Consider the following 53,192-nt stretch of genomic DNA (forward strand, 5'->3'; position numbering starts at 1 on the left):
GCCGGCATTTGCCCAGGCCGGCGTTTCCCAGCTCAAACCGTGTGATCTTGAGAGGCTTCCCAAGCTGACAGCGCGGGTTCGATTCCCGTCACCCGCTCCACCAGCAAGGCCTTCACCAGGGGGCGCTTCGCGCCGATCAAGCTCAGACTGTGTCTATTGTGGCTTCGACTTGGCAGGTTCTGGGACGACGCCCCACCTGAACGTGGAGCCCTTCAGCAGTCGCTCCGTCGTCCTGATTCCGGTCAGGTGCTCGACGAGCAGGAAAGCCGGCCCTTTGTAGAGATAGGAAAACCGCGGGTAGAGCCGGTCGATGTCCGCCATCGTGTCCACGAGTTCGTCCGGGGTCCCTATCGGATATCCCTCATCGTCTCCCCAGCAGAATCTGATCTCGCCGTCCTCGCACCAGTAGAAGTAGTCGATGCACTTGATGGCGAGTGCGGCTTGGGAGACGAGGCGGGTGCCCCTGGAGAGCTCAGTGATCACGCCTTCGCAGGTGCCGAGCCAGTCAGGGTCCAAGACGAACGTCCAATCGCCGATGGAGGTGACGCCGAGAGGCTCCCCTGGGCCTGGGAAGTCATCCGGGTCGTCGGGGAAGGCACCAGGCGTGAAGTCCTCCCATCGGCCGCCGAGGCGCGCGACCACCTGTTCAGGCGTGGCACGCACGTAGATGAAACTGCAGGACTCCCAGGAGTATTCGCCGCAGAGCCAAGAGACATCGATGGGCTGCAAAGACATGTCGCCATGCTGCCGGCCGTCACCGACAGGCACAGAACCCGTCGGCAGGGGATGACGGGGCTGCGCGATGCGCAGCTCGCCGACGGCCGGAGCAGTGCTGCCACCTTCGCGCGAAGGGTGCGACCCTTCCCGCAGCATGCACGGAATGGATCTTGAGGCATCGTCCCAGGTCGGGACCCATGATGTGGAAGAGTGGTTCGTGCGGGGATGCAGTGACTCGGCGTGGAGTCCGCCGGCCCGAAGGTGTGCGCGAGCTGCCGACCGTGCCGGGGTGATCTAGGCTCAGGGCTCCCTCCTACGACCACCTGGCGGTCTCTTGCTTCCGTTACCGACGATTCCCCCTCGTTGGGGAGCGCCCCTACTTACTCTGGCGGCTCTGGCGGCCCCCGCCTCGCGCACCATCACGCGCTATCTCCCCGAAGGGGCGATCTACAGGACGGCGTTCATCCGCTGTCCCTTTGCTCTGTCCGTAGACGCTCCCGTATACGCTGGGCCACCTGGCTACGAGGATGTCGGCTGGCTGATGGAGATCAACTGGCACGCCGTGTCCGCCGAGTCGTACGGCTGGCCCACCCTGATGATGGCACTGGGACTAAGCGCGACTCTCGCCCTTCGGAGCAGGTGGGGAACGCTCGCCGGATGGCTGACGGCGGCCCTGTTCGTGGTGGTCGCCATTGTGTTCACCATCCCCTACGCCTTCGAGATTGTCTCGGATAGCTGCGTGTACACATTCCGTTTCGTCGGATGGGACGTGGTGGAGCGCGGGCCGTTCCTGCATTACTTGGCCGGCGCAGTGCTGGTCCTGTTCTTGACGCAGGTTCGGCGCGAGGGTGTGCACTTTAACGCCCTGTTGGGGAGGGAGCGTGACCGTAGCCCTGGCCCCCAGGACTTCCGATGAACGGCATGGCGACTGGCCCTGAACGGTCCTGGACGTCGATCAGGGACCCACGGACCAGACGTTGGTCCTGGAGTTCGCCGGGAGCGAGGATGACGCCCCAGAGGAGCGGAACGTCCTGTGGCGGCTTACGGGATATCTGATCGGGCCGCGCGTCGCCATCGACGACACGGCGTGGAACAACGGCCGCACCCTCCACCTGTGACAATGTCCTGCCATAGCGGAACGCCCCGGCGTTCGGTGCGCTCCACGGCCTCACGGATGACGCCACCTTCGGGCTATTCCACCAGCGCGCCGAATACGTAGGTTCCGGGAGCGTCCGGGTCGTCGCCGGCCCAGAACTCTGTCCAGTGGGTGCGGAACTCGTCGCGAGTGAGGTGGCCGTCACCGTCCAGGTCGAGGCGCGGGAAGATCTCATCGGTCGCTGAGGGCGCCCCGTTCCACGTCTCGATGAGCGCGCCGTATTCCGAACAGGAGATGAGGCCGTCGCCGTTGAGGTCGATGGCCTCGAACATCGCGTCGGCAGTGCCGGAGACCGCGTCGGTCATGTCACCGAGTCTTTCCACGACGAGAAGCACCTGGTCGAGGGAGACGGCGTCGTCGCCACCGGGGCCGGAGGCCGCTCGGAGCACCGGCCACCAACCGTTCATGACGGAGGCCAGTCGCTCTGGGTCGACGGACCCCCCGACGGCCGTCCAGCGGTGGGCGAGCGCCTGGAAGTCGGCCTGGGTCAATCGGCCGTCGCCGTCCACATCCATTGCCCGGAAGACTCTGCCGACCTTTCTACGCTGGAACTCACTGGCCACATCCGCCTCCGCTCTTCGGGAGACTCAATGTTTTCGAGTGATCACTAATCGCAACCATAGTCATTTGAGTGACGAATGTGTTACTTAGCGTGGAGACCGTGGTTCGTGACGTCGGAAATCGTCATCCGAAGGACGGGATCAACGAGGATCAGAGAGATGCATGCCGTCGTCCGGCTCCTACAAGCGGTCTAAGAATCACCGAGCTCTGAACTGGTCCACCAGGCACATCGAATGGTTCCCGTTGGTATCAAGCGCCACCACCCCTGAGCGTGCGGCAGGAGGGACTGTTCTCGCGTGGTGCATCGCCGTGGCGTTACCACGCTGTGCCCATCGAACTCGCTGACCGAGTGCCATACCGTCGCTCACGCACCAGAGCGCAGCTGCTCCACGGCCGACTCCACCGTCTCGCGGAACCTGAACGCCCGGTCCAGCCTTATCTGTCGGCAGTGTGCCAGCAGGTCAGCAGGAGCTGCTGCGACGACCAGCGCTCCGCCACCTGTCATCACCCGCTTCGCGCTCGAAAGAACCGCTCCGATGGTCCAGCTGTCCCAGGCGTCAACGCCGGCGAGGTCGAGGACCAGATAGGGCGGATCCGGCATGGGCAGCGCCGTCATCGCATCGCGAAGACGAGCCCCCAAGCGAGCATCGTGGCAGAACTCACCGCTCACGTGCAGGACCGCATACCAATCGTGCAGCGCCCCATGAATCTCCAGCGCAGCACCAGGTTGCTCACTCATGCTGCAACCCCGTCTCTGCCGATTGTCCTCCATTCTGCCCCCGGCTTGGGCTCCGGGGTGGTCATCGTGCTGGGGCAGGATCGTGGATGGCTGAGGTGGCGGGCTGATCATCGGGCAAGTAGCGCCCCGTTAGGGCGAGCCTCCGTGAGTGGTGGATTGGGCTGAGGTCGGCTCAGTTCAATGAGCGGCCGAAGCCGATGTCCTGCCCGGGCGGGGTGCCCTGGTCGGGGCTGATGAAAGTGGGCCTCGTCGTGCTCACACCGTCTGACGAGCCTGGCAGTACGGCTACTGCCGACTCGGTCGGGATCGCAAGTGCGAGGTCCGCCCGGCCGTCGTTGTTGAAGTCCGACAGCTGCAGGGAAGCGCCGAACGATTGAACGTGCTGCGCATCGAGCACGTCGTCCGGTTCGATTACCTGGGCTCCTGCATCCGGCAGGCGGTTCTTTCCTCCGTACAGAAGGAAGGCGGTGCCTTTGCCGGCGGACTTGGCGGGTGCGCTGACCGCTACATCCGCGTATCCGTCGTGGTTGATGTCGCCGACAGCGAGATAGCCGCCGAACCCGTCGCCGTCCACGGAACCTGCGAGCAGGCCGCGAGAGTCCTGGGAAATCAGTACGCCCTTGCCTGTCAGTCCCTTGGGTGAGCCGCGGTGAACGTAAATCTGGCCTCCGGGGTCGGCTGCGTCGGCATAGCTGTTGCCCGCGATCACGTCGCCAAAGCCGTCGCCGTTGACGTCGCCGACGCTCAGGGCCTGTACGCCCCACGCGTCGAAGGTGTGACCGGCCACGTCCTTCAGCCCACTGGAGGAGCCGCGGTAGACCGCCCCCTTACCCTCATCAGCCGGATCGTCGTCAGAAAAGGCGACCACGAGATCGTCGATTCCGTCGCCCGTGACGTCGCCTGCTGCCAGCGCATTGATCTCACTGGACTTCTTGACTGTTCGAGGCCGTGGCGGATGCTGCCGTATCCGACTGCTCCCATAGACCACCCCAACCGACTGTTCCGTCACCAGTCCCAGATCCTGGTAGCCGTCCCCGTTGAAGTCGCCCGCGGTCAACAACTTCCCGAACGTCGCGTCTTCGGGCTCGAGCAGAACCGCCGAGCGGCTGGACAGCCCCTCCTTGCTGCCGAAGAAAATCGTCACAGCGGCAGGCGAGAGATTGGATTCGGGAGTCGCGCCGACGGCGAGATCGGCGTAGCCGTCGCGATCGAAATCGCCGCTGGCGGACGACACGCCGAAACTGCTGCCTTTGGTCGAAGCCGTCGGCTGACCGGCCTGTTCAGGCTGGAGAAGCTTCTGACGATTCGTGGTGAGTCCGTCGGCTCCGCCGTACGAGACGATGACGTATCCGGAAACCGTGGAAGGATTGCCCTCCCACCATGGTCCAGGAGCACCGATGGCGAGATCGGCGTAGCCGTCGCCGTTGTAATCGTGGGCCTTCACCGTGTCGCAGCCCACTCGGCATTTTCCGCTGGTTTCCGGCAGCTTCAGCGGTGCCTTCGTCGGAGTCGGTGAGCGAGTCGTGGACGGAATCTCGGCAGGTTCAGGCGCATGAGCCGGAGCGGACGTGATCGGGAGCCGAGTCGCCGGAGCCTCGGCGGAACACGCGGCCAGACCTACCGCGATGGTCATGGTCGCAAACCCTCGCGTGATGGTCGTCCGCATGACCGGCAGGATAAAAGGTCGCCGTGAGATGAGTACGACGAAAGGCGCCGATCGAATCTGGGCGCGCTTTCGTGTCGCCACGTCGCTCCAGGTCACCGTTGCTGGCGGGGCGAGAAGTATGCCGACCGATATTTGCCGGTGCGGCTCAAGGGGTGCCGCTCCGCGCGGCCTCGCGGTCCTGCGTTTGTCAGGGGTGGCCGCAGTTGTGGCTGTGCTTGTGCTTGGGGCGATCGGCGGGAAGTTTCGGGTCGCAGGGCAGATGTACTAATGGCGTTCGGGAGGCAGTTCGCCGACTCGCGCCACCGTGTGGGTTCCATTGGCTGTGCATCGCCAGACGGCGACTTCGTGTTCCAGTTCGGCGCGCAGGCCTAGATCATGAGCGGAGCAGACGGGCCAGACCTTCCAGAGCAACTCCATGATCACTTCCTGGGTGGCGTCCGCGACGCTCGCGAGCGCCTCCTGAGCATCGCTTCCCTCGGCGGGCCTGATGCCGTTGCCGTGGTAACCACCCCGGAACTCCACCCTGGCATGACCGCTGTCATCCCAGTCAGGGATGACCAATCGGAGGGTTCCGGTGATTCCCCTGCTGCGGACGTCGCGCTCGACAAGCTTCAGTGCCTGTTCCAACGCCACCCACAGACTTGGTTCGAGGGCGAAGGTGGGTTCGAACCGGACGTCACGGAGAAGCCTCCTGCCCAGGCGGGTCACGTCGGCCGTTGTCAGATGAGAAGTTGGGCGTTCGAGGAGTTCCCGCGTGGCAGGGGTGCTTCTGCCGGCTTCCTCCAGCAAGCAGGCCAGCGCGAGGACGGGTTCGGCGTCAAGGGCGCCGTCGCGCAACGCCACGTAGATGCGGCCTGTCAACTCGTCGAAGACCTGCCGGGCTTCCTCATGGGAGTGCACGCTGCAGTGTTGCCGATCGGATGAAGCCAGGCAACCGAAATTGTGGCGTGCGGCTCGGTGAAAATGGCGGCTGGGCTGTGTCCCCTTTCTGCAGCGCTAGGGAGCCGAAGGTGCTCTTTGAGAACGTGCCTGCCTGCGAAACGTTCCGCCGTGCCGCTGGTACCGGATGCGATGCCCCTTGCCTCTTCTGGAACGAGACGCGCTGGCGCGCGAATCGCTCACTGCTCTGTTTGTCGCGGGTCTGGATAAGGCGCTCGTCGGTCGAGATGTCGAAGTCCTTGACGGGCTCGGCCTGATTCGGGACTTAGCAGCCGTGTAGCAAGTACGCGTCGTACATGTGTCCCGACTCCGGGCGCTCGACCAGCGAAGCGGGAGATTGTCGTACGGGGTGGCTACGGTTCGGGTGTGACGTATCCCGAGGTCATCCCGATTTCGTACGAGCCCGACTATCACACCGACCGCATCGGCCGATGGCGTGATGGTCAGTTCCTTGGCGGGGTTGTTCCTGCCTTTCGGGAAGGCTACTCAAGAACAGAGGATTGGTTGGCCCATAAGCGGTGGTACGCCGTTCTTCATCGCTTCAGCCCTGAAGGTCACTACCTTGACTCGCGCGTCGAATGTACCGGAGCCGATGACAAGCACAGGGAGTCGGTGGACGCCGCAGACCGGCGGCTGGGCGAATGGCTCGCCGAGCTGCCCGACCTCGAGTTCGGCGACATCGCCATTCGTCCGTTTCGGCTGGAATTCGATGGCGTGGTGTTCGGGCTGGTCCTGGAAGACCATGAGGGCGACGAGTGCGCGGAGCTTTACCCCAACAATCTTGGCTTCTATGCACCCTGGGACGGCCTCTACGACACCTGATCACCATCATTACGGGCCAAGGAGAGCCGGAGTTCGGCCCCGCCGGTCGTAGGGTGCTGGGCGGCAGGGAGCCAGTTGTCCGAGCTGGGCGCATTTTGGCTCGTCGAGCGCAGTTCGGAGCGCGCATGGGTCTCCCGCGAGGATGGCCTGCTCTGAATGCGTTCGGCCTCCATCGACCGCTAGTGCTTCGCTTCGCATCGACGCCGACAAGGCCAGGTCTTGGCTGATCGTTGCTGTCTGCGGGCCGAGGGCGGTCTCCGGCACAGGTCAGTGCCACCACGAGCCAAGGTGCTTGCGATTCCCGCGCCCGGCAGCGCACCCCTTCGGGAAGCGTCGCGGGACGTTGCCCGATCTGGTGAGGCGGTCTTTCGTCGTTAGGAGAAATGTTTCATGAGCGGTGCGACAGCGGCTGACTATGCGTGGCTGGCGGAGGAGTGCACTGGTCACGATGGCGAGGCAGGGCTGTGCCTGACCTTCGTGCGGGGGTTGCCTCCCGACGAAGCCTTTCGGCGGATCGGGGCCGCCCCTGGAGCTACCGGCGAGTTCGGAATTGCAGCCTATGCCGTGCAGAGCGGGACTGTTCTTGAGTACGGATGGGCAGGGATGTTACGGGAGCAGTCGGTTCCCTTGTCCGTCGGCACTGTCGTGGCCACCGTATTCGTTGACATCAACCACGATGACTTCTTCTATCTCGTCGACGGCCGGCGGATCAGCTCATTCAGCTGGTACGCCTACTCCCTTCGCCACGGTCTCGACCCTGATCCGCTCCTGGCCGACGTACACGAGTTGGGGCTCGACCTGGACGATGGCACCGAAGAACCGCTGCCTAGCGCGCTCGCGCTGGCCGAGCGTGCCACCGGAGTGCGGTTGCACCGCGCCGACCACATCAGAGCCTGAGGGAAGCGCGAGGAGATCGCGACCGCCTGCACAGGAACCGCCTACGGGCGCTCATCGAATCCCGATGGCCTTCCAGCGACTCGGCGCGGTAGGCGAGGTCATCGGCGAACGCGGTAGCGGAGGTGTGTGGCTTCCCGTCCTCGGATGACCTGGATGGTCTCCAGTTCGATGTGGTCGGCGCCGAGGTGTTCGAAGAGTCGGCGGCCCTCACCGAGCAGGACCGGGACCAGGTGGATCTGTATCTCGTCGAGGAGTCCGGCCAGGAGACAACCCTGGGCAGTACCCACGCCATGGACCAGCACGTTCTTCTCGCCGGCGGCCTCCTTGGCGCGGCGTACGGCGTCCTTGAGATCGCTCAGATAAGTGACGTTGGGCCACTTCGCGTATCGGGGGCCGGGTTGGTGGCGGCTGAGAATGAAGATGGGCACGCCGTCGTGATGATCTCCGTCCCAGCCTCCGGCTGGTTCGAAGGTCCCCCGGCCGGCGAGCACCGCTCCGGTGGAGAGAGAATCGTCAAGGACCTCACGATCGACGCCGTCCAGTTGTTCGGCGTCGCCGATGCCTCCCGTCCATTCGTGGAGGCGGTGTCCGCCGTCACCCAGGCCGTTGTCGGGTCCCTCATTGGGGCCGGCGACGAAGCCGTCGAGGGACATGGACATGTAGAGGACGGTCGACGACATGACGGGGGTTCTCCTTTGTTCGAATGATGAGCAGGGGTGGCGCAAATCTGATACCGCTTCACCGCCGGGCCGCGCACAACCGTGGGACGCCAGGTGTGTGAGTTGACCGACTTGATTCTCTTCGCGATCGGTGGCGTTCAGAACGAGCTGAAGGGGTGTGCGTCTGGAAGGTTGGGATCCTTGCTGGCGTTGATCGAGCGATGGATCACCGCCCAGACGCCCAGACGCCCAGAGGTCCGGAGAGTGGTTGGTTGCCGCAGTACCGGTCGTGTGGCAGGTCAGGCCATTCGCCAGGTTCGTCGAGGTTTGTTGTGCGGGCGTCCGGGGATGCCGGGGCGTTGCTGCCATGGGCGGGGTCCGTCGGGCGGGCGGTAGGCGACGCCCAGTGCGTCCAGGCGGGCGTAATGTGCCGCGTTCATCCGGCGCTCGAAGCCGTCGAAGTCGCGTTCGTCGGGAGCCGGCAGGTCCGACCAGGCCACCTCGGCGAACGCGACCAGCCGGGGAAACGCCTGGTAGTCCACTCGGCCGCGATTCTCGGCGACTTCCGTCCACAGGTTGGCCTGGGTGCCGATGACGCGGGCCGCGTGAGCCGTGCCCGCCAGCCGGGGCGGTACGGGCTCGAACCGGTAGACGTCCTCCAGCGTGTGCACCCAGCCGAACGGCACGGGCTCACGGGCATCCTGGGACTGGACGTGATCGAGGTAGACCTCCTGCTGAGGGCACATCACCACATCGTGCCCGGCCTCGGCAGCGGCGATGCCGCCCGTGTACCAGCGCCAGCACGCGACGGCGGCGCCCTCCGCCAGGCCGCCCTCCAAGATCTCGTCCCAGCCGATGAGACGACGGCCACGCTCGGCGAGCCGGCGGCCGAAGTGGCCGATCATCCAGGACTGGAGCCCGTCCTCGTCCTTGAGCCCCAATTCCCTGATGCGTGCCTGCGCCGTGGGTGACTCGCGCCATTGGCCTTTGAGACACTCGTCGCCGCCGATGTGGATGAACAGGCTGGGGAAAACCTCCAGCACCTCTTCCAGAACGCCCTCGTAGAAACGCAGTACGGCGTCGGTCGGGGCGAGCACGTTAGGGCTCTTTCCCCATTCGGTCCACACCTCCAGCGCGGTGGTGTCGATGACGTCGGTGTTCCCCAGTTCGGGATAGGCGGCGATGGCCGCCTGCGAATGACCTGGGATATCGATCTCCGGGACGACCGTGATGTGCCGCTCCCCGGCGTACGCGACGATCTCGCGTAGGTCGTCCTTGGTGTAGAACCCGCCGTGCGGCCGTTCCTCCCAGATCGCCGGCTCGCCCCAGCCCATGCGGGTACGCGGACGCCACGCGCCGACCTCGGTCAGCTTGGGATACCGCTCGATCTGGACGCGCCAGCCCTGGTCATCGGTGAGATGCAGATGGAACACGTTGAGTTTGTGCGCGGCCAGCAAGTCGACGTACCGCATCAGGTCTTCCTTGGGCAGGAAATGGCGTGCGACGTCGAGCATGAATCCCCGCCAGGCGAAACGCGGCGCGTCGTGTACGGTCACGTACGGCACCATGACCGGCTCTCGCGCGATGGGGGCACGGCGAAAGGCGTCCAGGCCCTGGATCTGCCGTAGGGTCTGACGTCCCCAGAAGACACCGGCCTCGTCACCGCCCACGATCTCGGCGCCGTCGGCCGACACGGTCAGTCGATATGCGTCAGGCCGGAGTAACGGATCGACGCGGGTACGCACGACCCCTGTGAACGGCCCGGCACCTCCGGCCCATTCGAGCCGGTCCGGTGCGGGAATCAAGCCCAGTTCGATCGCCACCGGCCTATTCTGCGCTCGGCCTGCGGCATGAGGAAGGCAGCCGGCGCCGGCAGAGATATCCACTGGAAATTTCGCCGCCGGGCCGCGAACCTGGCGAGCATCCATCAAGGCCAGTATCCGAACATCTGGAAGGCGTATCCGATGACGCAGACCTCCCAAGAGCATCCGGATCTGCTGGTGAAGGGGCATCCTTTCCGGCAGTGGAAGACGTGGCGGATCCCCGGCACCGCGTTCACCCTCACCGGTTACTCCCGGGCGAACGACAAGACCTTCTTCCACATACCGGAGCTGCGATGCGCCCTGGACGCCGGGTTGTGCGAAGGGCGGCAGCCCGAGACGGTCTTCTTGACGCACACGCACCACGACCACGCCAAGGATCTCGACTACCTCGCCTCCAGGCCGTCCGGCGCCGACATCTACCTGCCGGCCGAAGCGCTGCCGTATGTGGAGGCTTTCCTGCGTGCGTCCGCCGAGCTGAATCACGCGGCGCCGTACGATCCGGCGCTGGCCCCGGCCTATCGTCTTCACGGCGTGCGGCAGGACGACGAATTCGCTTTCGGCTCCCGTGGCCACCACGTGCGCGTGGTGGGATGCGAGCACAAGGTGCCCTGCGTGGGCTACGCGTTCAGTGAGAACGTCAAAGAACTGCTGCCCGAATTCCAGGACCTGCGGGACGAACTCGTCCAGGAGGGACGCGGCGCGGAGTTCGGCCGGATCATGGCGCGGAAACGGCGAGAAGGCGTGGAGGTCGACCGGCAGGTACGCCGCCCCCTTTTCGCCTTCCTCGGCGACACGCATGTGTCGGTGTTCGAGCGGAACCCCTGGCTGTTCACCTATCCGGTCATCATCACCGAGTGCACTTTTCTCCACGACAGCGAACTGCCTCGCGCGGACCGGGTCGGGCACACGGTGTGGAGCCGGCTCAAACCCGTGGTCGAGGCGCACCCGGACACGCTGTTCGTGCTGACCCACTTCAGCCTGCGCCATTCCGACCAGGAGGTGGTCGATTTCTTTCAGCGGGAACGGCATGACAACGTCCTGGTGTGGGCTAATTCGGAAAGCCACCTGCCCGAGCAGCACCAGTCCGGGCACGCAGACCAGTAGACGGTCGAAGGAGAGGATGAGGTCATGCTGCCCGCGGACAGTCATGTTCACAGCGAATGGTCGTGGGACGCGCCGGGCGGCTCGATGGAGCGGACCTGCGCGCGGGCGGTGGAGTCAGGGCTGCCCGCGGTCGCGTTCACCGAGCACGTGGATTTCACGGCCTGGGTGGTCCTTGCCGAAGACCTCGACGAATACGCGCATCTCAAGCCGTTCGTCACGCCGGCGGGAAAACTGGCCGGAACGCCGGCCGGAACGCTGACTCCGCCGAGATTCGATCCCGACGGATATCTGGGGTGCGTGCGGCGCTGCCGCGATCGGTTCCCGAGCCTGCGCATCATCACCGGGGTGGAATTAGGCGAACCGCATTGGTACGGCGACGAGGTCGCGAGGCTGCTCGACGCCGGGCAGTTCGACCGGGTGCTCGGTTCGCTGCACTGCCTGCCGGTGGGGCGGCAGTTCTCCGAGCCGCCGTATCTCTACCGTCAGCGACCGGCCGCGGAGGTGATCCGGGAATACCTGGCCGAGATACCTCGCCTGATCAAGAGCTCGGACGCCTTCGGGGTGCTCGCCCACATCGACTACCCGCTGCGTTACTGGCCTGCGCAGGCCGGGCCGTTCGATCCGAACGCGTTCCAGGACGAGTTCCGTCATGCCTTGCGCGTGCTCGCCGACAGCGGCCGGGCTCTGGAGGTCAACACGCGGGGGCCGCTCCATCCCGAGATCGTTCGCTGGTGGCGCGACGAAGGCGGAGACGCGGTCACCTTCGGCAGCGATGCCCACGACCCGACCGGAATCGCGTACCGCTTCGCCGAGGCGACGGCCATGGTCGAGGCCCAGGGTTTCCGGCCCGGCCGTCACCCCCATGACTACTGGACGCGTACGGGCTGACCGCCGTCGAAGTACTGCCCCACCATCCGCGTGTGCAGCGGGAACGCCAGCTCCTGCGGCCGGTCGATCACCAGCCACTCCGTCGTTTCGGCCGTGGCAGTCACCGGTGGAAGGGCGGCCGAGCTCGTACGCGGCCCCAAACCGAAGATCAGCACCGTGCCGTCGGGGGCGCTGAGCACGTCGAACAGCCGGACGTCGTCCGCCTCGACGATGACGCCCGTCTCTTCCCGAAGCTCTCGGGCCGCCGCCTGCTGCCAGGATTCGCCCAGGTCGATGAAGCCGCCGGGCAGGGCGAGCTCGCCGCGGTGCGGCTCGACGTCGCGGCGGATCACCAGCAGTCCCTGGTCCACCGGCAGCGCCATCACGGCGACGGGCAGCGGGTTGAGGTAGCTGGTGTTGCCGCAGCCGGCGCAGGTCCGCGGCCAGTCCTGGTCCGGGACGTAGGCCGTGCCGCAGAAGGAGCAATGGGAGTTTCTGGTCGTCACGATCACGAGGCTAACGCCGTAACCGGAAACGGCCGACGATCGCTGAGCCGCAAGAAGGAAGCAGCCGCAAGAAGGAAGCAGCCGCAAGAAGGAAGCAATGGAGAAGAGACACGGAAGCCCCGGCTGCCAGGCTTTCGGCTCAATCGAGAAAGGACGAGTGGCTTCATGCTGTGGAACAAGGTCAGGAACGTGGCGGTCACGGCGGCGGCGGCAGCAGCCGTCGGCGCGTTCGTACCGGCTCCGGCCAGCGCCGACGTCTGGGAGTACGTCGCGGCCTATCCGCTCACCACCGCGGGTTACGACAAGTGCATGGTCGACGGCAAGCAGTGGCAGGGGAGCTGGCGGTGCCGCAAACTGACGGGTGAGCACTGGTCGCACACGAAGGCGGACTACCACCTCGAGATCCTCAAGTAGCGCTCCGGCACCCTGGCGACGCCGCTGAGCAGGGGCTCCTCCCAGGGGGGCGAGGGGCCAGGGATGCGGCTCGTCCGAGAAGTGCACAACGACGGGCTTCACCAGTGCGAGCCCGTCGATGAAGCTGGTGGCGTGGAGCGTCACCTCCAGCGCCTTGGCCTTCGGGGGTTCGGAGGCCAAGGCGCTCCTGGAGGCCGGCCAGGTGATTACCCGGCCGGCGCCTGTCCCGAGGGCAGTTCGGGTCGTTCATCGGTTATGGCACGCTCTGACCCATGCAACTCAGAACGGGCGCGCCGCGCGACGCCGACCTCATCGCGGCGTTGCACGCCGAGAGCTGGCAGACGGCCTACGCCGGGATCATGCCCGCCTCCTTCCTCGACGGCCCGCTCCTGGAGGACCGCAAGGCGCTCTGGGCCGCCCGGCTCACGGCCAGTGAGCCGGGCACCCTCGGGAACGCCTCCCATCTGCTGCTCGCCGAGCAGGACGACGCGCTGCAGGGTTTCACCTACCTGATCGCGCAGCCCGACGGCCGGGTCCTGCTCGACAATCTCCACGTCCGCCCCGCGCGTAAACGCTCCGGTATCGGACGCCTGCTCATGAGCCGCGCCTTCGGCTGGGCAGCCGCCCACCACCCCGGCAAGGCGGTCTACCTGGAGGTGCTCAGGGACAACGCCCCGGCCATCGCCTTCTACGAGCGATGCGGCGGCAGCGCCACGCGGGACTTCTGGGAGAGCGTGCCCGGAGGGGTCGAACTGCCCGTGATCGAGTACGCCTGGACACCCGAAAGCGTCAAGGCCCTGGCCGGCTGATCAGGGGTTCAGTTGACCAGTTCGGCGAAGGCCGCCACGATCCCCCACTTCCTGGCCGATCAAGAAGCGTTATTCCTTGATGACGTTGTCGCGTGGACCGCCGTAGACAGGGTTGCGGTCGTAACGCTTGTCGGTGACGAGCAGGCGGATCACTCCGCGCTCGCGGATGGACTCCTCCGCCTCCCAGACGACCCAGTCGTCCCCCACGGGAGTGGTTCGCGTGGGGCCCTCGCCGAAGCCGCCCGGGTTGCCCGGCGCGATCTCCATGATGAGGAAGGTGACCTTCAGTCCGCGCTTCCTGAGCTCGGGCAGGACCTCGCCGACGGTCTTCTCGTCCACCCGGAGCCCGGCGAGCGAGCGACCCTTCACGGTCGCCAGCCGGTAGTCGGGCTTGACCTCCTTCTGAACAGGCCTGTCCTCCAGGACGCACGGCCCGATTGGGCCGGTCATCAGGATGGTGGTGGTGGTCTGCTCCCCGATCGTCCAGACGAAGGTCTGGCCGGGCTTGAACAGCCTGGTGTCGATCCGCATCTGCCAGCCGCGCCCCTCTTCTCCGGGAATGTTCTCCGGTACGGAGTACAGGCCCGGGGGGATGTCCTCGACGTGGGTCCCGCGCGGCTCCCGGCACATCTTGCCCGGAGGCACGTAGTCGACGACGGCGGGGACGTTGAGCTCCTGCAGTTGCCTCGTCAGCCCCGCGGCGTCACGGAAGTCCCGCAGCTTGACGTACACGACGCCGTCGGAGTCCTTGGTGACCGCGTACGAAGGCGGCACCCCGGTCCGCAGCAGGCCCTGGCCCACCACGATGCCCACGGCGAGCGTGGCCGCCACGGCCAGCCCCAGGAACAGGCGCCGGGCCCGATACGGGCGTGGGGGAGCCGCGGGCGGGCCGGGTTCGGTGGCGGTGATCGAGGCCAGCAGCGTCCGCGCCCCCGCGTCGGACGCCTGCCCCCCTGGCCGGCCCGGCTCCACCCGGGCCAGTGAGCGGGTGATCGTGTCGATGTCGTCGGTGTTCTTCACAGCTGCCTCTCCGCCGGGATCAGCCGGCTCTCCGACGTGAAACGGACGTCCGCCTCGGCCAGCGCGCGGGCGAAGCGCCTGCGGGCGCGGTGGAGCCTGATGCGTACGGCGTTGCGCGACAGGCCGAGCACCGTGGCGATCTCCTGCCGGTCCAGGCCCTCCCACGCGACCAGCGCCAGCAGCTCGCGGTCGTCGTCGGACAGGCTCCGGAAGACGTGCGTGATCGCGGACAACTCCACCCGGCTGTCGGGCGAGGCTCCGTACAGGTCGGCCATCTCGGTGTCGAGCTCCACGCTGCGCGCCTGGCGGCGGACCTCGCCGCGATAGTGGTTGGCCAGCACCTTGCGTGCCGTGCCGTACAGCCACAGCGTGGCTTCCTCCCCGTCCGGGAGGTCGTGTATCCGCCGCCAGGCGACGGCGAAGGTCTCCGCCACCACGTCCGCCGCATCCTGCGGGGAGTCGCAACGGCGCGCCGCGTACGCCGTGATCAGGCCGTACGTTTCCTGGTAGACGGACTCGAACCTGGCCCGTTCCTCATCCACGAGGCATCCCCATGCCCGGCTCCTTCATAGTGCGATGTACGGACATCTGTGCCTATGTAGGGAGGCGGGCCATCATTTCGCGTCAGAGCGGAGAAAGTTCGAGGGAGCTCAGTCAGTCGCGCGTTCGAAGGCGCTGAGCACGCGGGCGGTCGGGTCCGGCGCCCCCTCGTCCCTGAGGCGGTCGGTGAGGAGGAAATCGGTCAGCTCGAACGCGGCGGCGTGCTCGTCCTCGCTCAGGAAGAAGACCCCGCCGGCGGCGTCAGGGTCCCAGCCATGCGTCAGCGCATGGTCGATGACCTCCCGCACGTCCTTCGGGGTCGGGTAGGAGTTGTCGCTCGCGCAGCCCCACGGCAGGACCGCCTTCGACAGCAGGTCCGCCTGGAGCACCCGGCTGTTCTTCCCGGCGCCCCAGACCCGCAGGCGGACGCATCTGTGGCAGTCGCGCCCGCCGGACACGTGGTGGATCTCGCCCTTCCACACGAACTCCCGCTCACGCGCGCGGAGCTTGCGCAATCTCGTTCGTATGGTGCCCACCCCCGCGCCGAAGCCTAGCCGACCCGGCGAACGGGAACGCCTGGTCATCCTTCGAACCGGATCGTCGCCCCCCGGTCGGTGATCGACAGCACGCGGAAGTTGAGCGTGCGCTTGCTCCCGTGCCGGAACTCCCCCCTGGCGCCCTCCCCCAATGACGAGGTGAGGCCGGGGGCCCGTACGACGACCATGTCCTGGTTGAAGAGGCCGCCCATGTACTCCTTGGAGACGCGCACTCTGCCGAGGCCGTACGTGCTGGAGACGCGGAAGCTCACGGCCCTTGTGAACGTGAACTTACACTTCCCGTCGTAACAGGCCCGCAGGTTCGGGGCGGAGGCGGCGGCCGGGGTCGCGGCGAGGACCGGCGGCGCGACCAGCGCGCAGGCGAGGGTCAGAGCGGTGATGGCCTTCCGGGGGTGCATGGTCTCCCTTTCGTCGGCTGTTGCGGCCCGGTACGCCGTGCTCACGTGGCTCGGCCGCAGGGGGTGAGGCCTTTCTACAAGGCATGCGCCGGGAGGGGTCCCGGGCGGAGGCGCTAACGCGGGCGGGCGAGGTCGTACACGGCGGCCACCAGGGAGAGGAAGATGAACAGCAGGACCACCGCCAGGCCGTGACGGAAGGCGGTCGCCCAGTCCGCGCCGAGCGCGCCGAAGAACGTGGAGCCGGCCGTCGCGATGCCGATCGCCGAGCCCAGCCGCTGGCCCGTCTGCAGGACCCCCGCCGCGCTCCCGCCGCCCTCGGGCGGCACCTCCGACAGGGTGATGGCCTGGTTGGGCGAGATGACCAGGCCGCTGCCGATGCCCGCGACCAGCAGCGGCAGTGCGGTGGCCAGGCCCGCGCCGGGCCCCGGCACCAGCACGGTGGCGGCCATGGTCGCCGCCAGGCCGGCGATCACCGTGACCAGGCCGATGACCACCACGCGGCGCCCCGCGCGGGACACCAGCCGCCCGCCCACCACGCTGGACGAGGCCGAGCCGAGGGCGAACGGCGTGATCGACAGGCCCGCCAGCAGCGGGCTGTAATGGAGGCCGCTCTGCAGGTACAGGGTGAAGATGAAGAAGATGCCGGTGAATCCGGCGAAGTAGAACAGCCCGATGGCCGTGCCGAGGCGATAGGAGCGTTTCCTGAACAGCGCCAGGTCCACGAGAGGCTCGCGGCGGTAGAACCGTTCCCACGTCACGAAGCCGCCCAGGATCAGGAGCGAGGCGGGGATGATCAGCCATTTGGCGTTCCCCTCCCACTGGTGGCGCTGGATGAAGGGCAGCAGCAGGCCCGCCACCCCGACACCCAGGAGGAGCACGCCCACCGGGTCCATGCTCTCCCGCCGCCGCGGCACGTCCTGGCGCGGGGCCGGCAGCACGTGCCAGGCCAGCGGCAGCAGGGCCAGCCCGATCGGCACGTTCACCAGGAACACCCACCGCCACCCCAGCTCGGGCCCGGACAGGGTGACCAGGGCGCCACCGATCAGCGGCCCGGCGGCCGTGGAGAGGCCGATGGTGGCACCCAGCGCGCCGAACGCCCGCCCCCGCTCGTGCCGCGCGAACATCTGCTGGATCAGCCCCGACACCTGCGGGTTCACCGTTCCGGCGGCCATGCCCTGCACGAGCCTGGCCGCGATCAGCACCTTCATGTCCCAGGCGAAGCCGCACGCCGCGCTGGCGAGCGTGAACAGCGCCACCCCCCACATGAACAGCGTCCTGCGACTCCTGGCGTCCCCCATGCGCCCGGCCGGGACCAGCAGCAGGCCGAACGTCAGCGCATAGCCGGAGACCGTCCACTGCAGGCCGTCCGCCGTCGCGTGCAGGCCGGCGCGGATCGACGGCAGCGCCACGTTGACGATGCTCACGTCCAGTCCGGTCATGAACGCCGACACCAGGCACACGGCCAGTGCATGCCGCCGCCTGTCGAACCCGGTGGTCTCCGCGCTCATGCCGTCCAGAATCTCACCGACCGTCCAAGGGTTCTCTTACCGGGTATGGGGCGAGTAACGTCCGATCATGGACACGATGACCGTCGAGCAGAACGGCATCAACGCGGTCCCCGAGGCCGAGCGGCGCGGCCGGCCGGGGGACCTCTTCTGGCCGTGGGCCGGCTCCAACCTCTCCCTGTTCGGTGTCGCCTTCGGCGTGTACATGGTCGGTCTCGGTCTGGGCGTGATCCCCGCGATCATCACCGGGGCGGTCGGGTACGCGCTGTCGTTCCTGCTGGTGGGCCTGGTCGCGGTCGCGGGGACGCGGTCGGGCGTGCCGACGATGACGCTGGGACGGGCGCCGTTCGGGTACCAGGGGAACAAGCTGCCCGCCGTTTTCTCCTACATCTCGAACGTCGGCTGGGAGATCGTGCTCGTCACGCTCTCCGCGCAGAGCGGCGCGGCGATCCTGGCGCGGCTCGCGCCCGGCGTCCCCGCCACCACGGCCACCGCCGTGTGCTTCGCCGTCGCGGCCGTCGTGGTGATCGCGGTCGGCGTGTACGGCCACGCCCTGATCATGGCGGTCCAGCGGTACCTGACGTACGCGTTCGTCGTGCTGACCATCGTCTACATGGCCCTCATGGCGCCGAAGCTCGGCGGGGCGCTGAAGAGCGACGCGGGTCCCGGCGAGTGGGTCGGCGGGGTCGTCTTCGCCATGACGCTGCTGGGCCTGGGCTGGGTCAACTGCGGCGCCGACTACTCCCGCTACCTGCCCGCGAACTCCCGGGCGAGGTCGGTGGCGCTGTGGACCACGCTGGGTGGCGCGGTGCCGCCCATGGTGCTGCTCGTGTTCGGCGTGCTGCTGGCGGGCGGCGACCCGAAGCTGGCCGAGGCAGCCGGGGGCGACCCGGTGGGCGCACTGGCCCAGGCGCTGCCGACGTGGTTCCTGCTGCCGTACCTGCTGACCGCCATCGGCGGCTTCCTGGCCGGGGCGATCATGGACATCTACTCGTCCGGGCTGTCGATGCTGGCGCTCGGCGTGCCGGTCAGGCGGCACTACGCGGTGCTGATCGACGGCGTGCTCATGGTGCTCGGCGGCTACTACCTGCTGTTCGTGTCCAGCAGCTTCCTCGGCACCTTCCAGGCGTTCCTGGCGATCATCGGGGTGGTGATGGCGGCCTGGGTGGCGATCTTCCTGGTGGACATGTGGCGGCTGCGCGCGGGCGGCAGGCTGTACGACGAGCGGCTGCTGCGGCCGGGCGCGCCCGCGCTCAACTGGGCCGGGCTGGTCTCGCTGGTCGTGGCGTCGGCCGTGGGCCTCGGGCTGATCACCTCGGGCGACCCGAACATCGCCAGGATCGTCGGCTTCCTGATGAGCGACGAGATGAAGACGGGCACGTTCGCGGGGGCGAACATCGGCGTGGTCATCGCCCTCGTGCTGGCCGGGCTGCTGTACTTCCTGATCACCGTCTTCACCGGGCGGCGCCGCGAGGCGTGACGGCGCCGGGGTCCTGAGGTTACTCTTGGTGAGTAATGATGGACATTCCGTCGCGGTTGCTGCGGTGGGCGGTGCATGCCACGGCCTGCGGGCTTCTGGTGCCCGCGGTGGTGGGCTCGCTGCGCGAGGACCAGGTGGCCGTGGCCGTCGGGGGGCTGGTGCTCGGCTTCGCCTATGCCGCCGGTCCGCTGATGTCCGGAGGGCTGCGGGTCGTGTGGCTCGGGCTCGTGACGGCCGGATGGGTCGTGCTGGCGGTGGCGGCGCCGCCGTTCGTGTGGCTGGCGTTCCCGCTGCTGTTCGCGTACCTGGACGTGCTGCCGCTGTGGGGGGCGATGTTCGGGGTGGCGGTGCTGACCTCGGCGGCGATCCTGGCGGCGGTGTGGCACGCCGGCGAGCTGACCCTGCCGCTGGTGCTCGGGCCGGGCATCGGGGCAGCGGTGGTGACGCTGCTGGCGCTGGCCTGCAAGGCGCTGCGCCAGGAGGTCGAACGGCCCGAGCAAGAGCCCTCGCTCAGGCCGTGACGACCTGAGCGAGGGCAGAGGCTCAGGCCGTGACGATGGCGAAGTCGGGTGTCGCGTGGTCGAGCACGGCGACCAGCCGCTGCAGCGCCCCCGTGTCCCCCTCGCGCTCCACGCCCCCGACCCCCTTGCCCGCCAGCAGCCCCACGAGCTGGTCCTTCGTCAGCCGCAGCGTCAGGTCGGCGCTCTCGTCCGCGGGCTCCCGCTGCTGGATGAGCGCGCCGTTCGAGAGCGTCGTACGGTACCGCTCCCCCAGGTCGGTCAGGTACCAGTCGATCGACAGCCGCTCGTGCCAGGCGCGCGGCCCGTCCACGCGGATGGCGAGCGAGTCGAAGATCTGCTCCACGGACAGCGCGGCGAGCAGGTCGAGCGAGCCGGCGTCCACGGTGGCGGGCACGATGCCGTCGGACAGCTCCAGCGCGCCCATGAGGTAGAAGTTGCGCCACACGGCGTTCTCGGCGCCGTGGCCGAGCCGGGTGTAGACCTCGGCGAGCAGGTCGCGGGCCTCCTTGTTGCCCTCGTCGGCGAAGACGGCGTGGTTGAGCAGCTGGGCGGCGAAGCGCAGGTCGTTCTCGTCGATGTAGCGCCTGGCGAACGCGACCACGGCCGAGCCGCCGCCCAGGCAGTCGACGTACCGGACGGCGCTCTCCCGCGGCGGGTGCTCCCACAGATGCGCCGGGTTCCCGTCGAACCATCCCAGGTAACGCTGGTAGACGGCCTTGACGTTGTGACTGACCGAGCCGTAGTAGCCGTGCGTGTGCCAGGCCTGCTCCAGCTCGGGCGGCATGTGCATGGCCTCGGCGATCTCGGGCCCGGTCAGGCCCTTGTTGAGCAGCCGCAGCGTCTGGTCGTGCAGGTACGCGTACATGTCCCGCTGCTGTTCGAGGAAGCGGACGATGCCGCCGCGGCCCCAGGTGGGCCAGTGGTGCGAGGCGAAGGCGACGTCGACCCGGTCGGCGAACAGCGTGACGGCCTCGTTCAGGTAGCGCGCCCAGGCGCGGGCGTCGCGGACCATGGCGCCGCGCAGGGTGATGACGTTGTGCTGGTTGTGCGTGGCGTTCTCGGCCAGGCACAGGACGCGGCGGTCGGGGAAGAGGAAGTTCATCTCGGCGGGGGCCTCGGTGCCGGGCGTGAGCTGGAAGAGCATCCGGATCCCGTCGACGGTCTCCTCCTGGCCGGTACGGGTGATGTCCGTCGTGGGCGGGATGAGCGACACGGTGCCCGTCGAGTTGGTCATGCCGAGGCCGCAGCCGATCTGGCCCTCGGGCGAGCGGGGCAGGGCTGGGCCGTACATGTAGACGGCCCGGCGGGTCATGGCGGGGCCCGCGTAGACGTTCTCCGACACCGCGTGCTCCATGAACCCCTCCGGGGCCAGGATCGGCACGCCTCCCCCGGTGACGCCGCGTACGCCGCCGAAGTGGTCGACGTGCGAGTGGGTGTAGACCACGCCGGTGACCGGGCGGTCGCCGCGGTGCTCGCGGTAGAGCCGGAGTGCGGCGGCGGCGCACTCCGTGGAGATCAGCGGGTCGATCACGAGGACGCCGCGCTCCCCCTCGACCAGGGTCATGTTCGACAGGTCCAGGCCGCGTATCTGGTAGACGCCCTCCGCGACCTCGTACAGACCTTGCCTGGCGCACAGCTGGCCCTGCCGCCAGAGGCTGGGATGGGCCGTCGCCGGGCACTCCCCCTGAAGGAAGTCGTAGGAGTCGTTGTCCCAGATGACCCGGCCGTCGGCCGCTTGGATCACTGCCGGACTCAGTTTCGCGATGAAGCCGCGGTCGGCGTCCGCGAAGTCGTCCTTGTCGTGAAATGGAAGGTCTGCCATGTCTAGCCGAGTGCCCGGGAATCACTCCAGATAGCTCAATAAACACCCCTAATAGCATGAATCTAGGGCAATAAGGACATGCCTGGCCCGGCCCCTCGACGCCGTGTGGTTGGCTGGTCGGGTGGAAGCGTGCGTGTTCGACCTCGATGGCGTGCTGGTGGACTCCGAGCCCGTGTGGGAGGAGGTGCGCCGGGCGTTCGTCGCCGAACACGGCGGCACCTGGCAGCCCGACACGCAGTCCAGGCTCATGGGCATGAGCACCGGGGAGTGGGCCGCGTACCTGCACTCGCTGGGGGTGTCGATGCCCCCCGACGAGATCGCGCGAGGCGTGGTGGACCAGATGGCCGCACATTACCGCGACGGGGTGCCGCTGATGCCGGGGGCGGTGGAGACGGTGCGGCGGCTGTCCGACGCCGTCACGCTGGGGCTGGCCAGCTCGTCCCCGCGCAGGCTGATCGACGTGGTGCTGGACGCGGCCGAGCTCGAGGAGTGCTTCGCGGCCACGGTCTCGACCGAGGAGGTCGCCCGCGGCAAGCCGGCGCCCGACGGATACCTCGAGGCCGCCCGGCGGATCGGGGCGGACCCGCGCAAGTGCGTGGCGGTGGAGGATTCGAGCAACGGGCTGCGTTCGGCGCACGCGGCGGGCATGCGCGTGATCGCCGTGCCGCACCCGCACTACCCGCCCGCTCCCGACGCGCTGGCCCTGGCCTGGCGGGTCCTGCCCGGCCTCGACGAGCTGACCGCCGATCTGCTGCTCGTTTGACCGCACCCCCGGGTCGCTCATGTGAACGCCGAGGTCGGGTGGCTATGCTTACGGAATCGTGCGAGACATCACGGTTTTCTCTGGAAGCGCCCACCCTGAGCTGGCTGAAGAGATCTGCAGGCATCTGGGTACGCCACTCCATCCGGTGCGCATCGAGCGCTTCGCCAACGACGTCCTCGAAGTACAGCTCCAGGCCAACTGCCGTGAACGCGACGTGTTCCTCATCCAGCCGCTCGTGCCGCCCGTACAGGAGCATCTGGTCGAGCTGCTGCTGATGCTGGACGCGGCGCGCGGCGCGTCCGCCGCGCGGACCACTGTGGTCCTGCCGCATTACGCCTATGCCAGGTCGGACAAGAAAGACGCCCCGCGCATCTCGATCGGCGCGCGGCTGGTCGCCGACCTGATGGTGGCCGCGGGCGCCAGCCGCGTGCTGGCCATGACACTCCACTCGCCGCAGGTGCACGGCTTCTTCAGCGTCCCCGTCGACCACCTGCACGCGCTGCGCGAGCTGGCCGCGCACTTCCGCCAGTACGACCTGTCGAACACGGTCGTCGTCTCCCCCGACCTCGGCAACGCCAAGGAGGCCGCCCACTTCGCCCGGCTGCTCGGCACCGGCGTCGCCATGGGCGCCAAGCAGCGCTTCAGCGACGACCGCGTGGTGATCAGCTCCGTGATCGGCGACGTCACGGGCAAGGACGTGATCATCCTGGACGACGAGATCGCCAAGGGCAGCACGGTCATCGAGCTGCTCGACCGGCTGCGCGAGCGGGGAGCCCGCTCGGTGCGGGTGGCCTGCACGCACGGGCTGTTCGCGGGCGGGGCGGTGGAGCGGCTGAGCGCGCTGCCGGAGGTCGAGGAGATCGTCTGCACCAACACCGTGCCGTCGCCCAAGCCCAGCGACAAGCTCACCGTGCTGTCGATCGCGCCCGCGCTGGCCGAGGCCATGCGCCGGATCCACGACGGGGAGTCGGTGAGCGCGCTGTTCAACGCGTCGTGACGATGTGACCGGAGCCGTGCGGACCCGCTGTGATCTGCGCGGCTTTCCCACTCGGCGGTTTATCGATCATAGTGACCAGTATGCACGCGGCCACCGAACGACTGCTGAGCGACTTTCTCCGGGGCGTCGAACCGGCCGTGCCCTTGGTCGCCTTATGGGCACACGGTTCGCTCGCCACCGATGACTACCAGCCCGGCCGCAGCGACCTGGATCTGATCGCGGTCATCGACGCTCCGGTGACGATGGAGCAGTGGCGCCGGATCAAGGCCGTCCACCGGGCGCTCGACGGGCCGCTGGCCGCGCACCTGCACTGCTCGTACCTGGCCAGGGAAGAGCTGGCCGACCCCTCGGTCGAGCACGTGACCTGGGCGCACGAGCGCATCTTCCGCCGTCCCGTCAGCGCGGTCACCCGCCGCGAGCTGCACGAAGGGGCCCTGGAGCTGTACGGCCCGCCGCCCGCCGGGCTGCTGCCGCCGGTGTCGGACGAGGAGCTGACCGACTTCGTACGCGGCGACCTGCGCGACTACTGGCTCGTCAAGACGCGGGCCCGGCGGCGCTGGCTGCGCGACATCTGGGTGGACCTGGGCCTGCTCACGGTCGCCCGGGCCACGGTCACGCTGCGGGAAGGGCGGATGATCAGCAAGCGGGAGGCCCTCGACGTGCTCGCCGAGCTCGGGGCGCCGGAGAACGTGGTGGCCGACATCCGGGCACGCAGGTACGGCACGGCGCGGCCGGTGCTGAGCCGGTTCAGGAGGGGGCGGCTGTCCCGCGCGTTCCTCAGGTCCGCCATCAGGAAGGCCCTGACCTGAGGGTCGCCGTGAGCTCGGCCAGCGCCCGCGTGATCTGCTCCGGGGCCAGGCCGAGCACCGAGCGCTGGTAGCCGTACACCTCGGGGGCCAGGGGCGCCAGCAGGACGTCCACCAGCGCGTCGGGATCCGGGGTGCGGGCCGCGACCAGGAGCGCGCGCACGTGCGCCCGCCAGAAGCCGTACGCGCCCGTCTCGAAGCGCGAACGGCCCACCTCCGAGCCGAGGACCAGGTGCCGGTGGTCCTCCAGCAGGCGCACCATCGCGGCGTAGAAGGCGGCGAGCCGCTCGGCGGGCGGCGCTCCCGGGCCGAGCGGCGGATCGCCGCGCAGCAGCCGCTCCTGCAGCGCCCGCTCGTGCTCGTCGAGGAGCGCGACGGCGATCGACGCCCGGTCGGGGTAGCGGCGGTAGAGCGTGCCCCGGCCCACCCCGGCCTTCTTGGCGATGTCGTCCATCGTCACGTCCTGCGGGAGCCGCTCGGCGAAGAGCTGCGCGGCCGCCTCCAGGATGCGCGCGCGGTTCCGCGCGGCGTCGGCTCTTTCCATGCGTCCGATTGTATGTGGACACGACGTCCGGTTATATTGAAATGGACAGCGTGTCCACTTCAAGGAGAGACCATGTTGCTGCATCTGGACGCGAGCGCGCGCCGGGCGTCGTCGTTCTCGCGCAGACTGTCCGCCGTGTACGCCGACACGTGGCGGGCGGCGCATCCCGATCGCCGGTACGCGTACCGCGACCTGGCCGCGCAGCCCGTGCCGCACATCGGCGAGGCGTGGACCGAGCTCTGCGACCACATCCTCGAACACGAGATCACCGACATTTCGCGCTATCGGGAGGCGGTGCGGACGCCCGCCCAGCGGCAGGCGTGGGCCGTCGTCGAGCCGCTGCTCGACGAGGTGGTGGCGGCCGAGGTGATCCTGATCGGCACGCCGATGTACAACTACTCGATCCCCTCCTCGCTCAAGGCCTGGCTCGACCAGATCACGTTCCCGAAGATGTCGCTCGAAGGCCGCTCGTTCGTGGTGACGAGCGCGCGGGGCGGCGCGTACGGGCCGGGCACCCCCCGCGAGCCCTACGACCACCAGGAGCGCTACCTGCGCGACTTCTTCAAGGGGCACTTCAGGGTCGAGGACGTGACGTTCATCCACGCGGAGCTGGTCAACGCGCGGCTCGACCCGGCCCTGGCGCACCTGCGCGACAGCCACGAGCAGTCCCTGGCGGCGGCGCTCAAGGAGGCGGCCCGGTGAACTGGATCGTCCTGTTCCTCGCCGGGCTCGTCGAGGTGGCGTGGTCGCAGAGCATCAAACCGACGCAGAACTTCACCCGGCCCGTGCCCACGCTCGTGTCCCTCGTCCTGATGGCCGCCGCCGTCTGGCTGCTGTCCCAGGCGATGAACACGCTGCCCGTCGGCACCGCGTACGCCGTCTTCACGGGCATCGGCGCGGTCGGCGCGATCACCTTGGGCATCGCGCTCAACGGCGACCCCGTCTCGGTCGGCCGGATGGCGGCGCTCGGCCTGATTGTCGGAGGGATAGTCTTGGCGCGAGTTACCACCTAAACCAGGGGAAGGGCGGCAAATGGGGGAAATCAGGCAGTCCTATCTGGTGGCCGCGACGTCGGCAGTCTCGCTGCTGCGCGATCCCGCCGTGGCGGCGGCCTGGGACAAGCCGAGCGCGCTGACCGAGTTCAGTGTCGCGGGGCTGGCGGGGCACCTGGCCCACCAGCTTGTCCGCGCCCGTGACGTGCTCGCCCCCGACGGGGTGGCCGGCGAGCCGGTCGGGCTCCTGGAGCACTATTCGAGGTCTCCGTGGGTGCAGGCGGGGCTCGACCACGAGAGCAACGTCAGCGTCAGGCGTGGCGGCCAGGCCGCCGCCGCGGACGGGCCCGGGGCGCTGGTGGACCGGACGCAGGAGCTGCTCGACCTGCTGACCGCCGCCCTGCCCGCCGAACCCGACGACCGGGTCGTGGGCCTGCCGTGGACGGGGTGGTCGCTGCGGCTCGACGACTTCCTGCTCACGCGGCTCGTGGAGCTGGTCGTGCACTCGGACGACCTGGCGGCGAGCGTGGGGCTGGACACGCCGGAGCTGCCGTCCTCGATCATCGATCCCGTGGTCGAGCTCCTGGCCCGGCTGGCCGTCCACCGGCACGGGGCCACGGCGGTCATCCGCACGCTCAGCCGCACCGAACGCGCCCCCGCCACCATCAGCGCCTTCTGACCGCCTCGTCAGGAAGCGAATGAGCGCAGGGCCGTGACGACCTCGCGGCCCGACAGGGCGCTGTCCGGGTCGAGGAGCCACTGCGACAGGAAGCCCGTCAGCAGCGCCTGGTAGAGCGTCCCCGCCAGCCGCTCACGCTCCGGATCACCCCCCAGCTCCACCCCCTCGAACAGCTCGGCCAGCCCCAGCCGCGCCTCCCCGGTGGCCCGCACCAGTTGCTCGCGCACCTCCGGCAGGTGGTCGATCTGCCCCAGCAGCTCGAACTGCGTCAGCCACAGCGGCCGCAGGCGGGTGAACGACTCCACCACCCGGTCCCAGGCCGTCTCGAACCGCTCCAGCGGCGTGGCGTCCGGTTTGACGTCGGCCGTCAGGGTCTGCGCCAGGTCGTCCCCCCACTCCCGCATCGCCTCGAAGAGCGCCTCGTTCATCAGCGCCTCCTTCGACTTGAAGTGGTAGCCAATGCCCGCCAGGCTCACCCCGGACGCGTTGGCGATGTCGCGCGCCGTCGTACGCGAGTAGCCCTTCTCGATCAAGCATCGCTTGGCCCCGGCCAGCAGATCTTCCCTGTTTCCCATGCTCGCAGCCTAGCACAAACGTCTTGAAAATTCGTCCTAGACAAGCGTCTGAGACATGTGTACCGTCAGGGCCATGACGAAGAGCATCCTCATCTCAGGCGCAAGCATCGCCGGCACCGCGACCGCGTACTGGCTCAGGCGGCACGGCTTCGACGTGACCGTGGTCGAGCGGGCCCCCGCGCTCCGCGAGGGCGGCTACAAGGTGGACATCCGGGGCGTGGCCCTCCAGGTCATCGAGCGGATGGGCCTCATGGAGGCGGTCCGCGCGGCGAGCACGGACATGCGGATCGCCACCCACTACGACGCCAGGGGCAGGAAGATCGCGGCCATGGACGCCGACCTGTTCGGCGGGCGCACGGGCGACGACGCCGAGATCATGCGCGGCGATCTCAACGAGCTCCTGTACGACCTCACCCGCCACGACGTCGAGTACGTCTTCGACGACTCCGTCACGGGCATCGCGGCGGACGGCACGGTGACGTTCGAGCGCTCCGCGCCCCGCAGGTTCGACCTGGTCGTCGGGGCCGACGGCGCGCACTCCAACACCAGGAGGATCGCCTTCGGCGAGGAGTCCCGATATGCCCGCGACCTCGGCTACTACATCTCCATCTGCACCGTCCCCAACACCCTGGGCCTGGACCGCGAGGAGGCCGTGCACGTGGCTCCCGGCCGGACCGCGAACGTCTACAGCACGCGCCAGGACACCCGCGCCAAGGCGCTGTTCATGTGGTCGTCCGAGCCGCTGGCCTACGACCACCGCGACGTCGAGGGCCAGAAGGAGCTCCTGGTGAAGGCCATGGCGGGGGTCGGCTGGGAGGTGCCCGCGCTGCTGGAGTCCGTACGCGACGCCAAGGACTTCTACTTCGACTCGGTCACCCAGATCCACATGGACCGCTGGTCCAAGGGGCGCGTCGTGCTGGTGGGCGACGCGGCGTACTGCGCCTCGCCGGCCGCCGGGCAGGGCACGAGCCTGGCGCTCGTGGGCGCGTACGTGCTGGCCGGCGAGCTGGCCGGCGGCGGCGGGACGGAGGGCTACGAGCGCGAGATGCGCGAGTTCGTCGAGGCGAACCAGGCGCTCGGGCCGGCCAACGTCAAGGGCATGGTGATCGGCTCGTCCCTGGCCGTCTGGCTCCAGACCAGGATGATCAGGCTGCTCCCGCACCTGCCCGGCCGCGACCGGATGATCGACAGGATCGCCGGCCCCATCCACCGCGCCGCGAACGCCATCTCGCTCAAGAATTATTCGGAATGAAGCGTTCCGTTCTGCTATACTAAGAGCAGAACATTCCGTTCCGAAGAAAAAGGGGTTCGCCATGACCATCCTCGTCACCGGAGCCACCGGGACCGTCGGCCGTCTCGTCGTCGAGGAGCTCCTCGCGGCCGGGCAGCACGTACGCGCCCTGACCAGGAACCCCGCCAAGGCCGGACTCCCCGAGAGCGTCGAGGTCGTCGCCGGTGACCTCGCCCGGCCCGAGACGCTGAAGGACGCCTTCGAGGGCGTCACCGGCGCGCACTTCATCAACTTCGCGGGCGACGACTACGCGGCCCTGCCGGACGGCGCCGCGATCGTGGAGCTGGCCGTCAAGGCGGGCGTGCGGCGGGTCACCGTGCTGGGCGGCCGCGAGGACGGCCCGCTCGAGCAGGCGCTGGCCGCGACCGACCTGGAGTGGACGCTGCTGCACCCGGTCGAGTTCATGTCCAACACGCTGCGCTGGTGGGCGCAGACGGTGAAGACGGAAGGCGTCATCAAGGAGCCGTTCGGCGACCGGCTGAGCGCCCTCGTGCACGAGCGCGACATCGCCGCCGTGGCCGCGACGGTGCTGGTCGAGGGCGGCCACGGCGGCAGGACGTACGTGCTGACGGGTCCCGAGGCGATCACGCTCAGGCAGAAGGTCGAGATCCTGGGGACGTCGATCGGCAGCCACGTCGAGTACGTGGAGCTGACCGTGGACGAGGCGCGGGCCAAGTGGGCCGCCGACGGCATGGGCGAGCAGACCATCGAGTTCCTCATGCATGCCCTGGGCAACACCCCGGAGGTCGGCTACACGGTGGTCCCGACCGTGCGCGAGGTCACCGGCCGGGACGCGCGCAGCTTCGCTCAGTGGGCCTCGGAGAACGCCGACGCGTTCCGGGTGTGATCGGTGACCTCGGGATGGTCCTCGACCGGAGTCCGCTTACCGAGCAGGTGCAGGTCGAGGAAGCTGACCAGGTGAGCGCGGGTGATCCGCAGCGCCCGCGCGCCGTCCAGCTCCTGCGCGGGCAGACCGAGCGCGGGCCTGAGCACCGCGTAGTCCACGAACGCCGAGTGGTCGGTCCCCGCGACCGTGATCCAGCGCTTCCAGCCCTTCAGATTGACCCAGGCCTTGTCCCAGGAGCCGTAGCCGGGCGCGTGCCCCGGCGCTCCGACCAGCATGAACGGCCGGTCGAGCGGCTCGTCCAGCGCGAACGTGCCGTCCAGGTTGACGCCGGCCTTGATGCGGGTGTCGGCCAGCATGGTCTGGGCGGTGGCGTACCCGCCCATGGAGTGGCCGACCATGGCGATCCTCGACCGGTCGATCGCCTTGCCCCACCGGCCCTTGACCAGCTCGCCGAGCACGAACCGCACGTCCTTGACCCGGCTCGCGGCCACCTTGACGTTGTCCTGGCCCTTCACGCAGGCCAGGCAGGTGGTGGTCCGGCCGTCGGGGAACGTGGTCGCGACCGACTCGTACGTGTGCTCCACCGCCGCCACCAGGTATCCCCTGCTCGCCAGCTCCTCGGCCAGGGAGGTCAGGGTGGCGCGCGGGAAGGAGAAGCCCGGCGACATGACGACCAGGGGCAGCCTGCCCCCTCTCACGGGGGCGTCGAGCCTGGCGTACGTCCTGGTCTTCGTGAGCGCGTCCGGGGAGACGCCCGGGAAGCCCTTCACGATGGCGGCCGACTCCTGGGGCGTCACGTACGGCGCGGGCCGCCCCACGGCCTTCCTGGCCGGGTACCAGAGCGAGACCATCAGCTCCCGCCGGGACGCCTCGGGGTTCCAGGGGTCGGGCCGGCTCGCATCCACGAGGTGCAGGCTGGTCGTGCCGACGGGCCGCGGCCCGGTCGGCTTCGGAAGGGCGAGGTCGGCCGCCTGCGCCGGAGCGGCTCCGGCGAGGACGGCCACGGACATCGCGACTGTCGCGAGGGTTTTACGCATGGGCCCAGGCTGGTGCCGGAGGCCGCCGACCAGGACGCCCCGATCGTCGATCGGCTCTTACTACTTTCGTCGTAATGTCCCTTTCCGGGTGGCCCATACGCTGTGAGACATGCGGTTCGTGCTGCTCGGCGCAGGTGTGTTCGCGGCCTCGCTGCTCGTGGTGAAGGGGCAGATCGGGGTGCCGTCGAGCCTGCCGCTCCCGGTGCTCGCCGCGGTCGCCGCGGTCGCGGGCCTGGCCGCCTGGCAGGCGCGGCGGTCCTGGTGGCCGCTGGCCGCGGTGGGCGCCGTCGGCTACGTGTGGCTGGTGATGTGGCCGCCGCTGCTGGTGGCCTCCTACTTCGCGGGCCTGACCCTGAGCGGGCGGCGCCTGGCCGCCTACCTCGGCGGCTGCCTGGCCGTGTGCGGGGTAGCCGCGCTCGCGGGCACGCAACGGAGCGGCCCGTACGAGCTGATGACCGCCACCACGGGCAACGCGCTGATCCTGGCGCTGGCCGTGATCGGGCTGCCGCTGGCGCTCGGCCTCCTGGTGCGCACCCGCCGGGACGCGGCCAGGGAGCGCGCGGAACGCCGCGAGCACGAGCAGGTCATGCGGGCCGAGCAGGCCAGGGCGCAGGAGCGGGCCAGGATCGCCAGGGAGATGCACGACGTGGTCGCGCACCGGGTCTCGCTCATGGTGCTGCACGCGGGGGCGCTGGAGATGCGGGCCTCCGACGAGGAGACCGAGCGGGCCGCCGCCCTGATCGGCGGGATCGGGCGCGAGGCGCTGACGAACCTGCGCGACGTGCTCGGCGTCCTGCGCACGCCCGAGAGCTCTCCGCGCCGGCCGCCGCCCGCCCTGGGGGACCTCGACCGGCTGCTCGACCAGTCCCGTGCCCTGGGCATCGCGGTGACCAGGCAGGACGAGGGCGAGGCGCGGCCCGTCGAGCCGAGCGTGGAGCGGACGGCGTACCGGGTGGTCCAGGAGGCGCTCACCAACGTGCACAAGCACGCGGGCGACGCCGCCACGGACGTGCTCATCCGCTACCGGCCAGAGGAACTGGAGGTGGAGGTGCGCAACCAGGCGCCCAAGGAGCCGCCCGGGGAGCTGCCCGGCGCGGGCTGGGGCCTGGTGGGGCTGCGGGAACGGGTGGAGCTGCTCGGCGGCACACTGCGTACCAGCGCCCAGGACGGCGGCGGCTTCCTCGTGAGCGCCAGGATCCCGGCATGATCAGGGTGCTCGTCGTGGACGACGAGGAGCTCGTCCGTTCGGGGCTGCGGCTGATCCTGGAGGCGGCGGGCGACATCGCGGTCGCCGGCGAGGCCCGCGACGGCGCGGAGGCCGTCTCCGCCGTGCGGCGGCTGCGGCCCGAGGTCGTGCTGATGGACGTCCGCATGCCGGGCATGGACGGCCTGACCGCCGCCGCGCGGCTCCTGTCCGAGCCGGACGCACCTAAGTTGATCATGCTGACCACGTTCGACCTGGACGAGTACGTGCACGAGGCGCTGCGCCTGGGCGCGGTCGGGTTCCTGCTCAAGGACACCCCGCCGAGAGAGCTGGCCGCCGCCGTCCGCACGGTCGCCGGCGGCCAGGCCATGCTCTCGCCCTCGGTCACCAGGCGCCTGATCGCGTCGTACGCCAACCGCGCCCCCTCCCGCGCCGAGGTGGCGCGCAGGCAGCTCGACCGGCTCACCGGGCGGGAGGAGGACGTGATCAGGGCCGTCGCCCGCGGCCTGTCCAACGCCGAGATCGGCCGCGAGCTACGCCTGACGGAGGCGACGGTGAAGGCGCACGTCAGCCGCGTGCTGGCCAAGCTGGGCCTGGCCAACCGCGTCCAGGCCGCCATCCTGGTCCACGACGCCGACCTGGGCTAAGCGTCGAGGGCGTCCGCGTAGTAGCAGGCCGCCTGGGCCTCGGGCACGGCCGGCAGGATGTCCAGCAGCTCCGAACGGCACCTGGCGTCCACCCCCGCCTCGGCCGCCTTCCCGGAGGCGAGCACCTGGCAGCGGGCGTGGAAGCGGCACCCGCCCGGGATCCGGGTCGGGTCCGGCGGCTCGCCGGTCAGCACCACCCGCTCGGGAGACTCCGGCAGCACCGACATCAGGGCCTGCGTGTACGGGTGCCGCGGCGCGGTCAGCACCTGCTCCACCGGCCCCGACTCGACGATCCGGCCCAGGTACATGACCGCCACCCGGTCGGCGATGTTCCAGGCCAGGCCCAGGTCGTGGGTGACGACCAGCGCCGACAGCCCCAGCTCGTCGCGCAGCCGCAGCATCAGGGCCAGGATCTCGCCGCGTACGGAGGCGTCCAGCGAGGCCACCGGCTCGTCGGCGATCAGCACCTTCGGGTTCAGCGCCAGCGCACCGGCGATCACCACGCGCTGCCGCTGCCCGCCGGACAGCTCGTGCGGGTAGCGCAGGAAGAACCGGTCCGGCGGCCGCAGCCCCGCCCTGGACAGGGCCTCGGCCACGACCTCCCGCTCGTCCGGCAGGCCGTGGATGCGCGGGCCCTCGGCGACCGCCTCGTACACGGTGTGCCTGGGGTTGAGCGAGCCGGTCGGGTCCTGGAGGACGAGCTGCACCTGCCTGCGGTACGCCTTGAGCGCCCTGGAGCCATAGTCCAGGGTGGCGCCGCCGTAGCGGACCTCGCCCGAGGTGGGGCGTTCGAGGCCGAGCAGCGTGCGCGCCAGCGTGGTCTTGCCGCAGCCCGACTCGCCGACCAGGGCCACGATCTCACCCTCGCCGACGGCCAGGTTCACGCCGTCCACGGCCTTGGCGCGGCGGCCGCGCGAGGAGAACTCCACGCGCAGGTCGCGGGCCTCCAGCAGGCTCGGCCGGGCCGTCGAGACCGCCTCGGCGGTGGTCTGCGTCTCGGTCATGAGGCCCCCTCCTTCTCGCGTACGTGCACGCAAGCGGCGGTACGGCGCTCACCCGCGGGCCACAGCTCCACGTCCAGCGTGGCGCATTCGTCCAGCGCGACCGGGCAGCGCGGGTGGAACGAGCAGCCGCCCGGGAGCTGCATCGGGTCGGGCGGGTCGCCTCCGAGGCCCTTCGGGGCCAGCCGCGAGGCCGGGTCGCCGACCGTGGGGAACGCCGCCGCCAGCGCGCGGCTGTAGGGGTGCTTGGCGTCGTGGAACACCTCGGCGGACGGCCCGTACTCGACGACGCGGCCCGCGTACATGACCGCGAGTTGCCCGCACACGTCCGCCAGCACCGACAGGTCGTGCGAGATCATGATCAGCGAGATGCCGTGCTCGGCGACCAGCTCCTTGATCAGCGTCAGGACCTGGGCCTGCACCATCACGTCGAGCGCGGTGGTCGGCTCGTCGGCGATGATCAGCCGGGGCGAGCAGGCCAGCGCCATCGCGATCATCACCCGCTGCCGCTGCCCGCCGGACAGCTCGTGCGGGTAGCTGCGGGCCCGCCAGGTGGGCAGGCCGACCTGTTCGAGCAGCTCGGCCACGCGCTTGCGGGCGGCCTCCGGCTTGGCCAGGCCGTGGACGAGCAGCGGCTCGGCGATCTGGTCGCCGATCCTGCGCACCGGGTTGAGCCCGTGTTGCGCGCCCTGGAACACGATGGAGGCCTCGGCCCACCGTACGGCGCGCATGCGGCCCCACTTCATGGTGAGCACGTCCTCGCCGTCGAGCAGGATCCGGCCACCGACGCGCGCGTCGCGGGGCAGGAGCCGCATCAGCGCCATGGCCAACGTCGATTTGCCGGATCCCGACTCGCCGGCGACTCCGAGTGCCGCCCCGGAGTCGAGCGTCAGCGACACACCGCGCACGGCGGGCACCTCGCCCGAGGCGATGCGGTACGTCACCGACACATCATCGAGTTCAAGCAGACTCATGCCGCCCTCCTGAGTCGCGGGTTCAGCACGGCCTCCAGCGCCCGCCCGACGAGGGTGAACGCCATGACGACGGCCAGGATGGCGAGACCGGGGATGAGGATGTACCACCACGCGCCCTGCGTGGCCGCGCCGTAGTCGTAGGAGGAGCGCAGCATGGTCCCCCATGACGTCTTGTTCGCGCTGGCGCCCAGGAAGGCCAGCGTGGACTCGGTGACGATCGCGCTGGCCACCTCCAGCGTGGTGCTGGCCAGCAGCAGCGGCGCCACGTTGGGGAGCACGTGCCGGGTGGTGATGTGCCAGTGCCCGCCACCGAGCGCCTTCGACCGCTCGATGTACGGCCGGGCCTCCACGGCGAGCGTCTGCGCCCTGATCAGGCGGGCGGTCGACGGCCAGGAGGTGACCGCGATCGCCATGATCACCGTGAACGTGGTGCCGCCCAGGATGGCCGCCAGCACCAGCGCGGTCACCAGCGAGGGCAGCACCAGGAACCAGTCCGTGACCCGCATGAGCGCGCCGCCGGCCCAACCGCGGAAATGCCCCGCGGCGATGCCGATGACCGTGCCGATCACGATGCTGAGCAGGGCGGCCAGGAAGCCGATGAGCAGCGACGTACGCGAGCCCCACCAGATCATCAGCAGGATCGAGCGGCCGGACTCGTCGGTCCCGAAGGGGAAGTCGAGGCTCGGCGCGGCGAACTTGCCCCCGGTGGCGTCGACGACGCTGGTCACGCCCTCGTCGATGAACAGCGGCGCGATCAGTGCGAACACCACGGCGATGAGCAGGACCACCATCCCGGCGAGGCCTGCTCGGTGAGTGCGGAACTCGGCCCAGAACCGGCTCAGGGCGAGCCGTCTGCGGGCCGCGGCGACGCTGGTCATGCCGACCTCACTCTCGGGTCGAGCATGTGGTAGACCACGTCGGCCAGCGTGTTCATGAGGATCACGGCCACGGTGATCAGCAGGAACGTCCCTTGCATGAGCGTGAAGTCAGGCACCTTGATCGCGCGGTAGAACAGCTGCCCCAGGCCGGGCCAGGTGTAGATCGTCTCCACGGTGACCGCGCCGCCGACCACGAAGCCGATACGCATGAACACCAGCGTCACCGTGGGCAGCAGCGCGTTGGGCACCGCGTGGCGCCGCCGGACCTCGTCGTCCCGGAGTCCCTTGGCCCTGGCCACGGTCACGTAGTCCTGGCTGACCTCCTCCAGCAGCGACGAGCGCATGATCAGCAGGTACTGGGCGTAGACCACGCCCACCAGGGTCAGGCACGGCAGGACCATGTGCGAGGCCACGTCCAGCACGTACGCGAAGCCGTCCGGCGCGTCCACGCTCTCGATGCCCCTGAACGGGAAGAGGCCGGGAATGGGCCCGATGCCGACGCCGAGCACCATCATCAGCAGCAGTCCCAGCCAGAACGTGGGCACCGACCAGAGCACCAGCGACACGCTGGTGGAGAAGCGGTCGAACTTGGTGCCCGGCCGCCAGCCGGACCGCGTGCCCTGCCAGATCCCGAGGCTGACGGCGATGACCAGACCCGTGCCCGCGAGGAGCAGCGTCGGGCCGATGCGCTCGCCGATCAGGTCCAGGACCGGCCGCTTGTACTCGTAGGACGTGCCCAGGTCGAGTCTGAGCGTGTTGCCCACGAAGTCGAAGAACTGCTGGAGCACCGGCTTGTCCAGGCCGAGCCGGTGGCGTTCGAGATTGAGCTGGTCCGGCGTCATGTTGCGGCCCTGCGCCAGATTGCGCACCGGGTCGCCGGGCAGCAGCCGGAACACGAAGAACGTCCCGACGATCACCATGGCGATGCTGAACAGCGCCCCACCGGCCTTGGACAGCGCGTACTGCAGCGTGCCGCGGCCGGTGGAGCGCTCATCACCAGGGCCCGCCGCCTGGACGGCGGGCTCTGCTGCTTCCAGCGGAGTGGTCATTCGCGCTCGTCGGCGACGCTCTTACGCCGCCTGCTCAGGAAGAATCCCGCCAGTCCGATGACCACGACGCCGCCCACGATGCCGGCGATGAGGCCGGTGTTGGAGCCGCCGCCGCTGCTTCCGCCGCTCGCCGCCGCGGCCTTGACGTCCACGGTGTAGAACGGCCAGTAGCCGCTGCCGCCGTACAGGAGGCCCTTGTCCTCGGGGATCGGGGTGATGCTGGTGACCCGGTCCTTGCGGTAGCCCTCGAGGTCGTTCGGGTAGTAGATCGCGATGACCGGGGCCTCGGTGTAGAGCCGCTCCTCCATCTTCTTGATGGTCTCGGCGCGCTTGGGCCGGTCGAGCTCCTTCAGCTGCTCCTGGTAGAGCTTCTCGAAGGTCTCGTCGCAGAAGAACGACTCGGTGCCGCCGCCCTCGCCGCCCGGGGCCGGCCTGCGGCTGCACAGGTGCGTGGCCAGGACCTCCTCGGGGTCGGGGTTGACCGACCAGCCGCTGATCGCGATGTCGAAGAGAGCGGTGACACCCGTCTCCTCGGAGAACTTGCTGGAGTCGACCTTCTTGGTGGTCAGCGTGATGCCGATCTCCTTGAAGAAGCCCGTCAGGTACTCGGCGAGCTTGTCCTCGACCGGGGTGTCGGTGTGGATGCTGAAGCGGAACTCCAGCTTGCGCTTGCCGTCGGGCATCGTGCGGATGCCGTCGGAGCCCTTCTTGTAGCCGGCGTCGTCGAGGATCTTGTTGGCCTTGGCGGGGTCGTAGCCGACCTTCTCGTCGCCCGTGGCCTCCCAGAAGAAGTCCTTGAACATCGGCGGCACGATCGAGCCGTCGGCGGGCTTGGCCAGGCCGTTCTGGACCTCGTCGACCAGCTTCTGCTTGTCGATGGCGTAGTGCAGCGCCTGGCGGACCTTGACGTCCTTCAGGGCCGGGTGGCCGTCACCGACGGGCTTGTTGTCGGTGGTGGTGGCGCCGTGGTTGATCTGCAGGTACGCCGCGCGGCGGCCCTGGGTGTTCCAGGCCTCGATGTTCGCGTCGTTCTGGATGGCCTCGAACTCGGCCGGGGACATGCGGCCGAGCAGGTCGATGTCGCCGTTCTTGAGGCCGGCGACGGCGGCCTGCGGGTTGTCGTAGAAGATGACCTGCAGCTCGTCGATCTTGGGCTTGCCCCGCCAGTAGTTGGGGTTGGCCTGCAGCTTGACGTACTGGTCCTTCTTGTGCTCGATCGCGATGTACGGGCCGCTGGTGACAGCCGGGTACTTCTCGGCGTCGTAGTTGGCCATGTCGGTGACCGACTCCCAGACATGCTTGGGCATGATCGGGATCGGGTTGTCCAGCATGGACGCCTGCGGCGACTTGAGCTTGATCGTCAGGTCCTGGCCGCTGGCGGTGACGCTCTCGAAGTTCTCGACCGCCGGGCCGTTGGCCGTCTTGGCGGCCTCGTCCGTCATGATCTTGTTGAACGTCCAGGCCGCGTCATCGGCCGTGACGGGCTTGCCGTCCGACCACTTGGCCGCACGGATCTTGAACGTCCACGTGAGCCCGTCGGGCGTGGTGGTCCACGACTCGGCCAGGTCCGGGCTGGGCTGCAGCGTCTTGGAGTCGGGCACCGTGAGGAAGCCGTACATCCAGCGGTGGATCGACGTCGAGACCAGGCGGACCGCCAGGAACGGGTTCATCGAGTCCATCGACTGGGTGGCCCCGACGCGCAGTACCTTCTTCCCCGCCGCTGGCTCCTGGGCATGGGCGGCTGTCGCGCCCTGACCCGCCACTAACAGCGCGACACCCAGCGCTGCCAGGCGCGCGATCCATTTCCTCATATGTGCCTCACCTTCAGGCGGGGGTTTTCCTGTGTAGAAGAAGGCACACCATAGAGAGTCCGCGTGTCAACGCGCTGCGGAAAATTGTTTCATTCTCGTTTCCTTTTGCGGTGTAAATTTTCAGTCCCCTTGGGACTGCCGTGATGCGGCACCCCCAAGGGGACGATGAGGCATCCTACGGGGCGATCAGTGGCAGCCGCCGGAGCCGCAGCACGAACCCCCCGCCTGCGGCAGCAGCTCGATCGCCCCCGCAAGCTCGTAGCCGGCCTCCACCACCGCCGCGTCGATCAGCACGCGGTCGATCGGCGCCTCGCTCGTGACGGTCACGGCCTTGGCCGCCAGGTCCACCTGGACCCCGCTCACGCCCGCGACCTTGCCGACCTCCTCGGTCACGGCGCTCACGCAGTGACCGCAGGTCATGCCCTCAACCTGGTACGTCGTGACGGTCATGCCTCGCTCCTTCACTCCTTGATCCTTGGCCGTCACTATACCCCCTAGGGGTAGGGGTGCATACTACGGCCGCGCCCGGAAAGGGGAGGGGGAAGCACGCAACCCAAGGGGGAGATCACATGTTGGACGGCAAGACCATCGCGTTCCTCGTCGCTCCCGAGGGAGTGGAGCAGGTGGAGCTCACGAAGCCGTGGAAGGCGGTCAAGCAGGCGGGCGGCACGCCCAGGCTCGTCTCCACCAAGCGGGGCCAGATCCAGGCGTTCCACCATCTGGACAAAGGCGACCGGTTCGCCGTGGATGACACGGTGGAGGACGCCGACCCGGCCTCGTTCGACGGCCTCGTGCTCCCCGGCGGCGTCGCGAACCCCGACTACCTGCGGATGGACCCGCGGGCCGTCCGGTTCGCCCGCGCCTTCTTCGACCTGGGCAAGCCCGTGGCCGCCATCTGCCACGCGCCCTGGACGCTGATCGAGGCGGACGTCGTGCGCGGCCGTACGATCACGTCCTGGCCGAGCCTGCGGACCGACCTGCGCAACGCGGGGGCGACGTGGGCGGACCAGGAGGTGGTGATCTGCACGTCAGGGCCCAACACCCTGGTCAGCAGCCGCAAGCCGGACGACCTCAAGGCCTTCTGCCAGGCCGCTACCGACGCGTTCGCGGAGTAGCCGCACCTTCGAGCAGGGCCTCGGCCAGGCCCCTGACCGCGGACTTGAGCCGCGCCACCCCGCCGTCCGCCATGACGTGCCGGGCCAGGTCGGCGTCGAAGGAGCCCAGCAGCGCGTGGGCGGCGAACTCCGCGTCCAGGCCACCTTCCGGCCGGGCCGCGGCGATCAGGGCCGTCACGTGCGCGTGCCAGCGCAGGTAGGTCGGATCGCGGTACTTGTCCTCGGCGCAGGCCCGCTCGTGCGCGGCGAAGAGCGCCAGGTTGCGCTCGGCCAGCTCGCACAGCTCGTCCAGGAAGGCCGTCAGCCGGTCCTCGGGCGGCGCGCCGGGCCCGAGCGCGGAGCCGGGCGTCTCGATGGCCAGCGCCAGCGCGGCGGCCCGCTCGGCGAGCAACTCCTGGAACAGCCCGGTACGGCTGCCGAAGCGCCGGAACAGCGTGCCCTTGCCGACCCCCGCCGCCGCGGCCACCCGGTCGAGGGAGATGTGCTCGGCGCCGTGGGCGGCGAGCAGCTCCTCCGTGGCCCGCAGGATCGCCTCCCGATTACGGGTCGCGTCTGACCGCACCGGCCTTACCTCCTCTTGCAAGCGGACCGTCGGTCCTCATACTATCCCTGCCATCGAAGCGGACCGGCAGTCCGCATCCTGACGGCGGGGAGAATGAGCATGCGTGCGTTGGTCGCGGGCCCGGGAGCCGAGGGACGCTTCGCGGAGGTGCCCGAACCCGAGCCGGGCCCCGGGCAGGCGCTCGTCGAGGTCCGTCACGCGTCCGTCAACTTCAGCGACCTGCGGCACATGGGCCGCCTGCCGGAGGGCACCGTGCTCGGCTACGACGCCGCCGGGGTCGTCCTGCGCGCCGCCGAGGACGGCACGGGACCGCGCGAGGGGGCGCGGGTGGCGGCGTTCGGGGCGGGCGCGTGGGCCGAGCGGGCGGCGTTCGACACCGGCTCGCTCGCGGTGGTGCCCGACGGGGTGGACCTGGTACGGGCCGCCGCGCTCCCGATGACCGGCCTGACGGCGCTGCGTTCGCTGCGGGCCGCCGGACCCGCGCCGGGCTCGCGCGTCCTGGTGACCGGGGCGTCGGGGGCCGTGGGACGGCTGGCCGTGCAGCTGGCCGGGCGCGCCGGCGCCCACGTCATCGCCTCCGTCAGCAGACCGGAACGCGCCGAGCGACTGGCGGCCGGCCTCGGAGCTCCCGTCGACATCGTGGTGGGCCTGGACGGGGTCGAGCCGGTCGACGTCGTGATCGAGACGGTCGGCGGCCCGGTGCTCGTCGCCGCCTGGGTCCTGCTGAAGCCCGGCGGCAACCTCCAGAGCGTCGGCTGGGCCTCCGGGCAGCCCGCCACCTTTCCCCCGAACTCGACCTTCTCCCTGGGCCGGGCCAGGTCGCTCAACTCCTTCGGGGACGTGACGGCCCCCGCCGACGACCTCGCCCACCTGCTCGCCCTCGTGGCCGCGGGCGACCTCTCCCTCGAAATCGGCCTGGCCGGCTCGTGGGCGGACCTGGACGACGCGAAGGCCGCCCAGCTCGGCGGTTCCCTCACCGGGAAGATCGTCCTGGCGGTTGGCCGAACGCCCTGACGAGCCCGAAACCCACCTGTAACGCCTTGTCGTCGCCAAAGAAATGGTCTAGATGTAGTCCAAATGGAGCGTCCTCCACGCCCCCCAGGGAGACCTCAATGACCACTGAAGAGGATTCCAGGCGACTCGCCGAGCTCGGCTACAAGCAGGAGCTGGCCCGCACCTGGAGCGGTTTCTCCAACTTCGCCATCTCCTTCTCGATCATCTCCATCCTCGCCGGCTGCTTCACCACCTTCGGACAGGCCTGGAACTACGGTGGCCCGATCGCCATCTCCTGGGGCTGGCCGCTGATCTCCGCGTTCATCCTGATCATCGGTTTCTGCATGTCGGAGCTGGTGTCGGCGTACCCGACGGCGGGCGGCATCTACTGGTGGGCCGCCACGCTGGGCAAGCCGATCCACGGCTGGTTCACCGGCTGGCTCAACCTGATCGGCCTCATCGCCGTCACCGCGTCGGTGGACTACGGCTGCGCCACGTTCCTCAACACCACGCTCAAGCTGGTCACCGACGGCGCGTGGGAAGCCACGTTGTCACAGGCGTTCCTGCTGTTCGTGATCATCCTTGTGGCCCACGCGCTGATCAACATCTACAGCCACAAGCTCATCTCGCTGCTGCAGAACGTCTCGGTCTGGTGGCACGTCGCGGGCGCCGCGATCGTGGTCGCGATCCTGATCTTCGCGCCCGACCACCACCAGTCGCTGGGCTTCGTCTTCGGCGGCACGAACAACAACTCCGGCTTCGGCGCCGGCTCCGACGGGCTGTCGTTCTGGTTCTACGTGCTGCCGCTCGGCTTCCTGCTCACCCAGTACACGATCACCGGCTTCGACGCCTGCGCGCACGTGTCGGAGGAGACCCAGGGCGCGGCCAGGACCGCCGCCCGCGGCCTGTGGCAGTCGATCTTCTACTCGGCGATCGGCGGCTGGATCCTGCTGCTGTCGTTCCTGTTCGCGGCCACCAACGTGGACGAGATCAACAAGCAGTCCGGCTTCGTGGGAGCCATCTTCGAGACCGCGCTCTCCGCCCCGCTGGCCACCGTGGTGTTCGCGATCTCCACGATCGGCCAGTTCTTCTGCGGGATGAGCTGCGTGACGTCGATGTCGCGCATGACGTACGCGTTCTCCCGCGACCGCGGCGTGCCCGGCTGGCGACTGTGGTCGAAGGTGGACCGCAACCGCACCCCGGTCAACGCGATCATCGGAGGCTGCGTCGTGGCCGCCCTGATCACCCTGCCCGCCCTCTACGCGCCTCCCGGGCTGACCACGCCGGTCGCGTTCCTGGCCGTCGTGTCGATCGCGGTCGTCGGCCTCTACCTGGCCTTCCTCATCCCGATCTGGCTCCGGCTCCGGGCGGGCGACGCCTTCAAGCCGGGCCCGTGGACGCTCGGCCGCAAGTACAAGGTGCTCTGCTGGATCGCCTGCGTCGAGATCGTCGTCGTCTCGATCTACTTCATCATGCCGATCTCGCCTGCCGGGGTGCCCGGCAACAAGGCCTTCGACTGGACCTCGGTCAACTACGCCCCGATCGCGGTCGGGGTGGTGCTGGTCGGCATCGCCCTGTGGTGGGCCCTGTCGGCCAAGCACTGGTTCACCGGCCCCCGCCGCACGGTCGACGAGGTCCCGATCTCCTGACCCGGCCCGCGGGTACGGCCACCACGGCCGTACCCGCCTGCTTGCAAACTGCTAGCATTCCTCTATGGCAACGCTCTACATTCGCGATGTCCCCGAACCCGTAGCCGAGTCGTTGAAGGAGCGCGCGGCCGAGGCAGGCATGTCTCTTTCGGCTTACGTCGCGAGGGAGTTGGCGGACATCGCCGCCAGGCCGACCAATGCCGAAATCGTCAAGCGGCTCAAGTCTCGGGATCGATCCCAAGGGCCGTCCACCGCCGACATCCTCGACGCCGTCCACGAGGGCAGACGATGATCGTCATCGACTCGTCCGCGATGGTCGAGGCGTTGGCGGGACGTGCGGCGGATGCCGAGCTCATCGACGCCCTCCAGGCGAGTATCCACGCCCCCCACCTGCTCGATGTCGAGGTTCTCTCGACCCTGCGGGGTCTCTCGCTCGGCGGCAGGCTCGGCACGGCCGCGGCGGAGCAGGCGCGAGCCGATTATCTCGCGCTGAAGATCGCCCGCTACGAGATCAAGGGCATCGCGGAGCGCATCTGGGAGCTGCGGCACAACTACACGTCCTACGACGCTTCCTATCTCGCACTCGCCGAAGCGCTCGAGGCCCCGCTCTACACCTGCGACGGCAAACTCGACGGTGGCGGACATGATGCCGACGTGCGGGTCTTTCCGCGCGGCTGAAGGAGCGCTCAGGAGGCTTCGAAGGCGGTGGCCACGGCCGTGCGGACCTCGGCCATCGAGGCCGTGCCCAGCTCGCGCTTGAGCGAGGTCATGTCCACGTCGGGCATGCCGCAGGCGACCGCCCAGTTCCACGGCTCCAGGTCGCCGTCCACGTTGAGCGCGAACCCGTGGCTCGTGACGCCCCGGCTCTGCCGCATCCCGATCGAGATGATCTTGCGGCCGGTCTCGGCGGTCCAGACGCCGGTCAGCAGCTCCGAGCCCGGCGGCGTGTCGCGGCGCTCGGCGGGCAGCCCGAGCTTGCCCAGCGCCTCCACCAGCCGCAGCTCCACCTCGCGCACGTAGTCGACGATGCCCTGGTCCTCGGCGAGCTTGACGATCAGGTAGCCGACGAGCTGGCCCGGCCCGTGGTAGGTGAGCTGGCCGCCGCGCCCGGTCTCCATGACGGGGATGCCGCGCTCGGGGGCGGGCAGGTGGGCCATCGGCGTGCGGCGCCCGATCGTGTAGACCGACGGGTGGCTGAGCAGCCACAGCGTGTCCGGCCGCTCGTCCCGCTGGCGCTGCCCGACGAGGTCGGTCATGCGCTCCATCGCGGCGTCGTAGTCGACGAGATCGTCCTGGACGAGTGTCAGCGGCCTTGCCCTCATCCTTCGAGGATAAGCGGCATCCCGGGCATCGGCGCACGCGGCCCTGACCGCCGTTCCTCGCCCGCCGCGTCGAGGATCCGCACACCGTCGCGGATCTGGTCGCCGAGGTCTTCGTGGCGGTACTGGACTCGGCCCACACCTACCGCGCCGACCTCGGCACCGAGATCGCCTGGCTGTACGGCGTGGCGCGCAGGACGATCTCGGCCGAGCGGCGGCGGGCGTACAAGCAGTACCGGCTGACCGACCGGGTGAGCGGGCGGCGGCCGTTGGACACCGACGACGTCGCCCGGCTCGAAGAGCGCATCGACGCGGAGCGGCACGCCCGGCGGGCCTTCGAGGCCATGGCCGGCCTGCCCGAGGGGGAACGCGCGGTGCTGGAGCTGGTCGCCATCGACCAGCTCACGGTCACCGAAGCGGCGCACGCCCTCGGCATCCGGCCCGGGACCGCCAAGGTACGCCTGCACCGCGCACGCCGGACGCTGCGCAACCTGCCCTTCGTCATGGATGGAGCACCACGATGAGATTCGAGGAGCAACTGCTGATGGATCTGAAAGCGGAGATCGGCGCGCGGACCGAACGGCGTCGCCGCGTCACCCGCCGGCTGCTCGCCGGGGGCGCGGTGGCCGGGCTGGCCGCCGCGGCGGCGATCGCGGTACCCCTGCTGGGGGCGGAGACGCCCGCGTACGCCGTGACCAAGCAGGACGACGGTACGATCCGGGTCGAGATCAAGGAGTTCGGCGACGCCGGCAAGCTGGAGCAGGACCTGAAGGCGGCGGGCGTGACCGCCGACGTCACCTATCTCAAGCCCAGGACGACGTGCGCCCCGGGCAGAGGCGAACCCGTCGGAGGCGAGGCCACCACCCCCGAGGAGTGGCGCCAGTCCGTCTCCTACAAGGCCGCCCGCCCCCGGACCTCCGGGGTGGACATCAGTCCCCGGTACGTCGGCGCGGGCCAGACCCTGGTGCTGGAGTTCGCCGAGAAGCCGTACTGGAAGCTCAAGGCTCAGGTGATCACCGGCCAGGTCAAGCCCTGCGCGGTGATCGACGACCCGGACGGCTCCTCAGCGGGGCAGCCGCCCATGGGTGACTAGCGACCGGTCGAGCCGGCCGTCCGCCGATCCACGGCGGGCGGCCCACCGGCGCCTGTCGCGGACGTCACGCCGCCGAACGGTAGCCCTTCGGCTCCTCCGGGATGAGGATCCACATGACGACGTAGACGATCCACAGCGGCCCGGGGATGAGCGACAGCAGGAGCCACAGGATCCGGACGAGAGTGGGCGGCAGGCCCATCTTGTCGGCGAGACCGCCGCAGACGCCGGCCAGAATCCTGTGCTCTCGTGAGCGGTACATGATGTTTCCTCCGTGTGTGACGACCTACCTGTTCAACGGACGGACAGGCCGACGGACTCCCGTCAGGAACCCTGAGAAAACCCTGTTAGGGTCAGCCACTCATGTGCCATGCCCAGATGTCGGCTGGTCAGTCCCCGTGCCGGGTCCACGTGGATGAGCAGGAAGTCAGCCAGACCCTGATGCACCCTGAGATACTCCTCGTCCTCCGCCCACACCTGGTCGTCGAACCAGACGAACGGCCGCCGGCCCACATAGCGGGCCACGTGCCGCGTCTTGAACATCTCCCCGCGCTCCGAGACCACGTTCGGGTCCACGGGGATGACGGGCAGCGAGGGGAGGCCGATCCTGGGAGCGATCCAGTCGTTGGCGTGCTGCTCCCACGTCGTCGCCCAGACCAGCTCGGAGCCGGTCGCCAGGGCCAGGTCGAGGAGCCGGCGGCCGTGGCGCGGGTTGAGGTGCACGGTGTAGACCTCGCCGTCGATCGTGCACCGGAAGCGCCGGAAGTCCGGAGTGGGGCGGCCCATCGGGTTGAGCACGCCGTCCACGTCCAGCAGCAGCAGTGGTTTCATCCGGCCCGGTACTCCTGCGGGCTGACGCCGCGCACCCGCTTGAAGGCCGCGCTGAGCGCGAACGGGCTCCCGTACCCCACCTTCCTGGCCACCGAGCCGATCGTCGCGTTCGGCTCCCGCAGCAGGTCGGCGGCCAGCGCCAGGCGCCAGTCCGTGAGGAAGGACATCGGCGGCTCGCCGACCAGCTCGGTGAAGCGCCTGGCCAGCGACGCCCTCGACACGCCCACCTCGGTGGCCAGCGCGGCGACCGTCCACGGGTGCGCCGGGTTGTTCTGCAGCAGGCGCATGGCCCGGCCCACCACCGCGTCGCCCATCGCGCGGTACCAGGCGGGCGCCTCGTTCGCGTGAGTGGCGAACCACGAGCGCAGCACCGCGATGAGCAGCAGGTCGAGCAGCCGGTCGAGGACCGCCTCCTGGCCCGGCTCGTCCTTGACGATCTCGGCGCCGAGCAGCGAGATGATCGGGTCTCCCGGCTGGGTGAGCAGCTGCGGCAGCGCGTCCAGCAGCCGCCTGCTGACCTCGCCCTCCAGGTTGTACGTGCCGGTGAGCAGCACGGTGCCCCCCGACGGGTCGTTCCCCCACGTGCGCACGCCCATGGACATGGTGTCGTAGGGCGACTCGCCGTCGATCGTCCGGCACTCCTGGCCGGGAAGGATGACGACCTGCGGCTTGAGTCCGGGCTCCGAGGCCACCGTGTACGGCCGCGGCCCCCGGGCGATCGCGACCTCCCCCGGCGACAGGCGCACGGGCTCGCCCGCGTCGAACGCGATCCACGACTCCCCGCGCACCTGCGCGATCAACGACAGCGGAGCCTCGTCCTGGATGCACATCGACCAGGGCGGATCCAGGATCGAGCGGAGCAGGAAGGCGCCACGGGCCCGCGGGCCGTCCAGTAGCGCCGCCAGCTGGTCCATGGGTTAGACGATCGCATATGCCATTGCGCTTCTCAACCATGGAGAGTCTTATGGGTATGGCGGCTTACTAGATATATGACGATTCTGGTTCTGGGCGGCACGGGCAAGACCGGCCGCCGTGTGGTTGACCGACTCAACGCTCTCGACCTGCCCGTGCGGATCGGGTCCCGCCCCCTCTTCGACTGGCAGGACCGCTCCACGTGGCCGACGGCCCTCGACGGCGCGACGGCCGTCTATCTCGCCTATGTCCCCGATCTGGCCTTCCCCGGCGCGTACGAGGACGTCAAGGCGTTCACGGAGCTGGCCGTGAGCGGCGGCGTGCGGCGGCTGGTCCTGCTGTCCGGGCGCGGCGAGCCGGAGGCGGAGGCCAGCGAGCGGACCGTGCGGGAGTCCGGGGCCGAGTGGACGATCGTCCGCTGCAGCTGGTTCATGCAGAACTTCAGCGAGGGCTTCTTCTACGACCAGGTGCTCGAAGGCGTCATCGCGCTGCCGGTCGCCGACGTGCCCGAGCCGTTCGTGGACGTGAACGACATCGCGGACGTGGCCGCCGCCGCGCTCAGCCGGGACGGCCACGCGGGCCGGCTCTACGAGCTCACCGGGCCGCGACTGCTGACGTTCGCGCAGGCGGCCGAGGAGCTGTCCAGGGCCACCGGCAGGGAGATCTCGTTCGTGCGGGTGACGCCGGAGGAGTACGTGACCGCGGCCGTCAAGAACGGCGTGCCCGAGGAGGAGGCCGCGGGCCTGGCCGCGCTGTTCACCGGCATCCTGGACGGCCGCAACGCCTCCGTGGCGGACGGCGTGCGGCAGGCGCTCGGCCGCCCGGCCCGCGACTTCACCGACTACGCTGAGGCCGCCGCCGCGATGTGGCAGCGCCTCTGAGGTCTCACGGGGTCGGTGCTCCTCGTGGCCGTACGGCACTCTGTACGCGACGCGAGCAACCCACCGGCCCCGGCATCCGCTAGCCTCACCCTCGTCACTCCCGCGTTCTCGGAAGGTTGTCGTCGTGATCGGCTGGCTAGAAGCGGTGGTTCTGGGGTTGGTCCAGGGGCTCACGGAGTTCCTGCCGATCTCCTCCAGCGCCCACATCCGGGTGGTCTCCGCCATCGCCGGCTGGCAGGACCCAGGGGCGGCGTTCACCGCCGTCATCCAGATCGGCACCGAGCTGGCCGTGCTGATCTATTTCCGCAAGGAGATCTGGGAGATCATCTCCACCTGGACCAGATCCCTGTTCAACCAGGACCTGCGCGGCCACTGGGCCGCCCGCATGGGGTGGTACATCATCGTCGGCTCGCTGCCGATCGTGGTGCTCGGCGTGATATTCAAGGACCAGATCGAGACAGTCTTCCGCGACCTGCGCCTGGTGGGCACGACGCTGATCGTCTTCGCCCTCCTCCTCTGGTTCGCCGACCGCACCGCCCGCAACAAGCTCACGCTGGAGAAGCACCTCAGCTTCGCCCACGCCATCGTGTACGGCTTCGCCCAGGCGCTCGCCCTGATCCCCGGCGTGTCCCGCTCGGGCGGCACCACGACCGCCGGCCTGCTGCTCGACTACCGCCGCGAGGACGCCGCCAAATACTCGTTCCTGCTGGCCATCCCCGCCGTGCTGGGCTCGGGCGTCTACGAGCTGCGCGAGATCGGCAAGGGCCCGGCCCCCGAGTGGGGGCCGACGATCCTCGCCACGGTCATCTCGTTCGTCGTCGGATACCTGGCCGTGGCCTGGTTCCTGCGTTACATCAGCACCCACCGCTTCACCGGCTTCGTGATCTACCGGATCGTCCTGGGCTTCTTCCTCATCCTCGCGGTCACCGCGGGCTGGATCCCGGCCCTAGGCTGACACGAGGGCCGGAGCCGGATAGTACGCCGCCCACGCCTCGTCGCCCATGCGCAGGATCTTCAACCCGGTCCAGCCGAGGGCGACGACGGGCAGGATCCAGAACACCACGGTCAGGGGCCCGTACGGGACGGGGAACGAGACGACGTAGCCGACGAGGACGAGCAGCGGCACCCACCAGCCGACGAAGCCCGCCCGCCACACGGCCGCGGTCAGCAGCGGCAGGCCGAGGACGGCGAAGAAGATCCACGGCATCTGGAAGCCGATGATGACCCCGGGCAGGTTCAGCATCTCGTCGAGGATCCGCTGGGCCTCCTCCGGCGGGTGGTGCTGCCCCAGCCACCACTCCACGGGGTCCATCATGAGCAGCGCGGACGTCGAGAGATAGCCGATCACCGTCATACCCGCCGCCACGTGGCCGAGCCGCGTGGCCTTGCGCCGGGTGAGATGGGCCAGGCCGAACGCGGCCACGGCCATGAGCATCCAGCTCCAGTGGTAGAGCGCGGACTCGGTCTGGGCGAGCGCGGGGTTCGCGCCGTAGCTGACCGCCTCCCGGTCGTCGCCCCAGGTGCCTGGATCGACGACGACGGCGACGGCCTGGAGCAGCGGGGCCACGATGAGCAGTACGCCCGCCGCGATGCGCCGAAAGGTCACCTGGTCGTTCAACATGCCGCCGACGGTAGGCGCCGCGCCCCCCGCCCGTCGTCCGCCTGCGGACCGATCCGGCGTCCCCTACGCGGTGGAGAAGATCACGCCGGCCGGAGGGTCCGGGGGTAGCGGCTGCAGAGGGCGAAGACGACGGCGAAGAGGGTCCAGGCGGCGACGTACGCGACGGGGTGGGCCCAGGCGTCGCCGACGAGGTCGCTCAGCGCGGCGCGGCCCTCGAAGTAGAGCGCCAGGCCCGCCACCGCGCCGGGGATCGCGCCCCACCAGCGCTGCCACCACACCTCGTGAACGACCACCTCGAACACGACGAGGGCGATCGGGCCGAACAGCAGGAACTTCAGCCCGGGCGGCTGGGACAGCAACGCGGTGAGCCCCATGACCGCCACCGCCGAGGCGGCCGTCAGGAGCACCACGGCCCCGAAGGGCGCGGGCTCGTTCCGGGGGTCGATGTCTTCGGACATGATCACCATTCTGGCCGAAGGCGCGCTACCCGACGGACACGCCCTCCTTCGGGGAGACCGCCTGCGGACGGTAGGTGGCCAGCGTGAACAGCAGCGCCACCAGCCCGAACGCGGTGGCCAGCACGATCACGCCCGTCCTGCCGTACCAGTCGAGCGTCGCGCCGCCGGCAAGCCCCGCCAGGAACAGGCCCACGTACTGGGCCGACGACAGCAGCCCCAGGCCGATCGGCACGTTGCCGGGCACCACGGAGACGGTCCTGAACTGCTGGGCGGGGGCCACCAGCCAGCCGAGCGCGCCCCACAGGAACGCCCACACCAGGGCGACGGGCAGGGCCAGGTTCGCGACGGGGATGAGGGCCAGGAACAGGGTGCTCGCGCCCAGGGCGAGCAGCACCATCCTGCGCGGCCCGTACAGGTCGGTGAAGCGCCCGCCGAGCTGGTTGCCCACGATACCGCCGATCCCCCACGCCCACAGCACGGCGGGCAACGGCAGGTCGATCAGCGACCCGATGTAGGTGTACGCGGTGAACGCCGCCGCGAACAGCAGCAGCTGCGTCACCAGCACCGCCAGCACCTGCCGGTCGCCCAGCGGCGCGAGACGCTCCCGCAGCCGCCCCGACGTCGGGATCCTGACCACCGGCACCACCGTCGCGACCCAGGCGAACCCGATCACGCCCAGCCCCGCCACCATCCAGAGCGTGGACCGCCAGCCCGAGACCGAGCCCAGCCAGGTGCCCAGGGGCACGCCGATCGCGTTCGCGACCGTCATCCCGCCCATCACCAGCGCGAGCGCGCGGCCGCGCCGCTCGGGCTCGGTCAGCGCGTTCGCCACGCCGGACGCGGTCGGCGTGAACATCGCCGCCCCTGCCGCCGCGACCACCCGGGTGGCCATGACCAGCGGGTACGTCGGAGCCAGCGCGGTCAGGACGTTGCCCAGCACGAACACGCCGAGGGCCACCAGCAGCACGGTCCTGCGCGACAGCCGGGCGGTCAGGGCGGCGAGGACGGGCGACAGCACCGCATAAGCCAACGCGAAGACGGTCATGAGCTGCCCCGCCGCGGAGGACGAGATCCCCAGTTCCTTCGAGATGGGCGGTAAGAGCCCGGCGGTCACGAACATGCCCGTACCGATGGCGAAATTTCCGGCAGCAAGCGGGTAGAGCCGCGACGTCATGGGGCCTCCAGGAAAAAGTTGGACATGCATCAAACTGACGTATAGTTGGATTGTTGTCAAACAATAGAACGAAGGTAGGGTTTGACCATGCGCCTGCTACCTCACCCGGCTACGGAGGACATCGAGCTCACGGAGGTCCTGCGGGCGCTGTCCGACCCCGTCCGCCTGGAGATCGTCGTCCGGCTCGCCCTGAGCGGCGTGATGAACTGCGGCGAGGCGGGCGACGACCTGGGCGTGCACAAGTCGACGGCCTCGCACCACTACCGGACGCTGCGCGAGGCGGGCGTGGTCATCACCAAGCAGGAGGGACGGCTGAAGTTCATGAGCCTGCGCCGCGACGACCTCGAGTCCCGCTTCCCCGGCCTGCTCGACTCGGTCCTCTCCGCCGCCGGGATCCCGAGCCCTGCCCTGATCCCGAGCGCCGACGTCCCCGCCCCGCGTTGATGCGCCACGACTCGCTGCCCATCAGGCACGTCCTGCCCGACCTGCTCGCCGCGCTCGACCGGCACGGCAGCGCGGTGCTCACGGCCCCGCCCGGCACCGGCAAGACGACGGTCGTGCCCCTGGCCCTGGCCGAGGCGGGCATGCGGGTGCTGGTCGCCGAGCCGCGGCGGCTGGCCGTGCGCGCGGCGGCCAGGCGGATGGGCGTGAGCTACACCATCAGGGGCGAGCGCCACACAGGCGCGAACCCGATGGTCGAGGTCGTCACCACCGGCGTCCTGCTCCAGCGCCTCCAGCGGGACCAGGAGCTCGCCGGGGTGGACGCGGTCGTGCTCGACGAGTGCCACGAGCGGCACCTGGACGCGGACACCTCCCTGGCGTTCCTCCTGGACGTACGCGACACGCTCCGGCCCGACCTGCGCCTGCTGGCCACGTCCGCGACCGCCGACGCCGAACCGTGGTCCCGGCTGATCGGCGGCCCGATCGTCGCGGCCACCGGCGCCGCGTACCCCGTCGAAACGGTGTGGGCCCCGCCGGCCCGCCCGGTCGCCCCGCCGCACGGCCTCCGCGTCGACCCCGCGCTGCTGTCCCACGTGGCCTCGGTGGTCCGCAGGGCCCTGGCGGAGCGGGACGGCGACGTGCTGTGCTTCCTGCCCGGCGTGGCCGAGATCGCCAGGGTCGCCGGGATGCTGGACGGCGTGGCGGTGCTCCAGGTGCACGGGCAGGCCCCGGCCCACGTCCAGGACGCCGTGCTCGCGCCGGGCCCGGCCCGCCGGGTGGTGCTGGCCACGTCGGTCGCCGAGTCGAGCCTGACCGTGCCCGGCGTCCGGGTGGTGGTCGACTCCGGCCTGGCCCGCGAGCCCCGTACCGACCACGCCCGCGGCCTGGGCTCCCTCACCACGGTCAGGGTCTCGAAGGCGTCGGCCGGCCAGCGCGCGGGCCGGGCGGGGCGCGAGGCGCAAGGCACGGTCTACCGCTGCTGGTCGGCGGCCGACCACGACCGCCTCGCCGACCACGCGCGGCCGGAGATCGCGCTCGCGGACCTGACGGGGTTCGCGTTGCAGGCGGCCTGCTGGGGCGTGTCCGACGCATCGGGCCTGGCCCTGCTGGACCCGCCGCCGCCCGCCGCGATGTCCGCCGCCGGCCGCACCCTGGAGGCGCTGGGCGCGCTGGACCCGGCCGCGCGGGTGACGGAGCGCGGGCGCCGGATGGCGCTCGCGGGCGTACATCCCCGCCTGGCCAGGGCCCTGCTCGACCTCGGCCCGAGCGCGGCCGAGGTGGTGGCCCTGCTGTCGGAGCAGCTGCCGCGCGACGCGGGCGACGACCTGGTGGAGGTCTGGTGCGCGGCCCGCCGGGGCGGCACCGGCTTCGCCGCCCGCTGGCGCCAGGAGACCAAGCGGCTCCAGCGGACCGCCGGCACGGGCCGCCCGGACCTGCCCGGCGACGCACTGGCCGGGACGGCGGTGGCGCTGGCGTTCCCCGAGCGGGTGGCGCGCAGGCGGGGCGGCGGCTACCTCATGGCCTCCGGCACGCAGGCCCAGCTCCCGGAGGGGTCCAGGCTGCACACCGCCGAGTGGCTGGCCATCGCGGTCGCCAACCGGCAGACGGGCTCGGCTTCGGCCCGCGTCAGGCAGGCCGTGGAGATCGACGAGGAGACCGCCAGGCTGGCGCACCCCGCCACCACCCAGGACGAGATCGCCTGGCACGTCCCTCCGGGCGAGCGTCGCGGCGACGTGCTCGCCCGCAGGGTCGAGCGCCTGGGCGCGATCGAGCTGTCCGCCGCCCCGCTCAAGGACGCCGACGTCCGCGAGGCCGTCCTGTACGGCCTGCGCACGGAGCCCGACGTCCTGACCTGGACGAAACAGGCCAAGGAGCTGCGGGATCGCCTGGCCTTCTGCCACCGCGCCATCGGTGCCCCCTGGCCCGCCACGGACGCGCTCATCGACCTGGCCGACCAGTGGCTGGAGCCCGAGCTGTCCAGGGCCCGCCGCCGGGCCGACCTGGAGCGCATCGACGTGGCCGCGGCGCTGAAGCGCCTGATCCCGTGGAGCGAGCGCCTGGAGCGGGCGGCCCCCGAACGCATCGAGGTCCCCAGCGGCTCCCACATCCGCGTCGACTACTCGGGCGACCGGCCGGTGCTGGCGGTGAAGCTGCAGGAGCTGTTCGGCTGGCAGGAGACGCCTGAGATCTCCGGCGTGCCCGTTCTGGTCCACCTGCTCTCCCCGGCGGGCCGCCCGGTGGCCGTCACCGCGGACCTGGCGTCGTTCTGGCGCGAGGGCTACCGTTCGGTACGCGCGGAGCTCCGCGGTCGCTACCCCAGGCACCCCTGGCCGGAGGACCCGCTGACCGCGCCTCCCACCCGCCGCGCCAAGGAGAGACGAGCATGACCAGCGTGGCAGCCGCCGCCCGCGACAACGCCGAGTGGTGCGACGCGATGTGCCGCGCGCACGGCACACCCGGCGCGTTCGCGGACCGGGCCTGGACCAACCCCACCAGGACCCCGCCCTTCTACCCGGACGCGGTGACGCT

General features: G+C 69.6%; 61 protein-coding genes and 2 pseudogenes (1 of these 63 cut by a window edge). 32 read left to right on the forward strand and 31 right to left on the reverse strand.

Translation table 11 applies throughout. From position 1 onward, the window contains the following. Positions 1-153: 153 nt before the first annotated feature. Positions 154-735 carry a DUF6461 domain-containing protein gene (locus AB0L65_RS44495; RefSeq protein ID WP_364259099.1) on the reverse strand — a complete coding sequence of 194 codons (582 nt, stop codon included), beginning with the start codon at positions 733-735 and terminating at the stop codon, positions 154-156. A 523-nt stretch (positions 736-1,258) separates the two neighbouring features. Between AB0L65_RS44495 and AB0L65_RS44500 the strand changes: the two genes are divergently transcribed. Together AB0L65_RS44500 and AB0L65_RS44505 are read left to right on the forward strand one after the other, a co-directional pair. After that, positions 1,259-1,633: a hypothetical protein gene (locus AB0L65_RS44500; protein WP_364259102.1), complete on the forward strand. Its 375-nt coding sequence runs from the start codon at positions 1,259-1,261 to the stop codon at positions 1,631-1,633. Positions 1,634-1,694: 61 nt separating this feature from the next. Continuing rightward, the gene (locus AB0L65_RS44505) at positions 1,695-1,835 is read left to right on the forward strand and encodes a hypothetical protein (protein WP_364259105.1); all 141 of its coding nucleotides are present in this window, start codon (positions 1,695-1,697) and stop codon (positions 1,833-1,835) included. A gap of 73 nt (positions 1,836-1,908) precedes the next feature. On the opposite strand, the gene AB0L65_RS44510 is transcribed toward AB0L65_RS44505, so the two are convergent. The 4 genes from AB0L65_RS44510 to AB0L65_RS44525 all read right to left on the reverse strand — a co-directional run bounded on the left by AB0L65_RS44510 (position 1,909) and on the right by AB0L65_RS44525 (position 5,739). After that, positions 1,909-2,436 carry an EF-hand domain-containing protein gene (locus AB0L65_RS44510; protein WP_364259108.1) on the reverse strand — a complete coding sequence of 176 codons (528 nt, stop codon included), beginning with the start codon at positions 2,434-2,436 and terminating at the stop codon, positions 1,909-1,911. A 362-nt stretch (positions 2,437-2,798) separates the two neighbouring features. Beyond that, positions 2,799-3,173 carry an STAS domain-containing protein gene (locus AB0L65_RS44515; protein WP_364259111.1) on the reverse strand — a complete coding sequence of 125 codons (375 nt, stop codon included), beginning with the start codon at positions 3,171-3,173 and terminating at the stop codon, positions 2,799-2,801. Between the two features lie 172 nt (positions 3,174-3,345). Then, positions 3,346-4,839: an FG-GAP-like repeat-containing protein gene (locus tag AB0L65_RS44520; protein ID WP_364259114.1), complete on the reverse strand. Its 1,494-nt coding sequence runs from the start codon at positions 4,837-4,839 to the stop codon at positions 3,346-3,348. Positions 4,840-5,103: 264 nt separating this feature from the next. Then, positions 5,104-5,739 (reverse strand): hypothetical protein, encoded by a 636-nt coding sequence (locus AB0L65_RS44525; RefSeq protein WP_364259117.1) that lies wholly within the window; start codon positions 5,737-5,739, stop codon positions 5,104-5,106. A 405-nt stretch (positions 5,740-6,144) separates the two neighbouring features. On the opposite strand from AB0L65_RS44525, the gene AB0L65_RS44530 reads away from it, so the two are divergent. Next, positions 6,145-6,600, forward strand: coding sequence for a hypothetical protein (locus AB0L65_RS44530; protein WP_364259120.1), 456 nt, complete (start codon positions 6,145-6,147; stop codon positions 6,598-6,600). Between the two features lie 390 nt (positions 6,601-6,990). Further along, the gene (locus AB0L65_RS44535) at positions 6,991-7,497 is read left to right on the forward strand and encodes a DUF6461 domain-containing protein (protein ID WP_364259123.1); all 507 of its coding nucleotides are present in this window, start codon (positions 6,991-6,993) and stop codon (positions 7,495-7,497) included. A gap of 98 nt (positions 7,498-7,595) precedes the next feature. Here the strand turns inward: AB0L65_RS44535 and AB0L65_RS44540 are convergent, their stop codons facing one another. After that, positions 7,596-8,177 carry a dihydrofolate reductase family protein gene (locus tag AB0L65_RS44540; RefSeq protein WP_364259126.1) on the reverse strand — a complete coding sequence of 194 codons (582 nt, stop codon included), beginning with the start codon at positions 8,175-8,177 and terminating at the stop codon, positions 7,596-7,598. 278 nt (positions 8,178-8,455) lie between these two features. Next, on the reverse strand, positions 8,456-9,979 hold the full coding sequence (locus AB0L65_RS44545; protein ID WP_364259129.1) for a beta-N-acetylhexosaminidase: 1,524 nt from the start codon (positions 9,977-9,979) through the stop codon (positions 8,456-8,458). Positions 9,980-10,006: 27 nt separating this feature from the next. Between AB0L65_RS44545 and AB0L65_RS44550 the strand changes: the two genes are divergently transcribed. Both AB0L65_RS44550 and AB0L65_RS44555 read left to right on the forward strand, forming a co-directional pair. Beyond that, entirely contained in the window at positions 10,007-11,083 is a 1,077-nt protein-coding gene (locus AB0L65_RS44550) for an MBL fold metallo-hydrolase (protein WP_364259132.1), read from the forward strand. Between the two features lie 24 nt (positions 11,084-11,107). Continuing rightward, positions 11,108-11,971, forward strand: coding sequence for a PHP domain-containing protein (locus AB0L65_RS44555; protein ID WP_364259134.1), 864 nt, complete (start codon positions 11,108-11,110; stop codon positions 11,969-11,971). Here AB0L65_RS44555 and AB0L65_RS44560 read toward each other — a convergent pair. Further along, complete coding sequence (locus AB0L65_RS44560) at positions 11,950-12,456, reverse strand: NUDIX domain-containing protein (RefSeq protein ID WP_364259137.1); 507 nt, start codon at positions 12,454-12,456, stop codon at positions 11,950-11,952. The genes AB0L65_RS44555 and AB0L65_RS44560 overlap by 22 nt on opposite strands. A gap of 165 nt (positions 12,457-12,621) precedes the next feature. Between AB0L65_RS44560 and AB0L65_RS44565 the strand changes: the two genes are divergently transcribed. Together AB0L65_RS44565 and AB0L65_RS44570 are read left to right on the forward strand one after the other, a co-directional pair. Then, a complete protein-coding gene (locus AB0L65_RS44565; RefSeq protein WP_364259140.1) occupies positions 12,622-12,870 on the forward strand; it encodes a hypothetical protein in 249 nt (82 codons plus the stop codon). Positions 12,871-13,142: 272 nt separating this feature from the next. Next, complete coding sequence (locus tag AB0L65_RS44570; RefSeq protein WP_364259143.1) at positions 13,143-13,679, forward strand: GNAT family N-acetyltransferase; 537 nt, start codon at positions 13,143-13,145, stop codon at positions 13,677-13,679. A gap of 69 nt (positions 13,680-13,748) precedes the next feature. Here AB0L65_RS44570 and AB0L65_RS44575 read toward each other — a convergent pair whose 3' ends face one another. The 5 genes from AB0L65_RS44575 to AB0L65_RS44595 all read right to left on the reverse strand — a co-directional run bounded on the left by AB0L65_RS44575 (position 13,749) and on the right by AB0L65_RS44595 (position 17,702). After that, a complete protein-coding gene (locus tag AB0L65_RS44575) occupies positions 13,749-14,699 on the reverse strand; it encodes a hypothetical protein (protein WP_364259146.1) in 951 nt (316 codons plus the stop codon). Next, complete coding sequence (locus AB0L65_RS44580) at positions 14,696-15,241, reverse strand: RNA polymerase sigma factor (protein WP_364259149.1); 546 nt, start codon at positions 15,239-15,241, stop codon at positions 14,696-14,698. The genes AB0L65_RS44575 and AB0L65_RS44580 overlap by 4 nt, the downstream gene beginning before the upstream one ends. 108 nt (positions 15,242-15,349) lie before the next feature. Beyond that, positions 15,350-15,754: a hypothetical protein gene (locus tag AB0L65_RS44585; RefSeq protein ID WP_364259152.1), complete on the reverse strand. Its 405-nt coding sequence runs from the start codon at positions 15,752-15,754 to the stop codon at positions 15,350-15,352. Positions 15,755-15,819: 65 nt separating this feature from the next. Beyond that, on the reverse strand, positions 15,820-16,194 hold the full coding sequence (locus AB0L65_RS44590) for a hypothetical protein (RefSeq protein ID WP_364259155.1): 375 nt from the start codon (positions 16,192-16,194) through the stop codon (positions 15,820-15,822). A 113-nt stretch (positions 16,195-16,307) separates the two neighbouring features. Continuing rightward, positions 16,308-17,702, reverse strand: a complete 1,395-nt coding sequence (locus AB0L65_RS44595; protein WP_364259158.1) for an MFS transporter — start codon at positions 17,700-17,702, stop codon at positions 16,308-16,310. 67 nt (positions 17,703-17,769) lie between these two features. On the opposite strand from AB0L65_RS44595, the gene AB0L65_RS44600 reads away from it, so the two are divergent. Beyond that, positions 17,770-19,179 (forward strand): cytosine permease, encoded by a 1,410-nt coding sequence (locus tag AB0L65_RS44600; RefSeq protein ID WP_364259161.1) that lies wholly within the window; start codon positions 17,770-17,772, stop codon positions 19,177-19,179. A 35-nt stretch (positions 19,180-19,214) separates the two neighbouring features. Beyond that, positions 19,215-19,700, forward strand: coding sequence for a hypothetical protein (locus tag AB0L65_RS44605; protein WP_364259164.1), 486 nt, complete (start codon positions 19,215-19,217; stop codon positions 19,698-19,700). A gap of 22 nt (positions 19,701-19,722) precedes the next feature. On the opposite strand, the gene AB0L65_RS44610 is transcribed toward AB0L65_RS44605, so the two are convergent. Beyond that, a complete protein-coding gene (locus AB0L65_RS44610; RefSeq protein WP_364259167.1) occupies positions 19,723-21,522 on the reverse strand; it encodes an alkyl sulfatase dimerization domain-containing protein in 1,800 nt (599 codons plus the stop codon). A gap of 133 nt (positions 21,523-21,655) precedes the next feature. On the opposite strand from AB0L65_RS44610, the gene AB0L65_RS44615 reads away from it, so the two are divergent. The 3 genes from AB0L65_RS44615 to AB0L65_RS44625 all read left to right on the forward strand — a co-directional run bounded on the left by AB0L65_RS44615 (position 21,656) and on the right by AB0L65_RS44625 (position 24,091). Next, the gene (locus AB0L65_RS44615; RefSeq protein WP_364259170.1) at positions 21,656-22,285 is read left to right on the forward strand and encodes an HAD family phosphatase; all 630 of its coding nucleotides are present in this window, start codon (positions 21,656-21,658) and stop codon (positions 22,283-22,285) included. 58 nt (positions 22,286-22,343) lie between these two features. Further along, positions 22,344-23,282, forward strand: a complete 939-nt coding sequence (locus AB0L65_RS44620; RefSeq protein ID WP_357752793.1) for a ribose-phosphate pyrophosphokinase — start codon at positions 22,344-22,346, stop codon at positions 23,280-23,282. An 80-nt stretch (positions 23,283-23,362) separates the two neighbouring features. Beyond that, a complete protein-coding gene (locus AB0L65_RS44625) occupies positions 23,363-24,091 on the forward strand; it encodes a nucleotidyltransferase domain-containing protein (RefSeq protein WP_364259174.1) in 729 nt (242 codons plus the stop codon). Here AB0L65_RS44625 and AB0L65_RS44630 read toward each other — a convergent pair. Further along, a complete protein-coding gene (locus AB0L65_RS44630) occupies positions 24,072-24,632 on the reverse strand; it encodes a helix-turn-helix domain-containing protein (RefSeq protein WP_364259178.1) in 561 nt (186 codons plus the stop codon). The genes AB0L65_RS44625 and AB0L65_RS44630 overlap by 20 nt on opposite strands. Before the next feature lie 72 nt (positions 24,633-24,704). Here AB0L65_RS44630 and AB0L65_RS44635 point away from each other — a divergent pair, with 72 nt between their 5' ends. Genes AB0L65_RS44635 through AB0L65_RS44645 form a run of 3 tightly spaced genes read left to right on the forward strand, consistent with a single transcriptional unit; the run spans position 24,705 to position 26,303 of the window. Further along, positions 24,705-25,334 (forward strand): NAD(P)H-dependent oxidoreductase, encoded by a 630-nt coding sequence (locus AB0L65_RS44635; protein ID WP_364259181.1) that lies wholly within the window; start codon positions 24,705-24,707, stop codon positions 25,332-25,334. Further along, on the forward strand, positions 25,331-25,645 hold the full coding sequence (locus tag AB0L65_RS44640) for a multidrug efflux SMR transporter (RefSeq protein ID WP_350741898.1): 315 nt from the start codon (positions 25,331-25,333) through the stop codon (positions 25,643-25,645). Before AB0L65_RS44635 ends, AB0L65_RS44640 begins: the two co-directional genes overlap by 4 nt. 19 nt (positions 25,646-25,664) lie before the next feature. Continuing rightward, positions 25,665-26,303, forward strand: coding sequence for a maleylpyruvate isomerase N-terminal domain-containing protein (locus AB0L65_RS44645; RefSeq protein WP_364259184.1), 639 nt, complete (start codon positions 25,665-25,667; stop codon positions 26,301-26,303). Positions 26,304-26,311: 8 nt separating this feature from the next. On the opposite strand, the gene AB0L65_RS44650 is transcribed toward AB0L65_RS44645, so the two are convergent. Beyond that, positions 26,312-26,878, reverse strand: coding sequence for a TetR/AcrR family transcriptional regulator (locus AB0L65_RS44650; RefSeq protein ID WP_363961908.1), 567 nt, complete (start codon positions 26,876-26,878; stop codon positions 26,312-26,314). A gap of 73 nt (positions 26,879-26,951) precedes the next feature. Here AB0L65_RS44650 and AB0L65_RS44655 point away from each other — a divergent pair, with 73 nt between their 5' ends. Together AB0L65_RS44655 and AB0L65_RS44660 are read left to right on the forward strand one after the other, a co-directional pair. Next, positions 26,952-28,130, forward strand: a complete 1,179-nt coding sequence (locus tag AB0L65_RS44655; RefSeq protein ID WP_364259187.1) for an FAD-dependent monooxygenase — start codon at positions 26,952-26,954, stop codon at positions 28,128-28,130. Between the two features lie 61 nt (positions 28,131-28,191). Continuing rightward, the gene (locus AB0L65_RS44660) at positions 28,192-29,016 is read left to right on the forward strand and encodes an NmrA family NAD(P)-binding protein (RefSeq protein WP_364259190.1); all 825 of its coding nucleotides are present in this window, start codon (positions 28,192-28,194) and stop codon (positions 29,014-29,016) included. Here AB0L65_RS44660 and AB0L65_RS44665 read toward each other — a convergent pair. Then, positions 28,977-30,053, reverse strand: coding sequence for an alpha/beta hydrolase (locus AB0L65_RS44665; RefSeq protein ID WP_364259193.1), 1,077 nt, complete (start codon positions 30,051-30,053; stop codon positions 28,977-28,979). The genes AB0L65_RS44660 and AB0L65_RS44665 overlap by 40 nt on opposite strands. A gap of 109 nt (positions 30,054-30,162) precedes the next feature. Between AB0L65_RS44665 and AB0L65_RS44670 the strand changes: the two genes are divergently transcribed. Continuing rightward, positions 30,163-31,260: a histidine kinase gene (locus AB0L65_RS44670; RefSeq protein ID WP_364259195.1), complete on the forward strand. Its 1,098-nt coding sequence runs from the start codon at positions 30,163-30,165 to the stop codon at positions 31,258-31,260. Beyond that, the gene (locus AB0L65_RS44675) at positions 31,257-31,904 is read left to right on the forward strand and encodes a response regulator transcription factor (RefSeq protein WP_364259198.1); all 648 of its coding nucleotides are present in this window, start codon (positions 31,257-31,259) and stop codon (positions 31,902-31,904) included. The genes AB0L65_RS44670 and AB0L65_RS44675 overlap by 4 nt, the downstream gene beginning before the upstream one ends. On the opposite strand, the gene AB0L65_RS44680 is transcribed toward AB0L65_RS44675, so the two are convergent. From AB0L65_RS44680 to AB0L65_RS44705, 6 genes and pseudogenes are all read right to left on the reverse strand, one after another. Next, positions 31,901-32,908, reverse strand: a complete 1,008-nt coding sequence (locus AB0L65_RS44680; RefSeq protein ID WP_364259201.1) for an ABC transporter ATP-binding protein — start codon at positions 32,906-32,908, stop codon at positions 31,901-31,903. The two genes, AB0L65_RS44675 and AB0L65_RS44680, sit on opposite strands and share 4 nt — an antisense overlap. After that, the gene (locus AB0L65_RS44685; protein ID WP_364259204.1) at positions 32,905-33,879 is read right to left on the reverse strand and encodes an ABC transporter ATP-binding protein; all 975 of its coding nucleotides are present in this window, start codon (positions 33,877-33,879) and stop codon (positions 32,905-32,907) included. The genes AB0L65_RS44680 and AB0L65_RS44685 overlap by 4 nt, the downstream gene beginning before the upstream one ends. Beyond that, positions 33,876-34,757 carry an ABC transporter permease gene (locus AB0L65_RS44690; protein WP_364259207.1) on the reverse strand — a complete coding sequence of 294 codons (882 nt, stop codon included), beginning with the start codon at positions 34,755-34,757 and terminating at the stop codon, positions 33,876-33,878. The genes AB0L65_RS44685 and AB0L65_RS44690 overlap by 4 nt, the downstream gene beginning before the upstream one ends. Next, positions 34,754-35,806 (reverse strand): ABC transporter permease, encoded by a 1,053-nt coding sequence (locus AB0L65_RS44695; protein WP_350741876.1) that lies wholly within the window; start codon positions 35,804-35,806, stop codon positions 34,754-34,756. Before AB0L65_RS44695 ends, AB0L65_RS44690 begins: the two co-directional genes overlap by 4 nt. Beyond that, positions 35,803-37,617: an ABC transporter substrate-binding protein gene (locus AB0L65_RS44700; protein ID WP_364259212.1), complete on the reverse strand. Its 1,815-nt coding sequence runs from the start codon at positions 37,615-37,617 to the stop codon at positions 35,803-35,805. The genes AB0L65_RS44695 and AB0L65_RS44700 overlap by 4 nt, the downstream gene beginning before the upstream one ends. A 246-nt stretch (positions 37,618-37,863) precedes the next feature. Further along, positions 37,864-38,067, reverse strand: a pseudogene (locus tag AB0L65_RS44705) (copper ion binding protein); the annotation flags it as partial. Positions 38,068-38,186: 119 nt separating this feature from the next. On the opposite strand from AB0L65_RS44705, the gene AB0L65_RS44710 reads away from it, so the two are divergent. Next, the gene (locus AB0L65_RS44710; protein WP_364259215.1) at positions 38,187-38,732 is read left to right on the forward strand and encodes a type 1 glutamine amidotransferase domain-containing protein; all 546 of its coding nucleotides are present in this window, start codon (positions 38,187-38,189) and stop codon (positions 38,730-38,732) included. Here the strand turns inward: AB0L65_RS44710 and AB0L65_RS44715 are convergent. Then, on the reverse strand, positions 38,710-39,294 hold the full coding sequence (locus tag AB0L65_RS44715; protein ID WP_364259218.1) for a helix-turn-helix domain-containing protein: 585 nt from the start codon (positions 39,292-39,294) through the stop codon (positions 38,710-38,712). The two genes, AB0L65_RS44710 and AB0L65_RS44715, sit on opposite strands and share 23 nt — an antisense overlap. 99 nt (positions 39,295-39,393) lie before the next feature. On the opposite strand from AB0L65_RS44715, the gene AB0L65_RS44720 reads away from it, so the two are divergent. The 4 genes from AB0L65_RS44720 (at position 39,394) to AB0L65_RS44735 (ending at position 42,614) form a co-directional block, all read left to right on the forward strand. After that, on the forward strand, positions 39,394-40,308 hold the full coding sequence (locus AB0L65_RS44720) for a zinc-binding dehydrogenase (protein ID WP_364259221.1): 915 nt from the start codon (positions 39,394-39,396) through the stop codon (positions 40,306-40,308). A gap of 98 nt (positions 40,309-40,406) precedes the next feature. Next, positions 40,407-41,936 (forward strand): amino acid permease, encoded by a 1,530-nt coding sequence (locus AB0L65_RS44725; RefSeq protein ID WP_364259224.1) that lies wholly within the window; start codon positions 40,407-40,409, stop codon positions 41,934-41,936. Between the two features lie 64 nt (positions 41,937-42,000). Next, entirely contained in the window at positions 42,001-42,228 is a 228-nt protein-coding gene (locus AB0L65_RS44730) for an antitoxin (protein WP_185070191.1), read from the forward strand. Further along, positions 42,225-42,614, forward strand: a complete 390-nt coding sequence (locus AB0L65_RS44735; RefSeq protein ID WP_364259227.1) for a type II toxin-antitoxin system VapC family toxin — start codon at positions 42,225-42,227, stop codon at positions 42,612-42,614. The genes AB0L65_RS44730 and AB0L65_RS44735 overlap by 4 nt, the downstream gene beginning before the upstream one ends. Before the next feature lie 8 nt (positions 42,615-42,622). Here AB0L65_RS44735 and lipB read toward each other — a convergent pair whose 3' ends face one another. Further along, positions 42,623-43,258: a lipoyl(octanoyl) transferase LipB gene (gene lipB, locus AB0L65_RS44740; RefSeq protein ID WP_350741863.1), complete on the reverse strand. Its 636-nt coding sequence runs from the start codon at positions 43,256-43,258 to the stop codon at positions 42,623-42,625. Between the two features lie 68 nt (positions 43,259-43,326). Here lipB and AB0L65_RS44745 point away from each other — a divergent pair. Together AB0L65_RS44745 and AB0L65_RS44750 are read left to right on the forward strand one after the other, a co-directional pair. Continuing rightward, positions 43,327-43,779: pseudogene (locus AB0L65_RS44745) on the forward strand (sigma-70 family RNA polymerase sigma factor); the annotation flags it as partial. Then, a complete protein-coding gene (locus AB0L65_RS44750; protein ID WP_364259230.1) occupies positions 43,776-44,348 on the forward strand; it encodes a hypothetical protein in 573 nt (190 codons plus the stop codon). The pseudogene AB0L65_RS44745 and the gene AB0L65_RS44750, both read left to right, overlap by 4 nt. 64 nt (positions 44,349-44,412) lie before the next feature. On the opposite strand, the gene AB0L65_RS44755 is transcribed toward AB0L65_RS44750, so the two are convergent. From AB0L65_RS44755 to AB0L65_RS44765, 3 genes are all read right to left on the reverse strand, one after another. Continuing rightward, positions 44,413-44,607 carry a PspC domain-containing protein gene (locus AB0L65_RS44755; protein ID WP_364259233.1) on the reverse strand — a complete coding sequence of 65 codons (195 nt, stop codon included), beginning with the start codon at positions 44,605-44,607 and terminating at the stop codon, positions 44,413-44,415. Positions 44,608-44,669: 62 nt separating this feature from the next. Beyond that, a complete protein-coding gene (locus AB0L65_RS44760) occupies positions 44,670-45,176 on the reverse strand; it encodes an HAD domain-containing protein (protein WP_364259236.1) in 507 nt (168 codons plus the stop codon). Further along, the gene (locus AB0L65_RS44765) at positions 45,173-46,090 is read right to left on the reverse strand and encodes an AraC family transcriptional regulator (RefSeq protein WP_364259238.1); all 918 of its coding nucleotides are present in this window, start codon (positions 46,088-46,090) and stop codon (positions 45,173-45,175) included. The genes AB0L65_RS44760 and AB0L65_RS44765 overlap by 4 nt, the downstream gene beginning before the upstream one ends. A 75-nt stretch (positions 46,091-46,165) precedes the next feature. Between AB0L65_RS44765 and AB0L65_RS44770 the strand changes: the two genes are divergently transcribed. After that, entirely contained in the window at positions 46,166-46,969 is an 804-nt protein-coding gene (locus AB0L65_RS44770) for an NmrA family NAD(P)-binding protein (protein WP_364259241.1), read from the forward strand. 124 nt (positions 46,970-47,093) lie between these two features. Beyond that, complete coding sequence (locus tag AB0L65_RS44775; protein WP_364259244.1) at positions 47,094-47,924, forward strand: undecaprenyl-diphosphate phosphatase; 831 nt, start codon at positions 47,094-47,096, stop codon at positions 47,922-47,924. Here AB0L65_RS44775 and AB0L65_RS44780 read toward each other — a convergent pair. The 3 genes from AB0L65_RS44780 to AB0L65_RS44790 all read right to left on the reverse strand — a co-directional run bounded on the left by AB0L65_RS44780 (position 47,916) and on the right by AB0L65_RS44790 (position 50,222). Continuing rightward, entirely contained in the window at positions 47,916-48,590 is a 675-nt protein-coding gene (locus tag AB0L65_RS44780) for a hypothetical protein (protein ID WP_364259247.1), read from the reverse strand. The genes AB0L65_RS44775 and AB0L65_RS44780 overlap by 9 nt on opposite strands. A gap of 80 nt (positions 48,591-48,670) precedes the next feature. Continuing rightward, positions 48,671-49,048 (reverse strand): hypothetical protein, encoded by a 378-nt coding sequence (locus AB0L65_RS44785; protein ID WP_364259250.1) that lies wholly within the window; start codon positions 49,046-49,048, stop codon positions 48,671-48,673. Between the two features lie 25 nt (positions 49,049-49,073). Continuing rightward, a complete protein-coding gene (locus AB0L65_RS44790; RefSeq protein ID WP_363961868.1) occupies positions 49,074-50,222 on the reverse strand; it encodes an MFS transporter in 1,149 nt (382 codons plus the stop codon). Between the two features lie 87 nt (positions 50,223-50,309). On the opposite strand from AB0L65_RS44790, the gene AB0L65_RS44795 reads away from it, so the two are divergent. The 3 genes in view from AB0L65_RS44795 to AB0L65_RS44805 are tightly spaced (each overlapping or abutting the next) and all read left to right on the forward strand, a layout consistent with a single transcriptional unit that may run on beyond the window. Beyond that, positions 50,310-50,666 (forward strand): helix-turn-helix transcriptional regulator, encoded by a 357-nt coding sequence (locus tag AB0L65_RS44795; protein ID WP_350741841.1) that lies wholly within the window; start codon positions 50,310-50,312, stop codon positions 50,664-50,666. Continuing rightward, on the forward strand, positions 50,666-53,050 hold the full coding sequence (gene hrpB / locus AB0L65_RS44800; protein WP_364259254.1) for an ATP-dependent helicase HrpB: 2,385 nt from the start codon (positions 50,666-50,668) through the stop codon (positions 53,048-53,050). The genes AB0L65_RS44795 and hrpB overlap by 1 nt, the downstream gene beginning before the upstream one ends. Further along, positions 53,047-53,192, forward strand: partial view of a hypothetical protein gene (locus AB0L65_RS44805; protein WP_364259257.1) — the 5' end (the start) only. The gene runs 508 nt beyond the window's last position; the window shows 146 of its 654 coding nt (coding positions 1-146); the start codon lies at positions 53,047-53,049; its stop codon lies beyond the right edge, outside the window. The genes hrpB and AB0L65_RS44805 overlap by 4 nt, the downstream gene beginning before the upstream one ends.

It is taken from the genome of Nonomuraea sp. NPDC052116 (assembly GCF_040680035.1).
In the GTDB taxonomy this organism is placed as follows: Bacteria; Actinomycetota; Actinomycetes; order Streptosporangiales; family Streptosporangiaceae; genus Nonomuraea; species Nonomuraea angiospora_A.

Coding starts and splice junctions, on each gene's coding strand:
- AB0L65_RS44725 (WP_364259224.1), top strand. CDS start 40,407: ATGACCACTGAAGAGGATTCCAGGCGACTCGCCGAGCTCGGCTACAAG.
- AB0L65_RS44550 (WP_364259132.1), top strand. CDS start 10,007: ATGAGGAAGGCAGCCGGCGCCGGCAGAGATATCCACTGGAAATTTCGC.
- AB0L65_RS44605 (WP_364259164.1), top strand. CDS start 19,215: ATGATGGACATTCCGTCGCGGTTGCTGCGGTGGGCGGTGCATGCCACG.
- AB0L65_RS44630 (WP_364259178.1), bottom strand. CDS start 24,632: ATGGAAAGAGCCGACGCCGCGCGGAACCGCGCGCGCATCCTGGAGGCG.
- AB0L65_RS44645 (WP_364259184.1), top strand. CDS start 25,665: ATGGGGGAAATCAGGCAGTCCTATCTGGTGGCCGCGACGTCGGCAGTC.
- AB0L65_RS44660 (WP_364259190.1), top strand. CDS start 28,192: ATGACCATCCTCGTCACCGGAGCCACCGGGACCGTCGGCCGTCTCGTC.
- AB0L65_RS44540 (WP_364259126.1), bottom strand. CDS start 8,177: ATGTCGTCGACCGTCCTCTACATGTCCATGTCCCTCGACGGCTTCGTC.
- AB0L65_RS44600 (WP_364259161.1), top strand. CDS start 17,770: ATGGACACGATGACCGTCGAGCAGAACGGCATCAACGCGGTCCCCGAG.
- AB0L65_RS44635 (WP_364259181.1), top strand. CDS start 24,705: ATGTTGCTGCATCTGGACGCGAGCGCGCGCCGGGCGTCGTCGTTCTCG.
- AB0L65_RS44520 (WP_364259114.1), bottom strand. CDS start 4,839: ATGCGGACGACCATCACGCGAGGGTTTGCGACCATGACCATCGCGGTA.
- AB0L65_RS44750 (WP_364259230.1), top strand. CDS start 43,776: ATGAGATTCGAGGAGCAACTGCTGATGGATCTGAAAGCGGAGATCGGC.
- AB0L65_RS44755 (WP_364259233.1), bottom strand. CDS start 44,607: ATGTACCGCTCACGAGAGCACAGGATTCTGGCCGGCGTCTGCGGCGGT.
- AB0L65_RS44685 (WP_364259204.1), bottom strand. CDS start 33,879: ATGAGTCTGCTTGAACTCGATGATGTGTCGGTGACGTACCGCATCGCC.
- AB0L65_RS44695 (WP_350741876.1), bottom strand. CDS start 35,806: ATGACCACTCCGCTGGAAGCAGCAGAGCCCGCCGTCCAGGCGGCGGGC.
- AB0L65_RS44795 (WP_350741841.1), top strand. CDS start 50,310: ATGCGCCTGCTACCTCACCCGGCTACGGAGGACATCGAGCTCACGGAG.
- AB0L65_RS44675 (WP_364259198.1), top strand. CDS start 31,257: ATGATCAGGGTGCTCGTCGTGGACGACGAGGAGCTCGTCCGTTCGGGG.
- AB0L65_RS44655 (WP_364259187.1), top strand. CDS start 26,952: ATGACGAAGAGCATCCTCATCTCAGGCGCAAGCATCGCCGGCACCGCG.
- AB0L65_RS44650 (WP_363961908.1), bottom strand. CDS start 26,878: ATGGGAAACAGGGAAGATCTGCTGGCCGGGGCCAAGCGATGCTTGATC.
- AB0L65_RS44590 (WP_364259155.1), bottom strand. CDS start 16,194: ATGCACCCCCGGAAGGCCATCACCGCTCTGACCCTCGCCTGCGCGCTG.
- AB0L65_RS44730 (WP_185070191.1), top strand. CDS start 42,001: ATGGCAACGCTCTACATTCGCGATGTCCCCGAACCCGTAGCCGAGTCG.
- AB0L65_RS44670 (WP_364259195.1), top strand. CDS start 30,163: ATGCGGTTCGTGCTGCTCGGCGCAGGTGTGTTCGCGGCCTCGCTGCTC.
- AB0L65_RS44770 (WP_364259241.1), top strand. CDS start 46,166: ATGACGATTCTGGTTCTGGGCGGCACGGGCAAGACCGGCCGCCGTGTG.
- AB0L65_RS44780 (WP_364259247.1), bottom strand. CDS start 48,590: ATGTTGAACGACCAGGTGACCTTTCGGCGCATCGCGGCGGGCGTACTG.
- AB0L65_RS44500 (WP_364259102.1), top strand. CDS start 1,259: ATGGAGATCAACTGGCACGCCGTGTCCGCCGAGTCGTACGGCTGGCCC.
- AB0L65_RS44690 (WP_364259207.1), bottom strand. CDS start 34,757: ATGACCAGCGTCGCCGCGGCCCGCAGACGGCTCGCCCTGAGCCGGTTC.
- AB0L65_RS44535 (WP_364259123.1), top strand. CDS start 6,991: ATGAGCGGTGCGACAGCGGCTGACTATGCGTGGCTGGCGGAGGAGTGC.
- lipB (WP_350741863.1), bottom strand. CDS start 43,258: ATGAGGGCAAGGCCGCTGACACTCGTCCAGGACGATCTCGTCGACTAC.
- AB0L65_RS44720 (WP_364259221.1), top strand. CDS start 39,394: ATGCGTGCGTTGGTCGCGGGCCCGGGAGCCGAGGGACGCTTCGCGGAG.
- AB0L65_RS44760 (WP_364259236.1), bottom strand. CDS start 45,176: ATGAAACCACTGCTGCTGCTGGACGTGGACGGCGTGCTCAACCCGATG.
- AB0L65_RS44570 (WP_364259143.1), top strand. CDS start 13,143: ATGCAACTCAGAACGGGCGCGCCGCGCGACGCCGACCTCATCGCGGCG.
- AB0L65_RS44665 (WP_364259193.1), bottom strand. CDS start 30,053: ATGCGTAAAACCCTCGCGACAGTCGCGATGTCCGTGGCCGTCCTCGCC.
- AB0L65_RS44495 (WP_364259099.1), bottom strand. CDS start 735: ATGTCTTTGCAGCCCATCGATGTCTCTTGGCTCTGCGGCGAATACTCC.
- AB0L65_RS44595 (WP_364259158.1), bottom strand. CDS start 17,702: ATGAGCGCGGAGACCACCGGGTTCGACAGGCGGCGGCATGCACTGGCC.
- AB0L65_RS44700 (WP_364259212.1), bottom strand. CDS start 37,617: ATGAGGAAATGGATCGCGCGCCTGGCAGCGCTGGGTGTCGCGCTGTTA.
- AB0L65_RS44790 (WP_363961868.1), bottom strand. CDS start 50,222: ATGACGTCGCGGCTCTACCCGCTTGCTGCCGGAAATTTCGCCATCGGT.
- AB0L65_RS44710 (WP_364259215.1), top strand. CDS start 38,187: ATGTTGGACGGCAAGACCATCGCGTTCCTCGTCGCTCCCGAGGGAGTG.
- AB0L65_RS44785 (WP_364259250.1), bottom strand. CDS start 49,048: ATGTCCGAAGACATCGACCCCCGGAACGAGCCCGCGCCCTTCGGGGCC.
- AB0L65_RS44515 (WP_364259111.1), bottom strand. CDS start 3,173: ATGAGTGAGCAACCTGGTGCTGCGCTGGAGATTCATGGGGCGCTGCAC.
- AB0L65_RS44625 (WP_364259174.1), top strand. CDS start 23,363: ATGCACGCGGCCACCGAACGACTGCTGAGCGACTTTCTCCGGGGCGTC.
- AB0L65_RS44565 (WP_364259140.1), top strand. CDS start 12,622: ATGCTGTGGAACAAGGTCAGGAACGTGGCGGTCACGGCGGCGGCGGCA.
- AB0L65_RS44555 (WP_364259134.1), top strand. CDS start 11,108: ATGCTGCCCGCGGACAGTCATGTTCACAGCGAATGGTCGTGGGACGCG.
- AB0L65_RS44610 (WP_364259167.1), bottom strand. CDS start 21,522: ATGGCAGACCTTCCATTTCACGACAAGGACGACTTCGCGGACGCCGAC.
- hrpB (WP_364259254.1), top strand. CDS start 50,666: ATGCGCCACGACTCGCTGCCCATCAGGCACGTCCTGCCCGACCTGCTC.
- AB0L65_RS44735 (WP_364259227.1), top strand. CDS start 42,225: ATGATCGTCATCGACTCGTCCGCGATGGTCGAGGCGTTGGCGGGACGT.
- AB0L65_RS44680 (WP_364259201.1), bottom strand. CDS start 32,908: ATGACCGAGACGCAGACCACCGCCGAGGCGGTCTCGACGGCCCGGCCG.
- AB0L65_RS44765 (WP_364259238.1), bottom strand. CDS start 46,090: ATGGACCAGCTGGCGGCGCTACTGGACGGCCCGCGGGCCCGTGGCGCC.